A 57671-nucleotide genomic window follows, 5' to 3' on the forward strand; every position below is an offset into this window, starting at 1 on the left:
CGGCGGTCGCGGTGCCGCCGGTGGCGCCGACCGCGGCGGCGGCCATGCCGGCGAGCACCGAGCGCAGGGGCGCCTCGTTGGCGCGCGCGCCGATCGAGACCGTGTTGCTCGCCCCGATCCGCGCGGTCACCGTGCTGCGCGGGTCGGTGGCGGCATCGTCGCCCTGGTACCAGATCACCGTCTTGGCCTGCGGCGTGCGGGCGTAGCCGGTGGCGTTGCCGGCGCTGTCGAAGACGAGGCGGCGGGGCGCGAGGCCCGTGCTGCTCGAGCCCGCGAAGAAGTCCTCCGAGGCCCGCACCGTGGCGCTGGCGCTCAGCGTGGTGTCGGCGGCGCCGCCCAGCGCGGCGCGGAGCGCGTTGGACAGGTTCTGCGCGGTCTTGGCCGGATCCGGGTCGATCGCGAACTCGCTGGTCGTGCCCGCGGTGACGGAGGTTCGCGCAGTGAGCGTGATCGAGGTGGTGGTGCCGTCGTGCAGCGCGAGCTTGATGGTGACGCTGTCGCCGACGACCGGGTTGGTCGGGGGCGAGCCGAGCCCCACGGTGAGGGAGGCCGGGCTGCCGCCGGTGATGTTCAGGGTGAGCCCGGGCCCGGGCGGCGTGTCGGTGGTCGCCGCGCTCTGCACGCTCGCCAGGGTGCCGGGCGCGATCAGCGTGTTCAGCGCGGCCTGCGCCGCGGCCGGGTCGGCCACCACGGGGAAGGAATCGGTGTCGCCCGAGGCGGGGTTGGCCCGGGCGGTGAAGTCGATGGTCGTCTGGGTCCCGTCCGGCTGGTTGACGACGACCCGGAAGCGCTGTCCCTCGGTCGGCGCCGCCGCGAAGGTGGCGGTCGCCGTGGACGCGGTCGCCGCGGTGTAGCTCGCCTGCAGCGCGCTGCCGGTCGTGGCCGGCTTCTCCGGCAGGGTGAAGCCGAAATTGGCGCGGACCTCGGCGCTCGTATCCTCGGACAGGCTGAACGGGGTAACGTCCGCCGCCGACGGGGTGAGGCGGCCGAACCCGTCCGTGCCGAGATCGGCCGTCCGCTGCTCCGCGACCAGGGTCTTCAGGCCGGCGAGGCCCAGCCCGGCATCGCCGTCGAGCATCTGGTCGTAGCCGATCACCGGCGCGGTCTCGCCGTAGCGGCCGGCGAACACGTAGGTGCCTGCCGCCGACTGGTTGAGGGCGTCGATCGCCGCGGCGAGGCTGTTGCCGGCGAGCGTGCTGCTGCTGATCGTGCCGTTGGCGTTGCGCACCAGGCCGTTCTGCAGGTCGGCGTTCAGGCTGTTGCCGAGGGTGATGAACTGCGTGAGGCTGGTCGCCGCGAGGTTGGTCCGCGTCTGCGCCGCGGTGATCGCGGCGTCGTAGCCGTCGAGGGCGCTGACGGTCGCGCGCGCCGAGAGGCTGGTCGTGCGCCCGGCGCCGAGCCCGCCATAGGTCTCCGCGGCCCGGCCGGTGCCGAGCTGCGTGGTCAGCGTGTCGAGCTGGGACTTCAGATCGAGGATCTGCTGGGTGTTGCGCGTCGCGGTGTAGCTGCCCGCGGCGAAGGGTCGGATCGTGGTCATGGCCGGGGCCCTCTCGGGAGGGAGGAATCGAGGTCAGGCGGACGCTGCGCGGATCCGTGCATGGTCAGAGCCTCAGCAGGGTGTCGAGCATGTCCCGGGCGGCCGTCAGCACCCGGGCATTGGCGCTGTAGGCCTGCTGCAGCGAGATCAGGTTGGCCATCTCCTCGTCCACGCTCACGCCCGCGCTGGTGGCGAACCGGCCCTGCGCCGTGGAGAGGGCGACGCTCTGGCCGTCGTCGAGGGTCTTGGCCTGATCGGCCGCGGCCCCCTGTGCGGCGATGATGTCCTGTGCGAAGCCGGCCACGGTGGTGGTGTGGGGGGCCGAGATGCCGCCGATGCCGCTCGACGACGAGAAGGTGATCTGCGCACTCGTCAGCGCGTCGTAGAGGAAGTTCGCCCGCGTGCCGTCCGTGCCCGTGCCGGCGGCGTTGCTCGCGGTGAGCACCGCGGTCTTGGCGCTGACGGCCGGGTTGATGGTGAGGCGCTGGGCGAGGCCGGTCGCTTGCGCGCCCGCATCGAGCGAGCCGGTGATGAGCTTGTTGCCGGACCCGTCCACGAACAGCGCGATCTGCGGATAGGCGCCGGTCAGGTCGGTCGCGGAAGTCGGAAGCGTGATCGTGGCGCTCGCCCCGGTCACCTTCGTGCCGGACGAGCCGGTGACCGTGATGGCGGCGGAGCCGCCGCTCGCCGTGAGGGTCGGGATCCGCGAGGCCGGATAGCCCTGCGCCGTCGCCCGGGTCGCGACCGCGTTGAGGGCCTCCTGGATCTTGGCGGCATAGGTGGCGGCGCCGCCCGAGATGTCGAAGGTCTGGGCGAAGGCGGTGGCGTCGTCGGTGAGCTTCGGATCGACCGGGGCGCTCCCCTTGTTCGAGGCGACGAGCACGACGTTGCGCACCGATCCGTCCGGCAGGGTCACCGGCAGGGTCAGGCTGTTGCCGGCCTGGATGCCGGAGAGGTCGATCGTCGCCGCCGTCCCGCTGACCGTGCCCGTCACGGTCTTGTCGGTCATGGCGCTGGCAAGCCCGCCGGCGAGGTCGTCGAGCTGGCGCTGCACCTGGGGCAGCACGCTGTCGCGCAATTCGAGCTGCGCCGCCATGCTGCCGGAGCGCAGCACGCCCGGCGCACCGAGATCGATCGAGCCGCTGCCCGGCATGGTGGCGGTGATGGTGCCGACGCTGCGGGTGGCGGAATCGGTGCTGTAGGCCGAGTTGGGGCCGAGGCTGGAGCGGGCATCGAAGGTCAGCGCGGCGGCGTTGCCGCGGTCGACCAGGGTCACGCCGGTCCCGGTCATCAGCGTGACGGTGCCGTCGCGCTGGGAGACCGCCTGCACGTCCATGTAGGCGGAGAGCTGCGTGATCTGCTGGTCGCGCTGGTCCTCCAGGTCGGCGCGCGCCGCCGGGTCGCTGGTCCCCTGGATCTTCAGGTTGAGGCCGGCGATGCCGCTGAGGAGCGTGGAGGCCGAGCGGGTATCGGTGGCGAGCTGGCTCTCGATGCCGGTGCGCAGGTCCTGCACGCCGCTCGCCATGGCGTTGATCCCGGAGGCGAGCGCCGAGGCGGCATCGACCACGTTGCTGCGCGCGGCCGAGGCGGTGGGGTTCGCGGCCAGCGTCTGCAGGGAGAGCGTGAAGCCGTTCACGAGCCCGTCGAGGGCCGTGGCGCCGCCGGGGGTGCCGAACAGCCGGTCGATCTGCGCCGCGACCTCGGCCCGGGTGGCGGTGTAGCCGGAGCCCGCGGTCTCCAGGCGCAGCTGCTTCAGGGCGGCCGCGTCGAAGCTGCGCGCGACCGCGCCGGTCGCGACCGAGCTGTTGCCGAGCCCGGCGACCGTGGTCAGCGTCCGCTTGGTGTAGCCGGCGGTGCCCGCATTGGCGACGTTCTGGGAGACGATCCCGATCGCCGCCTGCGTCGCCTTGAGGCCCGCCGTGGCCGTGGACAATGCGCTCAGGGTCATCCTGCCGCCTCCAGCCCCTCACGGTGCGACCGCGCGTCCGGCGGAGCCCTCCGGTCCCGCGGCGGCATCAGCGAATGACGTTGAGCAGATCGGACATCATCTGCTGCGCGGTCGACATGACCCGCGTGTTCGCAGAGTACGCCTGCTGGGTTACGATCATCTTAGAGAACTCATCGGCAATGTCGGTGTTGGACTGCTCGATGTTGCTGCCCACGACGATCGAGCCGCCGAGTCCGGCAAGCGGCGTCCCGGATTCCGAGGTCTGCGCGAAGTTGCCGCCGGATTCGACCTTCAGCGCATCGGGATTGGCGAAGCGCGCGATGCCGATATTGGCGAGCGCCTTGACCGATCCGTTGGAGAAGGTGCCGAGGATCTGGCCGGTCTCCGACACGGCGATGTCGTTGAGCGTGCCGGCGGCGAAGCCGTCCTGACTCAGGGCATTGGTGGTCGCCGCCCCGGCGGTCGAGGCGTATTGCGTCAGCGTGGTCTTGTCGAAGGCCAGCTTCACCGTGCCGAGATTGGTGCCGTTCACGGTCAGGTCCGTAAGCGGCAGGCTGCCGCTCGAGGGCTGCAGCAGCTGGCCGGCCGCGTCGAAGGTCACGCCGGTGCCGGCGTTGATCCAGTCGGACTTGTTGTTCGCGACCGTGGTGTCCGAGGCGTAGAACAGGTTCCAGACCGCCGGCGTCGCGGCGGTGGCGTCCTGGATCTTGGCCCAGCGCGTGGTCAGCGTCACCGGCGCGCCGTTGTCGGTATAGAGCGTCAGCGTCGGGCCGGCGATGCTGTGGTCGATGAAGTCGCTGGCGGTGGTCGTGGTCGTGGTATCCGCAGCCACCTTCTGGCCCGTGGTGTTGGAGCCGTCCGTGCTGGTCACCAGCGTCGTCGTGCCGGCCGGCGCGTAGAGGGCCGAGGTAGAGCTCGCCGAGGCGTTGGTCTTGGGCGTCGAGGGCAGGTTAGCGCCATAGGTGATCGTCGTGCTGCGTTTGGCCGCCAGCGTCGTGTTGGTGATCTGGATCGCGCCGGACGCGCCGACCTGGCCCGTGGCCGGATCGATGTTCTGGCCCTGCAGGTAGCTGCCGGCGCCGTTGACGAGGTAGCCGCTCTTGTCGAGGGTGAAGTCGCCGCGCCGCGTGTAAAGGTTCTGCCCGGTGAAGGTCGCCTGGTTGTTGGCGTCGCCGGTTCGCTGCTGCACCACGAAGAAGCCGTCGCCGCGCAGCGCCATGTTGGTCGCCACGTTGGTGGCGGTGATGTTGCCCTGCAGCGTGTTGGTGAGCTGGGACTGGGCGAGCACCGTGCCGGCCACCTCGCGGGTCCGGGAATTCTCGGCGATCAGGTCCTCGAAGCTGGTGTCGATGCGCTTGAAGCCCGTCGTCTGCGAGTTCGCGATGTTTCCGGAGATGTTGCTGATCGCGTAGGATTGCGCCTTCAGGCCGGAGACCGACGTCTGCAGCGCCGAGAAGATGTCCATGAGGGTCCGTCCCCGTGAGCGTGACCGCGCATGGCAGTCGTTCACGGGGACGCCGCAACCGGCGTGCCAGCGTCAAGCCCTTGAAATCATTGAGACCCGCCCGGCCGCACCGGCAGGAATCGACCCGGCGGTCCCGGATCCCCCGGCAGAATGTGCCGGGTCGCGGGCGCGTTTACGCACCGTTATCGAGGGCCGGCCTAGGGTCCGCGCGGGTACCGTAGGATACTCGCCATGCGCGCCAAGAGGACGAGTCTCGTCCACCTGATCTACTTCTCGCGGCTGAACCTGTCCTCGGACCCGCAGCTGCGCGCCAGCCAGATCGCCGACATCACCCGTCAGGCGCAGAAGAAGAACGAGTTCTCGGTGATCACGAGCTTCCTGCTCGTCGATCAGAATTTCGCCGCCCAGATCATCGAGGGCGAGCGCACCTCCGTGCACGAGACCTTCAACCGCATCGCCGAGGACCAGCGCCACCGCGACGTGCAGATCTGCGAGTGGCGCGAGATCACGAAGCGCGAATTCGTGAACTCGTTCAAGTGCGTGGTGCGCGGTCCCGCGACCGAGGCGCAGTTCGCCAAATCCAACCTGCTGCCGATGTTCCAGCGCGGCACCCCGAAGGCGAGCGCGATCCACGCGCTCGCGATCGCCCAGCAATCCGAAGCGATGTCCAAACAGGGCATCGACCACCTGTTCATCTAGAGTCCCTGCATGGAAACCGGGCATCCACGTTTGCGCGCCATGCTGGCCTGGACTGCCCCTTCCGCCTGGTCCGATACGGCGATTGACCCATGAGCGACACTCCTCCGATCCTCGTCGTCGATGACCAGGAAAAGCTCCTGCGCCTCGTCGTCATGCTCATGAACCGGATCGGGTTTCCCGAGGTCGAGGGCGTGACGAGCGGGCCCGAGGCCCTGGAGCGCCTGCGCGAGCGCCGCTACGCCCTGGTGATCAGCGACCTTGAGATGGAGCCGATGGACGGCATCGCGCTGCTGCGCGAGATCCGCGCCGACGACGACCTGATGAACACCCCCTTCATCCTGACCGAGGCGTCGTTCGACTTCGAGGACATCAACGTGGCGCACCAGGCGGGTGCCGACGCCTTCATCCTGAAGCCGTTCGACATGGCGGTGCTGAAGACCAAGCTGAAGCAGGTGCTGAACTCGAAGCCGCGCAAGCGCGAGGCGCCGGTGGCGGCGGAGTCGAGCCTGAGCAACGACTTCCCGATGCTCGGCAAGTTCTGAGGGGCGGTCGCGCGGACGGGACCGGCCCCGGTGCGGAGATCCGGCGCCGCGAAGCCCGATCCGGACCCGCAGCGCGCGAGGCCCGTCAGGCCGCGCGCTTCTGGTAGTCCTTGATGTCGGTGAAGCGCACCGCCGGATAGCGCTCCTCCTCGTAGCGCAGCGAGAAGGCGGTGCTCGCCATGAAGACCGGGGCCCCGTCGAGGTCGCGCGCCATGCTGGAGCCGTGGCTGTCCACGAACTTGTCGAGCTCGACATCCGAATCCGACGAGACCCAGCGGCAGACCGAGAAGCGCGAGGTCTCGTAGTCGATCGGCAGGCCGTACTCGGCGGCGAGGCGCTCCTTCAGCACGTCGAGCTGCAGCGCGCCGACCACGCCGACGATGGCCTGGGAGCCGTCCTGCGGCACGAAGACCTGCACCACGCCCTCCTCGCCCATCTGCTGGAGCGCCTCCTTCAGCTTCTTGGCCTTCATCGCGTCGGTGAGCTTGATCCGGCGCAGGATCTCCGGGGCGAAGCTCGGCACGCCGCGGAAGCGCAGATCCTCGCCCTCGGTGAGCGTGTCGCCGATGCGCAGCGTGCCGTGGTTCGGGATGCCGACCACGTCGCCGGCATAGGCCTCGTCGGCGATGGCCCGGTCCTGGGCGAAGAAGAATTGCGGCGCCGAGAGCGACATCGGCTTGCCGGTGCGCACCAGCTTGGCCTTCATGCCGCGCCGCAACTGCCCCGAGCAGACGCGCATGAAGGCGATGCGGTCGCGGTGGTTCGGATCCATGTTCGCCTGGATCTTGAAGACGAAGCCGGTCATCTTCGGCTCGGTCGGCTCCACGGCGCGCTTGTCGGCCTCCTGGCCGCGCGGCGGCGGCGCGAAGCGGGCGAGCCCGTCGATGAGGTCGCGCACGCCGAAGTTGCGCAGGGCCGAGCCGAAGAAGACCGGCGTCAGGTGGCCCTCGCGGAAGGCCGTGAGGTCGAAGGTCTTGAGGCCGCCCTCGGCGAGCTCGACCTCCTCGCGCCACGCGTCGGCCGCCCCGTTCTCGGTGAGCAGGCTGTCGAAGAGCGGGTCGGCGGGGCCCGAGACGGCGATCGTGCCGGCATCGTCCGCGGCGTCGAGCCGGCGCACGCGGTTGCCGCCGAGCTCGTAGGTGCCGGCGAAGTTGCGCCCGAGCCCGATCGGCCAGGTGACGGGGGCGACGTCGAGGGCCAGCGTCTTCTCGATCTCGTCGAGGGTCTCGAACGGGTCGCGCGCCTCGCGGTCGAGCTTGTTCACGAAGGTGACGATCGGGATGTCGCGGAGGCGGCAGACCTCGAACAGCTTGCGCGTGCGCGCCTCGATACCCTTCGCGGCATCGATCACCATCACGGCCGAATCGACCGCGGTGAGCGTGCGGTAAGTGTCTTCCGAGAAATCCTCGTGCCCCGGCGTATCGAGGAGATTGAAGACGCAATCCCCATACTCAAACGTCATCACCGAAGTGACAACTGAGATGCCGCGTTCCTTCTCAATACCCATCCAATCCGAGCGTGTCGAGACGCGATTACGCTTCGCCTTGACCTCGCCGGCGAGCTGGATGGCCCCTCCGAACAGGAGAAGCTTCTCGGTGAGCGTGGTCTTGCCCGCATCCGGGTGCGAGATGATCGCGAAGGTCCGCCGCCGGGCGACGGGATCCGCCTTCGCAGCGTCGGACGGGGTCTGTGTCTGCATCAGCATGGCGGGCTCGGGGACCGTGCGGGCGCACGGCTCGGTCGGTTCGGTGGCTGCGGAAATGGCGGGCCGGGGCGCAGACCGGCGATCGGGCGCATGTAAGCCGATCGGCCCGGAATCGCAAAAGGACGGGCGCTTCAGCCGCGCCCAAGGAAGGGCATCCGCGTTGCCGCGATGGTCAGGAAGGGCACGTTGGCGGAGAGCGGGAGACCGGCCATGTAGACGACGGCCTCGGCCACGTGGCGCGCCTCCATCATCGGCTCCGGCCGGAACGAGCCGTCAGCCTGGAGCATGCCCTTGGCGAAATCCTGCGTCATCTCCGTCGCGGCATTGCCGATGTCGATCTGGCCGCAGGCGATGTCGTGCGCCCGCCCATCGAGCGCGGTGGCCTTGGTCAGACCCGTCAACGCGTGCTTGGTGGCGGCGTAGGGCGCCGAGTGCGGCCGCGGCACCTGGGCCGAGATCGAGCCGTTGTTGATGATGCGCCCGCCGCGAGGATCCTGGGCCTTCATCTGGCGGAAGGCGGCTCGGGTACAGAGGAAGACTCCGGTCAGATTCACCGCGAGGCTCGCGTCCCAATCCTCGAGCGTGAGGGCGTCGATCGGTGCGGACCGCGGGAAGATGCCGGCGTTGTTGAACAGCACGTCGAGGCGGCCGAACTGCGCCACCGCCGCCGCGAACAGGGCTTCGACCTCTGCCTCGTCGGTCACGTTCGTCGGCACGGGAAGCGCCGCCGCCCCGATCTCGGCGGCGACCGCCTCCAACGCATCGCGCCGCCGCCCGGCAAGCACGATCGCGAAGCCCGCCGCGGCGAGGCCGAGTGCCACGGCACGCCCGATCCCGGACCCTGCCCCCGTCACCATCGCGACACGCCGCGCCATCCGGACCTCTCTCCGACCTGCATTGCCGTGCTCATAGCTGTTGCCAGGGAGCGGATCCACGGCTAGACAGCCCGGGCTCCCGGTGGGGCGTCGCCAAGTGGTAAGGCAGCGGTTTTTGGTACCGCCATTCCCAGGTTCGAATCCTGGCGCCCCAGCCAAAGTCTCAAGATTCTCAGCCGACCGTTGATTCTCCGGCTGTTTTCGGACCCGCCCGGGCCGACCGCTCCGTCCAGGTCCACTCGGGAGGTCCACTTGTCTGGACGGCAGGGATTCCTGCCTTGCCCCGCACCCACCTCCGCCGTCGCCGACAAACGGTCTTTTTTCGCCGTATCATCCCCCATGACCTGCGTCAGAGGTTCGGTCAGCGCGAGATCCTGCGCTCGCTCGGCCAAGCCACGCCGGGCGAGGCCCGACGGATGGCGCAACGCTTGTGGGATGGGACAGAGACCTTGTTCACCCTCGTCCGTTTCAACCGATCGCTCACGCGCGCCGATATCGCCCGGCTCGCGGAGCAGTACTTAGACTCCGAATCTCTGAAGCACGAAGGCCTCATAACGGCTATCGGGCACTACCCCAAGATCGACGACCTTCCTGGTGTCGACAGCGCGATGCTTGAAGACGGAATAGCCGATGGCAGCGATTTCGTCGGAGACTGTCCGAGGGGGACCCTCAATGATCCGGCCGAATGGGAGTTCCTCTATCAGTGCCGACTGGACGGCCTAAAGCGCGACCGGTCACTCAACAAATTCACATCCGTTCGCAGCGCGGCACAGGAACTCGCCTTACGCAACGAGATCGACCTCGACACCCCCACTCAGGAATACGCGCTCTGCCGCGCGCTACTCGACGCCGAAATCACGATCGCTGAGCAGAAACTGGCCTATCTGCGCGACGTCGTCAGGCCTCATCACCCCCTGCACGCGGTCGCCCATCGTCCGATTGTTCCTAACCCGCCCACTCGGTCCGATGCGCCAACGAAAAAGATGGCGCATCAATCTGAGAGATTGTTCAGCGAGATTTGGACCGCCTATAGCGACGATCGCGTCAGACACAACGAATGGAAAGAGGCTATTGCTCGCCAAGCCCAGTCGACAGGGCGTCTTTTCGTCGAGATATGTGGCGACAAGCCGCTCGAGGCCTATGGACCCGCCGATGCCGCAGAGTTCAGGCGTGCTCTGCTCAGCCTTCCTGGGAAATACGACAAGTGCGTTGAGTGGCGTGACATTCAGCGCCGAAGCGGCATCCGCGGCCTGATCGAGCATTGCAACGGTAAGGCGGACATCGATCGCCTGAAGCCTCAGACCTTCAACCGGCACCTTGCGGCCTTGTCGGGCATCTGGCCATGGGCTCAGGTCAACGAAGTCGTTCCCAAGGGTACGCCGTCGATCTTCGACGGTCTGCACATCAACATGAGCCGCGTCCGAGGTCGGCATCACAGCGCTCGGGACGAGCGGCCGGCGTGGAACAGTGACGAACTCGCGGCCGTGCTGAATGCAGATTTGTTTTTCGGAATTCGCAGTCGCCGAAGCTGGAAGAAGCCGGGTCCGCACGTCCTACGTGACGAACGCTACTGGGGCATCCTCATCGGCTGCCACAGCGGCATGCGACGCGGTGAAATATTCCAACTCCGGGTACGACACGTCGTACGACACAAGGAGACAGGAATCTGGCATTTCAATCTCAAGGATCCGACTCTTGACCTGAAAGCCGGAGGAAGCGCCCGATGGGTCCCTCTCCATCAGAATCTGCTGAGTCTCGGGTTGATTGAGGCATTGGTGGAGGGACGAGAAGAGAATGAATTGCTCCTCCCTGAGGGTGAGGCTGGCGCCGAGAAGACGGATACTCTCAATGATGGAGAGAACTCGCCATACGGCAGCGCCTTCGGGAAGTGGTTTCAGCGCTTTAAATCGTACCACGGTGTACGTGCTGACGTCACGTTCCACTCATTTCGACATTCGGCGACCACGCTCATCATAAACGCAGGTGCTCAGCCGAACTTTGTGGAGGAGGTGATTGGCCACGAGAGCAAGACCAGACGGTCTGAAATGGAGCGTTATTACAAAGGTCAGGCCTTGATCAAACTTAAAGACGTTATTGATCGTCTCATCTTACCAATTAACATCGAGAAAATGACCGAGGCCGCGCGCACCGGCGAACCACATCGGGTATCTGATACTCGACGGCAACTGACTGCCTGAAAATGAAATCGGCACGCTGTTTTGGCTATGCAGCGACCTTCCACACGGCTTCTACAGAAACTAGGCCGGCTCGTTTATGTGAAAATTTTGCGAATTCCTTGGTGGGCTATTGTCATGTCAGATACGCGGCTTCGCAGCGGACCTTCCAAACGATAATCGGACGGCTAAATCGGGTGGATTGCAGCTGTTCCGGTTTAGGGAGCAGGTCCGACAAAAGCAGACGCTCGGCAATTGACTGGAAATGGCCGTGACCGGCTGGTCCGCTTCCGAGCCGCTTCGTCGGATAAGCGGACGGCCCCCACCCAAATGCGAACGGGAGCAGGGCGGTCAGGCGCCTCGCCATCCTTATCCAGGGCGGTGCGCCGGCCAGCGCTGGTGCAGGTCGTCGATGACGAAGGCGTGGGCGTGCCGCCGTGCCGCGGCGCCGTCCAGGTGCGGATGGTCTGGCCCGAGGTCGGCGTGTGCATGCTCGACGACGTCCGGGTCCGAGGCGGGCCACAGCACGGCCGCCGCCGCGATGGCCGCTAGGGTGAGCACGCCCAGCACCGCGAGCGTGACCGGCATGCCGGCCTCGGCTCCAAGCCAGCCCGCCAGCGGATAGGTGACGAGCCAGGCGACGTGCGACAGGGCGAACTGAGCCGCGAACACCGCGGGCCGGTCCTCGGTCGTGGCCGAGCGCCGGAGGAGCCGCCCGGTCGGGGTCTGAGCGGCCGAGTAACCGATCCCGAGAACCAGCCATGTGGCGAGCAGCATCGGCCAGCCGATCACGCCGCCCCAGGTCGTTGCGGCGAAGGCGAGCAGCACGACGCCGAGGAGGGCCGCCGCCGGCAGCATCACGGTCCGGTCCGGCAGCCGGTCGAGCACCCGCGGCAGCAGAAGAGCCGCGACCATCGAGCCACCGCCGAACAGGCCGAGCGCGACCGCGACGTCGTTCTGGGGCCGGTGCAGGATGGCCTGCACGATCACGACCGTGTTGACGATGACCATAGAGCCGGCCGCCGACACCGCGAGGTTCAGGGCGAGGAGGCCCCGCAGGCGCGGCGTCGCGAGGTAGATGCGGAGGCCGCGGGTGGTCCGTTCGTAGATCCCGCGGCGCTCGGTCGGCTTCGGGCTCGGTAGGCCGACAGACACGACGAGCGCCGCCGAGCATAGGAAACCGACGACCGTGCCGCCGAACAGCCAGTGGAAGTTGATCACCGTCAGAAGGATGGCGGCGAGCGCCGGGCTGAGCAGGTTCTCCAGGTCGTAGGCCAGCCGCGAGAGGGAGAGCGCCCGGGTGTAGTCGCGCTCCTCCGGCAGGATGTCGGGAATGGTTGCCTGGAAGGTCGGGGTGAAGGCGGCCGAGCAGGACTGGAGCACGAAGACGAGGACGTAGACCTGCCAGATCTGGTCGACGAAGGGCAGGATCAGGGCGACGGCGGCCCTCACAAGGTCGGTCGTCACCAGGAAGGCGCGGCGCGGCAACTGCCCGGTGAAGGCGTTCGCCACCGGCGCGACCAGCACGTAGGCGACCATCTTGATGGCCAGCGCCGTGCCGAGCACCGCACCGGCCTCGGCCTTGGCGAGGCGATAGGCCAGGAGCCCGAGGGCGACCGTCAGCAGGCCGGTGCCGATCAGGGCGACGACCTGCGCGGCGAACAGGTGGCGGTAGGTCCGGTTTGCGAGGACGCTCAGCATCGGGCACCCCTCACAGGTACTTCGCCAGCGCCTTGAACTCGGCGAGCGCGGCCCTGGCCGTTTTGCCGCCGTCGGCGACGCCGTCGCCGATGCAGTGCTCCATGTGGTCCTCGATCAGGGTGCGCTTCGCGTTGGCGATGGCGCTCTCGACCGCTTGGAGTTGCTGGGCGAGGTCGAGGCAGGGCCGGCCCTCGTCGATCATCGCGATGACACCGGCGAGGTGGCCGTGTGCGCGCTTGAGGCGCTTGACGATGTCCGGGTGGGAGGCGTGCACGTGTTCCATGTTGACATGCTATCCTCCTGGATAGGATAAGGGAAGGGTATTTGACGCGTCGGTCGGACCACGGCTCGACGGGGAGATTGGATCGGGTGTCATTCGGGCGGCGTCTCATGACGATGGCCGTGGCGTTGCTGCTGTCGGCGGTGACGGTGCTGCCGCTGCTCGCCCATGGCCGGCACGAGGCGACGGGTCCCGTCGCGCACGCCATGCCGTCGACGGCGGTGCAGGATCATGCGACCGACCACCAGGATGCCGACGAGTTGATCCACCACACGCAATCGCACGCGCAGGGTGTCATGCCGACCGCGGCCGAGGCTCCCGCGGCCGGCCGGGCCTCGGTGGCGCGACCATTCACCTGCGCGGACGATGCCTGCCGCTTCGGCGGCGCTGCCGAGGGGCCGTTCGAGCCACCGAGGGCCTGAGGCCGCTCACCTCGCCCTTTCCTCGAACCACGGCTCCGCGCAGGTGCGCGGCACGCCGCCATGGCATCGACATGCTCAAACGCCTCATACCCGTGCTGCTGGCCGTCGCCGGCGGCTTCCTGATCGCGACCTGGTGGCCCGGGGCTCCCGAGGCCGTCCGCGCGATGCTGTCCCCCACCAAGGGCGGGAACGCTCCCGCCAAGCCAGAGCCTCTTCCGGCGGCCAAGGGCGAGCCGGAGAGGCCCGGCCTCGTCGCGCTGACGGACGACCAGATCGCCAAGGCGGGGATTCGGACGGGCACGGTCGGCGGAGGCAGCCTCTCGCGCCACCTGCACGTGCCGGGCACCGTCATCCCGAGCGCCAACCTGACCGCCCGCATCGCGGTCAAGACCACCGGGACGGTCGTCGAACTGCGCAAGGGGCTCGGCGACACGGTCGCGAAGGGCGAGGTCGTGGCGCTGCTCGACAGCCGCGAGATCGCCGAGACCAAGGGCGAGTACCTGGCGGCGCGGGTCTCGGCCGCCCTGCAGAAGACGCTCTACGAGCGCGACAAGGAGCTTTGGGACAAGCGCATCTCGTCCGAGCAGCAGTACCTGCGCTCGCAGGCCAGCTACCAGGACCTCAAGGTCAAGGAGGACGCCGCCCGGCGCAAGCTGACCTTCCTGGGCCTCAGCCAAGCCGAGATCGACGCCCTGCCGAAGCAGCCGGAGGCTCAGTTCGAGCGTCAGGAGATCCGCTCGCCCATCGCGGGCAAGATCGTCGAGCGCCGCGTCGACCCCGGGGCCGCGGTCGGACGGGACAACCTGGAGACCGAGCTCTACTCGGTCGTCGACCTGTCGAAGGTCTGGATCGACCTCGCGGTCAGTCCCGGCGACATGCCGCTCGTGCGCGAGGGCCAGGCCGTGACCGTCCGGGCCGAGGCGACCGGGGAGGCCGCGAAGGGCCGGATCGTCTTCATCGTGCCCGTCCTCGACCAAGCCACCCGCGCGGCCAGGGTCGTCGCGGAACTGGCCAACCCTGACGAGACGTGGCGGCCGGGCTCGTTCGTCGCCGCGGAGATCGTCATCTCCGAGAAGCCGGTGCGCGTCCTCGTCCCGGCCTCGGCGATCCAGACCCTGGAGGGCAAGCCCAACGTCTTCGTGCGCGTGGCCGAAGGCTTCGAGGCGCGCCCGGTCAAGCTCGGGCGGTCGGACGACGACGACGTGGAGGTGACGGAGGGGCTCGATCCCGGCCAGGCGGTGGTCGTAGCGAACTCGTTCACGCTCAAGTCCGAGCTCGGCAAGGCCGCGGCGGAGGACTGAACCATGATCCGTTCCATCCTCGGCTTCTCCGTCGCCAACCGCTACGCCGTCATCCTGGTGACCCTCATCGCCACCGCCTTCGGGGCGTGGTCGCTCGCGCGCTTGCCCATCGACGCTGTGCCCGACGTCACCAACAACCAGGTGCAGATCAACGCCATCGCCCCGGCGCTGACGCCGGTCGAGATCGAGAAGCAGGTCACGGTGCTGCTGGAACGCGCGCTGGCCGGCACGCCGGGGCTGGAAAGCATGCGCTCCTTCTCGCGCAACGGCTTCGCCCAGTTGACGGCCGTGTTCAGCGACAAGGTCGACGTGTACTTCGCGAGGACCCAGGTCAACGAGCGCCTGACCGAGGTGCGCGGCACCCTTCCGCCCGGGGTCGAGGTGAAGCTCGGGCCGATCTCGACCGGCCTCGGCGAGATCTACTGGTGGTCGGTGGAGTATCTGCCCCCAGGCGAGGGCGTGCCCGTGAGGGACGGCCGTTCTGGCTGGCAGACGGACGGGAGCTACCTGACGCCCGAGGGCGAGCGGCTGAGGTCCGACTTCGAGCGCACGGTCTACCTGCGGACCGTGCAGGATTGGATCATCCGGCCGCAGATGAAGAGTGTGCCGGGCGTGGCCGGGGCCGACGCCATCGGCGGCTTCGTGAAGGAGTACCAGGTCCGGCCGGACCCGATGAAGCTCGTGGGCTACGGCCTGTCCTTCGCTGACGTCACCCGCGCCATCGAGGCGAACAACGCCACGCGCGGGGCTAACTACGTCGAACGCAACGGCGAGGGCTACGTCGTCCGGGCCGGCGGCCTCATCGAGAACGTCGACCAGATCCGGGACATCGTGGTGGCGACCCGGGCCGGGGTGCCCATCCTAGTGAAGGACGTCGCGGAGGTCGGAATCGGACAGGAGCTCCGGACCGGTTCGGCCAGCGAGAACGGGCACGAGGTGGTGCTGGGCACGGCCCTGATGCTGATCGGCGAGAACAGCCGCACGGTCTCGGCCGCCGCAGACGCCAAGATCCGGGAGATCAACAAGCTCCTGCCGCCCGGCATCCAGGCCCGGACGCTCCTCAGCCGCACCGACCTCGTCGACGCGACCATCCGGACGGTGGGCAGGAACCTCGCCGAGGGCGCGCTGCTGGTCATCGCGGTGCTGTTCCTCACGCTGGGGAACATACGGGCAGCCGTCATCACCGCCCTGGTCATCCCCGTGACGATGATGCTCACGGCCACCGGCATGCTGGCGGGGAGGATCAGCGCCAACCTGATGAGCCTGGGCGCCCTCGACTTCGGCCTCATCGTCGACGGTGCGGTCATTATCGCGGAGAACAGCCTGCGGCACCTCGCCGAGCGACAACACGAGCTTGGACGCCGGCTCGGCCTGGACGAGAGGCTGGAGACGGTGCGGGTCTCGGCCGAGGAGATGATCAAGCCGAGCGTCTACGGGCAGGCCATCATCATCCTGGTCTACGTGCCCCTGCTGACCTTCACCGGCGTGGAGGGCAAGACCTTCACGCCAATGGCGCTGACGGTCCTGATCGCGCTCGTGGCGGCGTTTGTGCTGTCGCTCACCTTCGTCCCGGCGATGATCGCGACCTTCGTCACCGGGCGGGTCAGCGAGGGCGACAACGCCTTGGTCCGCGTCCTGAAGGCGGCCTACCGGCCGGTACTGTGCGGTGCCATCCGGTCACCGATAACCTTCATCGTCGGTGCGCTGGTCGTTCTCGGGATCGCCGGAGCGCTGGCGACGCGGCTAGGGCAGGAGTTCACGCCGACGCTCGACGAGAAGAACATCGTCATGGAGGCGCGCCGCATCCCATCGACGTCGATCACGCAGTCGCAGGCGATGCAGCTCGGCGTCGAGGAGACGATGAGCAAGTTCCCGGAGGTGGCCTTCGTCTACTCGCGCTGCGGCACGCCCGACATCGCCGCCGACCCGATGCCGCCGAACGCCTGCGACGCCTACCTCATCCTCAAGCCGCAGAGCGCCTGGCCCGACCCGCACGAGAGCAAAGAGGCGCTTATCGGACGGATGGAGGCGGAGGCGAAGCTGATCCCCGGCACGCTGCTCGGCTTTTCCCAGCCCATCCAGATGCGCTTCAACGAGCTCATCGCCGGCGTGCGCGACGACCTCGCCGTGAAGGTGTTCGGCGAGGAGTTCGGTCCGATGGTCGAGGGGGCCCGTAAGATCGCCGGCATCCTGCGCAGCCTGGAGGGCGCCGCCGACGTGAAGGTCGAGGAGGCGGTCGGGCTGCCGTTCCTTGAGATCAAGATCGACCGGCGCGAGATCGCCCGGCGCGGCCTGAGCATGGCCGACGTGCAGGACGTCATCGGCACGGCCGTCGGCGGCAAGGATGCCGGGCTGGTGTTCGAGGGCGACCGGCGCTTCGCCATCGTGGTTCGCCTCGCCGACGACGTCCGAGGAGACGTCGAGGCCCTGAAGAACCTCCCCGTCCCGCTGCCGCCCGCGCAGGCGGCTCCGGCCCGGTCGGGTACCGGCGTGCCGACCGCGCCGGGAGCGATGGGCATGAGCGTGCCGCTCCGCCAACTAGCGACCTTCACCTTCACGGAGGGGCCGAACCAGGTCAGCCGCGAGAACGGGCGGCGGCGCGTGGTGGTGACCGCGAACGTGCGCGGTCGCGACATCGGCTCGCTCGTGGCGGAGGCGCAGGAGCGAATTGCCGCGGAGGTGAGGCTGCCAGCCGGCTACGAGGTGCGCTGGGGCGGTCAGTTCGAGAACCTGACCGCCGCCCGGCAACGCCTGATGGTGGTCGTGCCGGCGGCCTTCGCGCTGATCTTCATCCTTCTGCTCGGGGCGCTCGGCTCCGCGCGCGACGCGTCCATCGTGTTCAGCGCCGTGCCGATGGCCCTGACCGGCGGCGTGGCCGCCCTGTGGGTCCGCGACATGCCGTTCTCGGTATCGGCGGCGGTGGGGTTCATCGCGCTGTCGGGCGTGGCGGTGCTGAACGGCCTGGTGCTGCTCAACCATATCCGGACGCTGGTTGCGGGGGGCATGGCCATCCCCGAGGCGGTCCGGGACGGGGCGCTGACCAGGCTGCGTCCCGTGGTGATGACGGCGCTGGTCGCCGCCCTCGGCTTCGTGCCGATGGCCCTGGCGACGGGGACGGGCGCCGAGGTGCAACGGCCGCTGGCGACGGTGGTCATCGGCGGCCTCGTCAGCGCGACCCTGCTCACCCTGCTGGTCTTGCCGGCGCTCTACGTCCGCTTCGGCCGGGCGGCGACGGGAGTGCGTGTCACGGAGGTGCGGCAACCTGCGCTGTGCGAGGCAGTGCGTTGAGGAAAGCCCGTGCGAGCGTGATGGCCGTTAGGTCCGCCTCCTGGTCGATCCCAGGTCGCGTGCCATCGCCGACGACTGAACCTGTTTCGGCTCATGGCCGGTCGGTCAGCCTTGAATGTCGACAGTCCATGCGGCCGCGTGGTCCTGGTGTGCGTGGCTGATGCCTTGCCAGCCTAGCCAGCCGGTGTAGAGGCCGACCAGGACGATCAGGGCGGCCGAGGCGTAAGGGGCCTGCCGGGCGAAGGCGTCGAACCCGGACCAGCGGGAGGCGACATGCTTGACGCTCAGCGCCGCGACGACGCCGGCCGAGACCATGGTCAGCGCCAGGCCGATGCTGAAGCAGACGACGAGCGCGAAGCCCAGGCTGAACTGCTTGAGCTGGATGCACAGGAGCAGGACCGTGATGGCTGCCGGGCACGGGATCAGCCCTCCGGTCAAGCCGAACAGCACGATCTGGCCGGTCGTCACATGCCGGCCCGCGAAGCGGCGGCGGATGTCCTCGGCATGGGCCCGGGCGTGGGCGTCGTCCTCGTCGCCCAGGTTCATGTGCCCGTGGTCATGGTCGTGCTCCTCGAACGCGACCTCGTGGATCTCGGCTCCGGCCGGCCCGTTGAGGCGCAGACGTGCCGTGAAGGCGTGCGGCTCCGGGATCTCCTCCAGGCTCTCCAGGAATTCGCCGCGGTGCGCGAAGGCGAACGCCTGCCGACCGCCGTCCGGGCGAAGCGTCTCGACGGTCATGCTCCCGGGAGCCGGTAGCTCACCCCGCTCCGCACGCACCCGCCAGCGCGGCGGCACCCCGTCCTCGAACACTTCCAGCGTCAGGAGACCGGCCCTGGTCGTGACGTGCTTCGTCTCGTCGTGATGGTGATGATGGTCGTGGTGCTGCTCGCGCCACGTGCGCCACGCCATCCAAAGCGCGATGCCGACGATGAGCACCGCGGAGGCGAGCTGGAAGTACGGCTCGCTCGCTTGGCCGCCCCATTCCTGGCCGAGATACTGCCCGCCGAGGGCAATGACCCAAACTACGGCGGTGTGCGAGAGCGTCGCCGCCAGCCCAAGCAGCACCGCCTGCGTGACCGTGCCTCGGACCGCGATGATGAAGGCGGCCATCATCGTCTTGGAGTGGCCGGGCTCAAGCCCGTGCAGGGCGCCGAGCAGGATCGCGCTCGGCACGAACAGCCAGGCATGCGCGGTGCCCTGCTGGAGCAGGTCAGGCAAGGAGGTCATGAGGTCTCGTCACTTGAGGTAGGTCCGCACCACCTCGATCAGCTCGGCGGCCCCCCGGGCGCGCTCTGTGTCCGGCTCGGCGTCCGGGTTCACGACGTGGTGGCGGATGTGGTCTTCCATCAATTCGGCGGTCAGCCCGTTGATGGCACCCCGCATCGAGGCGACCAGCATCAGGACGTCGGCGCAGCCGAGCTCGGCCTCCAGGGCCCGCTCGACGGCTTCCGCCTGTCCCTTGATCCGGCGCACACGCGCCAGGAGCTTGGTCCTTTCCTTGATCGTGTGGGCCATCACAGGCTTCCTCGTTATGGCGACACATAGGGGGGTACCCTATGTGTGTCCAGCGGCGTCGATGCCGTGGTGTGTGCGGAGCCGTACCATGAAGAAGGACGATCCCTGCATCGGGGTTTGCCAGTGGGACGGGCGCACCGGCTGGTGCCTCGGCTGCGGCCGCACAATCCCCGAGATCCGCGCGTGGAAGAAAATGACACCCTACCGGCGGACCGCCCTCGCGCGCGAGCTGCCCCGGCGGGTCGAGCAAGTCTCGGCCACACGGGAGCCGGCCCACTCCGACCTCGGGGACGCTTGACAGGGTGGGCGCTGGCGGGATGTATTGACTCATCGGGGAGCGATCCCCCGACGAGGCTTCGGCTGAAGAATCGCGTCCCATCTGCACTTGCTGCAAGGACGCGTCATGCCTGTGCCCAACACCATTACCGTCGACAAACTCGCGCGCCTGATCGGAACTCCCGGCTGCCCGGCCGTCGTCGACGTGCGCACCTACAAGGAATTCCTCGCCGACCAGCGGTACGTGCCCGGTTCCCTCGTCCGGGAGGCTAGCCGGGTCGCCGAGTGGGCGCCGGCGCTGCGCGGCAGGTCGGTCGTCGTGGTCTGCGAGGACGGGCGCCGGCACAGCCACGGCGTCGCTGCCTGGCTGCGCAGCGCCGGCGTGAACGCCGAGGCTCTGCAGGGTGGTATCGCAGACTGGGCGGCCGCCGAACTGCCGATGGTCCCGGCCGACAAGGTCCGCAACCGCGACGAGCAGGGCCGAACCGTCTGGGTCACGCGCGCCCGACCCAAAGTCGACCGTATCGCCTGTCCCTGGCTGATCCGCCGCTTCGTCGACCCCGACGCGGTCTTCCTGTTCGTGCCGCCGGGTGAGGTCGTCGGCGTTGCGGAACGGTTCGAGGCCGCACCCTTCGACATCGACGACCCGGGCACCTTCTGGAGCCACCGGGGCGAGCTCTGCACCTTCGACGTCATGGTCGAGGAGCTCGGCCTCGCCACGCCGCCGCTCCTGCACCTCGCGACGCTCGTGCGCGGGGCCGACACGGGCCGGCCAGACCTGGCGCCGGAGGCGGCCGGGCTGCTCGCGGCATCGCTCGGCCTGTCGCGCATCTATGCCAATGACATGGAGCAGCTCGACGCCGGCATGCTCCTCTACGACGCCTTCTATCGCTGGTGCCGGGACGCAACGGAGGAGCGTCACGACTGGGTGGGCGACCGCACTAAGGGGAAGGCCTGACCATGGCCGCGACCGCAGGCATCCAGACTGCGCCGGAGCATAGCGCAGCTGCCCCGGGAGCGCCGCTGCCCGTGACCCTGGCCGAGGCCGTGCCGATCTGGGCGCGCATCGCCGCGCTCTCGTTCGGCGGGCCGGCCGGGCAGATCGCGGTCATGCATCGCATCCTCGTCGAGGAGCGGCGCTGGATCTCCGAGAACCGCTTCCTGCACGCCCTGAACTTTTGCACGCTGCTGCCTGGCCCCGAGGCGCAGCAACTCGCCACCTACGTCGGCTGGCTCATGCACGGCACCCGCGGCGGGCTCGTCGCCGGCGGGCTATTCGTCCTACCGGGCGTGCTCGCGATCATGGCGCTGAGCTGGGTCTACGCGCTCTACGGCAACGTCGGTTTCGTCGCCGGCCTATTCTTCGGCCTGAAGGCGGCGGTGCTGGCCATCGTGCTCCAGGCCGTGATCCGGATCGGCAAGCGGGCACTCAAGGGACCGGTCATGGTCGGCCTCGCGGCTGCGGCGTTCGTGGCCATCTTCTTCTTCGACGTGCCCTTCCCGCTGATCGTGCTCTGCGCGGGCGTCATCGGCTACCTCGGCGGCCGAGCCGGCCTGCCGCAGTTCAAGGCCGGAGGGCACGGGGGTGGTGGCAAGGTCGTCGAGGGCCCCTTCCTACTCGACGATCACGAGCTTCCGCAGGAGCGGGCCGCCGCCGGGCAAACGCTGCGGATACTGCTGACCTGGGGCGCTATCTGGCTAGTACCGGTCGCTGCCATCCTGCTCGCCGCCGGCCCGGACGACGTCTTCAGCCAAGTGGCGGTGTTCTTCTCGAAGATGGCGATGGTGACGTTCGGCGGGGCCTACGCGGTGCTCGCCTACGTGGCCCAGCAGGCGGTGGAGCATTACGGCTGGCTGAAGCCCGGCGAGATGCTCGACGGCCTCGGCATGGCCGAGACCACGCCCGGCCCGCTGATCATGGTCACCCAGTTCGTGGGCTTCCTCGCCGCCTACCGGGCGCCGGGAAGTCTGCCGCCGCTCCTGGCGGGGACGCTCGGCGGGCTGCTGACCACCTGGGTGACCTTCGCGCCGTGCTTCCTCTGGATCTTCGTGGGCGCCCCTTACGTTGAGCGGCTGCGCGGCAACCGGGCCTTGGCCGGCGCGCTCTCGGCTATCACCGCCGCGGTCGTCGGCGTGATCCTGAACCTCGCGGTCTGGTTCGCCCTGCACACCGTCTTCGCCGAGACGCGACCGTTCGCGGCCGGCCCTGTCCGGTTCGACGTGCCGGTCCCGTCAAGCCTCAACCCCTGGGCCCTCGCGTTGGCGGCCGCGGCGGTGCTGGCGGTGTTCCGGTGCAAGGTCGGCATGGTCCAGACGCTCGCGGCCTGCGCCGCTGCCGGCGTCGCCCTGCACTTGGGAGGTTTGGTGTGATGGGCACCGGGCGCCGCACCGCGGCGGTCATCCTTCTCGTCCTGGCGGCGGGTCCGGCACCCGCGGGCGAGGCGTTCCGGCGCCTGACCGCGTCCGAGATCCGGGCGCGCCTTGTCGGCAAGGAGGTCACCGACGAGGTGCACTGGGCCTACCGCTTCGAGCCGGGCGGCCGCTTGCACGTCGTGTCCCTCGGGCGGGCTCACACCGCGCGGTGGCGGATCGACAAGGACGAGCTCTGCCTGGAGGCCGTTCCCTGCGTCCAGGTCTGGATGGCCGGCAACCGCGTCGAGCTCCGGCGTGGCGACGGCACCCTGCCGGACGAGGGTGTGCTGCAGGCACCGGCACGCCGGTCCTGAGGACTTCGAACCGCAACCACAATCGAGGAGACGACCATGCGTCGCTTGCTTGCATCCATCGCCGTCCTGGGCACCCTCGCGACCGGCGCGTCGGCCGCGGAGCCCTGGCAGGACGCCATCGCCACCGGGCTGGGCAAGCCCGGGACCGCCATGCCGGGCGGGGTCTACCGCGTCGGCCTGCCCCGGACCGACCTGAAGGTCACCCTCGACGGCGTGCAGCTGAAGCCATCCCTCGCCCTTGGCTCCTGGCTCGCCTTCGTGCGGCACGGGGGCGGGAACGAGGTCATGGTGATGGGCGACCTCGTCCTAACCGAGGACGAAGTGAACCCGGTGATGAAGCGCCTCGTCGAGAACGGCGTCGAGATCACCGCCATCCACAACCACCTGCTGCGGGCCTCACCGAGCACCCTCTACATGCACGTCTCCGGGCAGGGCGAGCCCGGGAAGCTCGCCACGATCCTGGCGGGGGCGCTGGGCGCGAGCCGCACGCCCTTCGGCGGCGAGACCGCCGGCGGCTCCCCGCCGTCCGGGAAGACCGAACCGGCCTCGGCCGGCGAGGGACCGGTGCCGGCGAAGGCGACCGCGCCGGATCAGTCGCTCGACCTCGACACGGCGGCCATCGACGCCGCCATCGGGCGCAAAGGCAAGGTCAACGGCGGCGTCTACGCCGTGAGCGTGCCGCGCTCGGAGACCCCGAAGGACCACGGCATGGTCGTGCCCGAGGCCATGGGCTCGGCGATCGCCATCAACTTCCAGCCGACCGGCGGCGGCAAGGCGGCCATCACGGGCGACTTCGTGCTCACCGCCGACGAGGTGAACCCGGTGATCAAGGCGTTGCGGGCGAGCGGCATTGAGGTCACGGCGCTTCACAACCACATGCTCGACGACGAGCCGCGGCTGTTCTTCATGCACTTCTGGGCGAACGACGACGCGGGCAAGCTCGCCAAGGGCCTGCGCGACGCGCTCGACCAGGTGAAGGTCGCGAAGGGCTGATGCCAGGAGCATCGCCATGATGACGATGTCGGTGAACCTCAGGGGGCGGTGCCTCGCGGTCCTGGCGGCGGCTTCGGTCACCGTCTCACTTCCGGCGACGGTTCCGCCGGCGAACGCCGCCGGCTGCGAGGGCACGTCCTGCGCCCTGAATGCGGGCGGCCAGGGCGTCGGTGCCCCGGCGGTGCCGCCGGCCGCTTCGGTCGACATCCGCGAGAGGCGGTCGGGGGACCTGTACCGCGTCTGCCTCGCCGAGCGGGGCAAGGCGTCGGGCTGGTGCAGCGCCTACCTCATGGGTGTCGCCGATACGCTGGCGGCCTTCGGCGATGGCGGCGACAAGGCCGGGATCTGCGCCGTCGACTACACCATCGAGGCCCTGACCGAGGCGTATATGGCCTGGGCGCACGCCAACGAGGCCCTGCTCCAGACCGACATGCTGGCGGGGGCCAGCCTCGCCTTCCGGCAGTGCTGGCCCTGTGGGCGGTGAACCGGAGCGCGCCCGCCTCCCTCACGATCCGCGCCAGCAATGCTCCCGGTGCCAAAGATGACGGGTCCAGGCCAGCATCCCTTCAAGGTCGCCGTCGTCTGGCGGGGCGACGCCCGGGCGCGAGCCGAAGCGCGTCCGGAAACCAGCCGGTTCGCGGCGGTGTTCGCCGTCCTTGAGCGGCACGGGCTCGCCGGCGAGCCCGCCGTATGGGTGGAGGAGCTCGCCGATGACGTCCGGGCCCAGCTTATGGCGGTGGACGCCGTGTTGGTCTGGGTGAACCCAGTGACTGAGGACACCGGCGAGGACCGCAGAGCTCTCGACGCGGTGCTGCGGGAGGTGGCGGCCGCCGGGATCCTCGTCAGCTGTCATCCCGACGTAATCGACCGGATAGGCACGAAGGAGGTGCTGGTCCGGACGCGGGAGTTGGGTTGGGGCACGGATACGCACCTCTACGCCAGCCATGCCGCGCTCGCGGCGGAGTTCCCCGCGCGCGTCGCCGAGGGGCCGCGGGTGCTGAAGTGCAGCCGCGGCAACGGCGGCATCGGCGTCTGGAAGGTAGAGCGCGCCGCGGGTCCCGACGTGCTGGTGCAGGAGGCGCGCGACCGGAGCCGGCGCACGATGCCACTCGACGCGTTCCTGGCCGAGCGCGCCGCCGACTTCGCGGCGGGCGGCCCCCTCGTCGACCAGCCGTTCCAGGCGCGGCACCTGGAGGGGATGGTCCGCTGCTACGTGAGCGGTACGCGGGTGGCCGGGTTCGGTGCCCAGTACGTGACCGCGCTCGCCTCGCCCGAGCATGGACGGGCCCCACCGCGCCTCTATTCTGGGCCGGACGACGCGCGCTTCCAGCACCTGCGCGGCCTGATGGAAGCGGAATGGATACCTGAGATGACGCTTCTGCTCGGCTTGGTCCCGGACGACCTGCCGGTCGTCTGGGACGCCGACTTCCTGCTCGGGCCGAAGGGCGCCGCCGGCGAGGACACTTACGTGCTCTGCGAGATCAACGCGAGCTCGGTTTACCCCATTCCAGACGAGGCGCACGACACCCTGGCCGCGACGCTGCGACATCGATTGGACGATGCCCACCGACCGGTGGAGCGGGACGCGGCCTTCGGAGGCTGACCGGAACCGGTTGTTAGCCTGGAAACAGCCTTGGAATACCGGATCGCTCCTCGTTTCATAGCGTACCCTTATGCGAATGGGCGGCCGCTGCCGTCACGGTGAACGTCCGCTATGGAGTGGCGTCCGCGGCTTCGTGAATGACCGGGATGGGCGCAAAGCAGCCAGAGGAGCCGTCCAGCACACGTCCGCTATCGGGATCCGAAGGGCTACGTGTGAACGATGGCGTTTGGTCGCAATCAGTCCGTCCGCATTTGCGTCAGCAAATCCCATTACGGCCGGCGGCTCTCAAAGATTGTCATCCGCTCCAACAAGAGCATGTCCGGAATGGCGTTTTTTTAGGCAACACGTCCGACCGTAGCTGACGCTTTGTCCGAGGCAGAGGTAATCGGCCCTTCCGGGGTTTGGATAGGTACCCATGCCTCTCCCGAGGCGGCATCCGCGACGGGCGTCGCGGATGTGTTTCCTCAGGCGCCACCGCCGATGGTATGACATCGGCGGTGACCCGGATCCTCGGGCTATGCCGACCGGCGGCGCAGGTCAGCGATCCGGGCGTTCAGCACGGCGCGCAACTCTTGCACCTCGACATAGGCGGCCTCGGCCTTCTCGAAGGCGGACAATCCGTCCTTTTGGATTTCCTGGGTCAGCGCCTCGATGCGCCGGACCGCGGTCAGGAAGCTCGGCGTCTCGGGTGAGCGGGTCTTGGACATGGTCAATCTCCTGGTCGCAGATCAGTTGTATGTGACGAAGGTCGGCACGACCCGGACGAAGATCGTCCCGTCGCGGAAGTGCAGGAACAGCGGCATGTGGGACTTGAGCTCGCGATAGCGCTCGATGACGAGGCCGGTGTCGGCCGCCGTCACCAGCGCCCAACCCGGCTCCCAGGCCGGGTCGTCGTCATCCCCATCGCCGAAGCCGAGCACCTCGATGGGAGCGGCATATGGCTTGATCTCGGCTGTCGCGCCGGTCCCAACGCCAGCTGCCGCGGCAAGGCCGGTCAGCAGGCTGCGCTCAACGCCTCGATTGAGCTGTCGCAGCCGCCGATCGGCGAGTTCCGCGAGATCGCCGAGGCTCGCGGCGAAGCCCTGCAAGGCCCCCGCCAGGGCGATGCGCCCAGCCGCCTCCAGATTCTCCGCGAGGGCGGCGTCGAACGCCGCGAGCGCGCGCTCGGCTCGTACGCCGGTGGCCTCGACAAGCCGGCGCACCAGTATCGCCGCGGCCGTCGGGGTCGGCTCAGATCGCGCCGCGACCGCATCCAGGGCGGTGAGCGGCGTCCCGGCATGGCCGAGCCCTGCGATGACGTTCGGAGCCCCGGTGGCCGCGCGCACGGTCGCGTAGGCGTTGAGGGCCTGGAAGCCCTCGACCGGACCGCCCCCTCGGCAGACCAGGGTCGCCGATAGGCCGTGCTCGCGGTGCAGCTCGCCCGCTCGGCCGAACGCCTCGCTCAACGAGTGCTCCGCCGACGGTCCCTCGAACATCGCGTAGATCCGGTGGAGCCGGATCAGGCCGTTCTCCTCCAGTGGGCGCAGGACGTGCTCGACGTCGCGACGGGCATCGCCGAACTCGGCGGCGATCAGCGCGATGTGGCGCGGATCCTCGGGCACCTCCCAGGTCCCCGGGCCTAAGCGGCGCCCCTCGCGCCTCAGGCGCTGCAGCGTCCTCTCCCGCTGGATCTCGCCCTCGACCGGCACCGCGCCGACCGAGATCACAGCGATGACCCTGGCTTGTACCCCGGCACCGCGCCCGTAGCGCTGACGCAGGCTGGTTTGCAGCCGGAGCACGACGGTCCTGTTGACCAAGGCCGCCGGATCGAGGGCGTCGCCGATCGCATCCCGGCAGGCGGCGAGGTCGGCAGCGGCGAGCCGAACCTTGAGCCGGGGCGGCTCGAGGCTACTGCTTGGATCGGCCTCGCCGAGCAGGAGCAGGTGTCCGTCGGACCCGAGGGGTGCGACGGTCAGGACGCTGGCCCGCACCGTGTGCTCGCCTCGCAGGCGTTGGCGCAGCCAGCCGAGCAGATCGCGGAGCTCGCGGATCTCGTCGGCGACCCGGGTCGCCCCTGCGTCGTCCAGCGGGATAGGAGGAGGACGGGCATCGCCCGGTTCAGCCGGGGGTACAGGCCCCCCGTGGGTCTTAGGAAAGAATCTGTGGTGTCGCATCGTGTCGTTCGCTGAGGTCGGGATGGGGCAGTGGTCCGGCGGCCAGCATGCCGGCGGCCGGATCGTCGAGGGTGGCGTCAGTCGAACAGCGGCCCGGGCTTGCCGTGCGGCGTCTTCGCCTTGCGCGTGGGCTTGGGGATCGCCTCGATCAGTTCGGCGATCGCATCGAGCCGCGCCCGGTCGGCCAGCCGCAGCTCCTGCCGGAGGATGCCGGCGAGGAAGGCCAGGATCTCGTCCGGGTGATCGAAACAGCGGTGGGCCAAGCCGTCGAGCAGCGTCGGCGACGACGCGCGGCGCGTGATCACCGGCACCGGCAAAACGGCGACCTGACGCATCAGCCCGTCGTCCGACAGCTCGCGGAACGCGAACCCACAGCCCGGGTCCACGACCACCACGTCCAGGGAACCCCACTCGTACTGATCGATCGCACAATCGAACGCATGCCGAAGCGCGGCGACCGAGCCCGGCTGCTCGAACGCGATCGGATGTCGGATCAACTCGATGGCGCCCTGATCCCACCAATGGGCGAGGGCATTGACCAGCGGGTGCTGAGCGCCGTCATCCGGCTCGATTAGGAACACCCGCCGGAGCCGGCGCGGGACCGGCAGGTCGTGCTGCCGGACCCACAAATAGTCGGCTTCCAGGCCATCCCGAACCACAGCGTCCTGCTCGGCCCATCCCGTCAGGAAGGCGTCGCGCACGAAGCCGGCGACCCCCGCGGTGAGGTTGCCCAGCGGCTCGGCCACGAAGGTCAGCTTGAGTTCGTGTTCGCCGATGATCGCACCGGGATCGAGCAGGATGCCGGTCGCGTCCTGGATCTCGCGGATGAGGTCGCCGGAGAGGAAGGCGTGAAGCCTTCCGGTACGGTCAGGATCGACAGGTTGGAGTTCGAGGGTAAGGCCGTCCTTGTGCCGGCGCGGGCGCTCGACCCGTGCGCGCACCCGCAAGCCCGGCGACTCGTGCGGGCGGCCGGGCTCGTTCGCGCCGGTGGGCGCGTCATGATCTGTATCTGTCATTTGTGATGTCCATCGTCAGGGGAAGGGGCGAAGGCGCCTCACCGACCGTCCAGCGAGCGCTGTCCGAGCGCCGCGTTCTGCCGTCCCCGTCCTCCTTGGGCTTTTGGGGCGAAGGGCCTTCGCCTGATCTGCTGTGATTGGACTGCTTTCCCCTCCGCTCCCGCAGCCGCAGAGGCTCGGGAGCGCGTCGCCTTTCGCTTGATTATGTTCTTCTAAGTTTGCTGTGTTTCGACTTGCTTCAGGCTCCCCGATCGGGCCGCAACGCCGACGATCCGAGCGCTCAAGGCTCGCAAGGGGTCGAGCGTCAGCGATAGGAAGAGCGTGAACTCGTCGGGCGATAACCGCACCTCCGCGGCGCGCTCCAGGCGTCCACGAAAGGTCGCAAATGCGGGCGGACAGCTTTCCGTCCTGGCTCGGATGAAATCGCTGCAGTTCGTGGGGGAAACTGCCTCGGTATGGGCCCGTATGATCGGCGCGAGCGCGCACCCAGAGCCTCGCCAGCTCGAGATCGCAGCCAGCCTCGTTCTCGCCGGCGGGCATGTCGTAGGTTGTGATCTCTTCGTGTTCGTGAGGAAGAGAGCACAGATGCCTCGCCGCCCTCCGTCGTCGCATTACTCCCGGTGTTCGCGAACTGTCTTTGCTTCACCCCGCCTCGGTTCTCGTCTCATCGATCTCGGCACGATCAGCCCCCGGGCTCTCGGGCGGCAACGCTCTGTCAGTGAACGTCTTTCAGGCTCAAAGCGATAACCGACGTAGGGTTGGGAGTGATAACCGACGTCTATCCAATTTTGGTGATATCCCACGTGACGGCGACCACCTCGATCCTAAGTCCGAGCGGAGGGGCGCCGGCTGAGCCCAACTACTCGAACTTCTGCCGTTGTTCGAAAGCAGGATATCTTACGGCGTCGTACCCCAGGCCCCGCTGTCGGATCAGGACGATCCGACAGCTCCTTGCCTCGTCTTCGCAGCGCTCGCAGCAACAGGTGCCTGGCCCGGCCTTGCCTTCCGGCTTCGGTATCCCGCAATCTAAGCCTCAGGCACGAGAGGCAGCGACCAGCGGCCAATCATATCTGCTGATCAGCCAAACACTCCAATCGACGATCCATTCACTCATCCAGTCGTCGTTCTCGGCGAAAGCCTCCGCGAAGGCGTCCTCCTGAGCGTCGTCATGGAATGCAAGCGCCGCGCGCACGTCGTCCAGGCATAGGTACCCGCACGCCACCATCTCAAGGCCCGCGTGGATCAGGTCGGCACGATCCTGCATCAGCACGGCCATCACATCGCGGCGCAAACGCTCGCAGAGTACCGCGTCGGTTAAGACTAGCAGGGCGTCCTCGTCGAGTCCGGCCAGAACCTTGAGCGGGCTCTTCTTCGTACGCCCCTCCCTGTACGCGACGACCGGATTTCTCCTATCCGCCTCTTGGCCGTCAGAGAGCTTGTGCTGGCGAAGCCAGAGGTCGGCAGTAAGCGCGTCCCAGGCATCCATCGGTTCCTTCAGGTCGCCGGGATCAGGCGGCCAGCTGGACATGAATTCGGAGGCATCGTGTATGGTCCAGCAATCGAGGGTCTGGGCTCCAGGTAAGAATGGGAGATCCCAGCACGGGTGATCGGCCAGAATCTTCGCGGGCGGGCGTCCGCGGAAGCCGAGGTCGAACGGCTTTTCGCCATAAACCTTTAGCTCCGGTGGCAGTAAGGTAAGGTCGCGACACGCTCGGCGGGCTTCCCGGAAGGCACCGGACGCGAACACCGCGGGCAGCGCTTGCACGAGATCGGGATCTGTCAACGGCATCGGACCATCGATCCGCGCCTTCCAGATCGCCAAGTCGAGGCCAGCAATCTGAGCGACTGCGCGCAGGATGGGGCGCATTTGGTCGTTGAGATGCTCTCGAACTGCGAGACGGCGCGCCTCGTCCGAGAATTCGGGCGTCATGCGATGCTGTGCCGACCGGTCGACGTCAGCGACCGCGACGTCGGGCCGATCTGACGTCACGTTGACGACCTCAGGGACCTGCGCTCCCATCAGGGACAGGCGGAAGCGCTGGCGGACGAGGTCGTGGCGGATGTGGCCGAGGAGCGTGGCGATGGTCGCTGGGTCGTGACGGCTATCCCGATCGGAGGAGGGATGGAGGGTGTATCGTGCGTCGTCCATGATCGTCGGTTCCCGATAGTCATGCTGAGAGGTTGCCAGCCGAGGGGCGTGGCGGCGGGGGGATGGCGGCCGGGGCGGTCTTCGCCCGGCTTCGGAGGATGAAGGGCTCACGACGCTCCGCTACTGGTGCGCTGTGATGCTGAGATGCCTCGACGCCAAAGCGTCATGGACTTGGAGCATCGTGACGCCGTGGCATCACGATGCTCTTGCTGGAGAGGCGAGCACGCTCAGCTCGTGTCTTGAGAGGTCGGCGATGGCAGGTGGCCACTTTCGCGCAGGACGGCCTCCGCGCCCTCGACGAGGAGATCGTTCACCTTGCAATCGCGTGCGAGGGCGACCTCTTTCAGGCGCCGTAACGTTGCGGCCGGCAGGTAGACCGACGTGCGCCGCGTAGGTGCCGGAGCACGGCCTGAGGACGGGACGCCACGATGCCCCCCGGTGAGCATCCGATCTTTCGAGTCAGCTTCGATGCCGGTTGATGCTTCGACAAGATCGTCTAAGTCGCTGAGCAGGGAGAGGCGCTTCGAAGGGCGTTGGGTCGGCTTGCTCATCGATGGGTTTGCTCCAAGCGTCGCTCGGTCCAAGCCCACAGGGCGCGGATCTCAGCGGCGGCCTTGCCAGCCGACGCGAACTCGGTGACGCCCTGCCCGCCCAGCAGCGCGTCCTGACAGTCCACGCGCTGCGTCAGTGGAGGCTCTGCGAGATGCCCCCAGCGCCGCAGGCGCGCGGCATAAGCGGCGGTGCGCGCTTGCCCTTGAGTGGGGCACTGCGTGAGCAGGAGCGCCACGCGTCCGGCGAGGCCGATCTGACCGAGCGCGCGAAGCGTGGGCTCGGTCGCCATCAAGTCGAGTAGACTTGGCCGCGCTGGGACGAGAACAAGGCCGGCGGAGCGCATGGCGAGATTGGCCGCGGGGCTTAGGGATCCCGCGGTGTCAAGGATGATGAGGTCGAAACCGCGCCGCTCGAGTGCGGCGAGGATCTTCGGCAACTGCTCGACGCGTTCGAGCCCGAGATGATCGACGGCCGGATCGTCAACCTCGCGCCGGGCGGCCCATGCGGCGAGCGAGCCCTGCGGGTCGAGGTCCAGGGCGGCCACGCGTCGTCCGGCCTGTTGGGCGGCGACAGCCAGATTGACTGCGGTGGTAGTTTTGCCGGTACCGCCCTTCTGTCCGGCGATGGCGACCGTGTCCATCAGCGTCGCCCTCCGCAAGAGGGGGCTATGGCATCAAGGCGCCATGGCGTTTCGGCGTCGCGGTGCCATGGCCTTATGGCATCGCGACGCCATCCCATCGAAGCGCCCCAGCGCCTCGGCATCGCAGCGCCAGAACGCCGTGACGCTACGGCGTTACGATGCTTCGCTCGACGATTCCCGTTTTCTGCGAAAATTCGGCAGCGCGGCTCCTGCCTGCCAAGGATATGATGCGATCTCTTCATCTCAGTCTCCGATCCCGCGACCACCTCGTCCGCCTCGCCCGTTCCGCGAGGACGTGAGGCTTGGCCGGACGCCTTCGTCCTTGCTCATCGCCGCCCCCTTCACGCCCTTGACTGCCCAGGCAGGCACGCTCGGCGGCGGTGTCTCGGTCGAGGAGGCGGGAGGAGGTGCCACGCGCACCGCAGTTCGGCTTGCATCGACGGCGCGCTCGGATGCCGCGAGAAGAGAAGGTTCTGACCGGGGCTGATCCTTCATGGCAGGCAGATCATCATGCTGATCCGAAGCGATTGGCGGCCCGGCCGCGACGTGCTCCCGGATGAGGCTTGGGATCTCGGATTGCGGCTCGGCCCCGCAATCCTGGACCGGATCCAATTCTGATGGATGCAAAGTGGGATTGAGTGAACGTGGCCCTGGTGAACCAGCTCGGACGGAAGCTATTGCCTCGACCTCGGCCGGGGCGGTTGCGCCTGCCGGTGGAAGCAGCTCGCGAGACTCTGATCCAGCGTTGGCTTGGACTGTTTGGGGATCCGCCGCGTGTACCGCCGCTTGAGCCACGCTACGCTCGTCCGGAGGCGACGCGACTGGAGCGGGTTTCGGTGCAGCTGTAGGGGGCGGCGGCGGTGACCGAGAACTGGAGACCTCTGCCTTTGTCCCGATAAGTTCGGGAGCGGCCGGTGTTGCGCCTACCGGCGTCGCTGGCCGATCCGATTTCGGACCGGGGCTGTGTGCCGCCGAGGTTGGTTGCCCGACCGCAGTGTTAGTCGAACCCGTCGCCGGGAGCTGTGACGCAACACTCGCGGCGACTGGCGGCCGCTCGGCCGGACTCGAGGTGGTTGCGGGAGTGGGCGGATGGATCAGAGGCGCACCATTCGACGTGCGCCTATATGCGAGGCCGGAAGCGAGCTCGTGGTAAGGCCGAAGCTGCGACGTTCCCAGACCGCCCAAGACCGCGGGAAAGCCCCCCACGCTCGGAGAGGTCGCTCGAAAGCTGCGACGCGCGGCATCGTCTAACTCACGGCCACGCTGTTTAGCCGCCTGGCTTACGGCATTCGCCCAGGATGACGTAGGTGAGGCTTCCGCCCCTCCAGGGGATTGGGCTGGCGTGTCAAGCGTCGCCGGGACCACAATCGGCGACCGTCCGAGCGAGATCGCAGGGCGTGAGAGCTTCGCGACGGCAGCGTCGTTCCTCCCCGGCTCGACGGCTGTAACTCGATCCCAAAGCGCTACAGCGCTTCGATCGAGGCTTGCTCGAACTTGGTCGCGGAACGTTGAAGCCGGCACTGCTTCGATCGGCAGAACGTACCCAGTCGGACGCTCGACAACTGCATCTGCGTCGCCACCGCCGACCCGAGCCGGACTGCGGGATGCGACGTCAGTGGCCTGAACTCGATCGGCCGCTCCCACATAATGGAGAAGCTCGGCACGCTTCAGCCCAAGTTGCCGACGCAGTTCTACGATCTGCGCGTCGTAGGCTGCGGCCAGACGCTCGTGCCCTTGTTCGAGCCGGTCAAAGAACTCGACCAGTTCGCTCCGGCGGGAGAATCCGAAGCTATGACCTTCCCGGACGGCTGGATCGGTCACCCCCGAGTGTAATGGAGCGGCCTTCGCGGTCTCTCGTTTGCCTTGCGCCTCGTTTGTCGCCAACAAGAGGCGCGGCCGTGAGATCGTCCGCCCGAAGACCAACCGGGCGAGATCGCGCGCGAGTTCCAGCTGACCGATTTCCATGATGAGTTCGAGGCCACGCCTCGTCAGTGCCCGCACATGGTCGGCCGGGCCTTCGATCGTGCCGTAGGCTACAGGTGTCTGTCGCCCGACCTGCATGATCTCGGCCTGGCGACCATTCGCCAGCATCAGGCTGATCGTGATCCCGGTCGCAGCCGCCCGCTCCGTAAGGATGAGGTCAGCCTCGGTGTCCCACTGCTGGCGGGCGAGGTCAGCGCCCGCCGCCGTCAGCCCGCCTTTGCGTTCCTTATTATATTGGCGCGCGGGGATGTGCTTGCCCGGCGTCCGGTCGATGCCGAGCTCTTTGTAGCTCCTCAGATCGACCCGCTTCCCCAGTCCAACCTCGGCTAGAACCGCGTTACAGCACGTACCCCAGTCCGTTCGCAGATCCTTGATCCAAGCGCGCTCGTGACAATCACGATCTTTGCGTTGTCGATGGGGACGCTCGAGAACCGTGGTGCGGTTTGCGCGCCGCTTGGTTCGCGTGATCGCGAAGTCCCAGGTGGGCGCGCCCGTATCCGGGTGCGGAATACGCCGAGCCGGACGGTCGTAGTAAACGATGTGGCAGTGGAAGTTTCGCTGATCGTTGTTGGCATCGGGCGCATGCACGACGGCCCAAAAGGGAAAGCCGCGCTGCTTGAGCTTTTCCGTGAATGCGCAAACGATGGCGTGGCGCGCGTGGCCATCCAGTTCAAACGGAAGCTCTGCGATGATCCGAGTCTGTGTGCGACCGCCACGACCTGGCGCAATGTCGATAGGCGCATGTTCTCCGACCGTCTCCGCCCATCGCCAGAATGCGAAGGCATCCTGCGTCGACAGCTTCAGCTTCAGGGGGGCTGTACGCCTCGCACCCGCCTCTCGTAGTACGGCCTGAACAACCGGTGGCGCCTCATCGATCGCCGCGAGAGCCTGGGTCCACCAACTAGGGTTCTCGCCTGGCTTGACCGTGACACGGTCGCCGGCCGGAGAGCGCTCAGTCGACTCAACGACCTCCCAAAAATGCGCGCGCTGCTCGGCCGTATCCCCGAGAGTACCGAACGAAGAGAGCGTAGTGCCGCCGTGCCGGTCTGCCTCGACCGCGCCCGCCCGCTCAACATAAGCCTGCTGCTCAGCTCCGCCTCGTCCGCCGACGCTACCGCCGATTGCTCGCGGGAGGCGTTCGGCGGCGCCCGGTCGATCAATATACTCCTGATGCGCGCAAGCGTACGATTTGCTCATGCGCCGCCCCGTCTTGGCAGCCCGGATCATCTTCAAGATCGGCGAGGTCTTGGAGATCGCGGTCTGGGACAAGTGGCAGGTCACCGCACCACTCGGCGAGATCGGGCGCTCACGGCTCTCGCGTGTGGCGAAGCGGATTCCCGGCTGCGCGTAGAGCCGATATGCGAGTTCGCGGTCGCGCTCGGTCTGAAGAGTACCAAGACCGTTCGCGGTGCCGCATAGGCGCGTGATTGCCTCGCGCACGAAGCAGTGCGTGCCGGTGATATTGGGCATTGGTGGTGGCCGCCTGAGAAGCAACGCCAAATGTTCAAGGCCAAGCTTAGGCAGGTGCGCTCGATTCGAGCAAGTGGAGTTGGTTTCGGCGCGAATCGAGGCCAGAAATTTAATCAGGCTCTAGGCGACGGCTGCGATTCATTAAGCATCGAACCCTCCAAAGACCGCTCCGGGACGCTTAAAAGGGGGGTGCGTTGTTCTGCCGCATCCTGAGCGTTTGCCTGACCTCAGATCGAATTTGGCAGCTCGTTAACTTCTGTTCGGCCGCCGCCAAACGGCCTCTGCAGAGACGCTCGTTCGATCTCGTAATGCGGGGATGGCCGACGTTCGGCTCTTCGCAAGACGCCTTACTCAGTCTGTTCCATTTGGGAAATCGAAGCCGGCTCGCAGGAGTCGCCTAATTTGGAGCTGCCGCCGGGCTGCTCCGGATTAGGGGAGCTGAGCCCTGTTCCGGTGCGCCTCGGACACGCGAGGCGCACCGGAACGTCTTTTTGGGATCGTCCTTCCCGGGAACGCTGTCCTTCCGGGGTCCTGGTCGGGCTTTGGTTCGCGCGCCCGAGCGAACGGCAAAGCCCGGCCGCCGCCCGTCGGGGCGGCCGTCTCCCGGGGTTCCCTTCCGGGGTTTTAACGGCTGTTCAGGCTACCCGCCGTGGCTGCCCAGCGGGCCGATCCGGAGCACGTGCGGTCCGGCATGAGGCTTGACCGTTCGCTCGTCATCTTGTCGCCTTCACGCATGAGGCGATCGATGAGGTTGGAGACCCGTGGAACCCCTGTCGTACACCCAGATGATCGGGACGGCGTTCGCGGCCGTTCGAATCGAGCTCGGCTTGAGATCACGCACGCGTCAGCCCGACGACCCTTACCCATGGGGCCAGCAGAAGGTCGGCGCTCGCCTGGCCGCACTGAAAAAGGGTATCGCGGGTACGAACGCGAAGGGCGAGGCCCTTATTCGGGAGTTCCTCGAGCGTTCTCAGGTCCTGATGCACAAGCAGATCTCCTACGCGGTCGATCGCGCCGAGGTCGAGACCTTTACGGCAATCATGAACGGGGAGCGTGCTCGCCGCGCGGGTCGCAGGATGCGATCGGCGCAATCCGTAGGTTCGGCGGAGCATCTTTCGCTATCCGGATGCCATTCCGAATGGGGAGCCTGGGACGATCCGGACCCTGAGGAGGACCCTTGGGAACAGGACGACTATGACAGCCCCGACGACGTTCCCAGTCTTGCTGCCATCATGGATGGCACCGACGAGCTGGACGAGGAGGAACCTCGGTTGGATCTGCGGGGGCTGTACGCGCTGGTCGCCGCATCAACGCCCGGTTGGCTGGATGTCGACGCGCCGCCGCCCTGCGTCAGTGCGCGGTTCCCGCTGTGCGGGATGCGCATTGGTGACCAATGGGAGCTAAGCCCTCTCAATATCGGTGAGCTCATGCCGGTGCTCCCGGAGATCGGCGACATCCCTTCGTCTGCGCTGCCAGCCGCTGAGGATGAAGTGCTGACTTGGCTCTTGTCCGATGGGGGAGCTGGCTACCGAGAGCCGATCCAGCAGGCGATCTGGCGCGAGCAGGCGCGACGCCACGTCTGGCCCGATCTCCTCGAATTGTATGGATTGGTTCTGGCAATAGCGCCGGGCGGCCCGGGCGGAACGACGACGCTTGAGGAGGCTGAGGTGAAATTTGCTTACTACAAAGACTGGTGTCGCTTTCCCATTGACCCCGTTTTGCATCCGGTCTGGGAAGAACTCGTCATGCTCCTTCCAGGGCGTCCTTGGCTCGCGTCGGGCGCCGGGCTGCAAGCGGTACCCAAAGGCGACGGCAGCGACGCCTCCGCCTACGAGGACGACGTTCACTACGGCGCGCGGTCGACCTGAGGCAGATGGGCTCGCCGAGCCTCTGTGGCGGCTCCGGTGCAGTGATAGCATCGGAGCCGAGCCGACCATCGGTCCACTGGATACATACCTCGGGCCGATCCGACGAGCTATGCAGGATTTTAGGTGACGGAGGCGGTCAGGCGGCGCGGTGATCTGGGCTCGCGGTGACCTCGGTCCCGTCGCGGAAGATGACGCCGGCCACGACCTTCGGCAACTGGTTTTCGCCCTTCAACCGTCGCCAGGTTTTCGAGGCTGCCATCACCAGCTTGAACACCATCAGCTTGGCGGTCGTGGCCGAGAGTGCACCTTTGGTCCGCACGGTCCGATGCCGCACCGTGGCGAACACGCTCTCGATCGGGTTCGAGCTGCGCAGGTGGTCCCAGTGCTCGGCCGGGAAGTCGTAGAACGCCAGCAGCGCCTCCCGGTCCTTGGTCAGGCAGGTGGCGGCGCGCGGGTACTTGGCCCCGTACTTCTCGACGAAGACAGCCAGCGCCGCCTCGGCCGCCGCCCGGGTCGGCGCACCGTGGATCTCACGCAGATCCACCTTCATCGCGCCCTGAACGGACTTCGGCACCTTGTCGAGGACGTTGGCCGCTTTGTGAACCCAACACCGTTGGTGAGCGGTGCCCGGAAAGACCTCGTCCAGGGCCTGCCAGAAGCCGAGTGCGCCGTCGCCGACCGCGATCTCGGGCGCGATCGACAGCCCACGCCGCTTCACGTCGACGAGCAGCTCGCGCCAGCTCTGGGCGCTCTCGCGCACGCCCACCTGGAAGCCGACGAGTTCTTTCCGGCCCTCGGGCGTCGCCCCGATCAGCACGAGCATGCACTCGGCCTGGTCCTCCATCCGGGCCTGCAGGTAGACGCCGTCGGCCCAGACATAGACGTAGCGGCGTGCGGAGAGATCGCGGCCCTGCCAGCGGGCATACTCGTCCGCCCAGGCCGCGGTCAGCCGGGCAATGACGGCCGGCGAGAGGTTCGGAGCATCCCGACCCAGAAGGGCGGCCAGCGCCTCCTGGAAGTCGCCGGTCGAGACACCGCGTAGGTACAGGACCGGCAGTAACGCATCCAGGCTGCGGGTGCGCCGCGCCCACTTCGGCAGGAGCGTCGAGGTGAACCGAACCCGGTCCTCAGATCCGCTCGCGCCGCGATCTCGGACACGAACCCGCGCCACCGGCACCGGGCCGATGCCGGTCTGGATCGCCCGCTCCGGGCCATGGCCGTGCCGCACCAGCCGCGCGCGTCCGTCCGGAAGCCGCAGATCCTGCATCGCGCTCAGGAACGCGTCCGCCTCCATCTCAACAGCTTGGGCGAGCAGGCGGCGGGCCCCGGCGCGCAGCACCTCGGTCAGGGGATCGTCGAGGTCTTCGGGCTGACGAAGCCGGACGATGTTGGTAGGTGTCTCCATGGCGTATCGCTCTCGCTGAGAGGTTCTGGCAGGCTTCGACACCCGCCTCGATACGCCGCCTTCAACACACCGTCGTCACCCAATCTCCCGCATAGCTCATCCGACCCCGACGACAGGTGATAATTCGACGTCCGGCCATCCAGCCGTACAAGTGGAGATCCCTGAGGCCGACCTCTACGACATGCCCAGAAACGCTAGCGATGGCTACACTGTCTAAAAGGATGACGACGAAGTCGAGGGTTGAGGCGAGCTAAATTCATTATGACATCGCACGCTGCGCTGCCGCGGCGCGCGAGGATGTTGATGACTGCCATCGGACGAAAATCAAACTCCCTACAATTTTGAGTGAGCCTCCCTGGTCCCGGCATTATGAGCTTCGAAAAGGAAAATCCCTTGCAGCACATAACCGCTGATTCAGAATGGCAGACGAAGCTTCTTCGCGCGGTGCGCTCGCCTGAGGAATATCGGATCTATAAGGCAGCCCTTGAATGGGACCTGACCGATCCGATCGTGATTGAGTCACGCAAGGACGTGAAGTCGGAAGCGCAGTGGCGTGACCGGGTCGAGCCGTTCCATCATCAAGTCAGCAACCTGATTACTTTCTGTCGCCGCCTGCCTGTAACGCTGCTCGCGGACGATGTTGGGCTCGGCAAGACGATTAGTGCGGGCTTAGTGATGAGTGAGCTCATCGCGCGTTCACGGCTGTCGCGGTCCCTGATCGTCTGCCCCAAACTCCTTGGACCACAGTGGAAGGAGGAACTGGAAACGAAGTTCGATATTCCGGCCGAGGTCGCAACGGGCCGTGACCTGCTGAGCGCGAACCCGGACGGCGTCGGCGCGATCATCACAACGTACAATTCAGCGCGACTTTACTTGGAGAAACTTCCTGCCGATCGCTTCGAGCTGCTGATCCTCGACGAGGCACACAAGCTACGAAATCTCTACGGTACACCGGAGCCGCCCAAAGTGGCGCAGGTCATTCGGAGTTCCTTAGCGGCGCGGCGGTTCCGGTTCGTGCTGATGCTGACAGCCACGCCGATCCAGAATCGGCTTTGGGACCTCTATTCGCTAGTCGATCTGCTCACCGTGGCGAGAGGACACGAGAACCCGTTCGGCAACGAAGGCCAGTTTGCCCGGCGCTTCATCGCAGGTGACCGAGAGCAGGCACGCCAGCTGAAGCCGGAGGCGGCCGAGGCGTTCCGGTCGATCGTCTATGGTTACATGTCTCGGGTGCGTCGCGGCGACGCCAAGCTCCATTTCCCCGACCGCAAAGTGCAGCTGCACCGGGTGCAGCCGACACCAGCCGAGCTCGAACTGATCGCAATCGTCGCCAAGGGTATCGAGAAGCTCAATCGTCTGGCGCAGATCGGCATCCTCCAGGCGCTGACAAGTAGCCCGCACGCGCTCAGCGCCCAGCTCGATAACATGGAGCGCAACGGCACGATTGGGCCCGATTTCGCGGGCGCGGTGCGGTCAGTCGTGCGGGGCATGACGACGAGCGCGAAGCTAGATGGCCTCGGACGACTGATCACCCAATTGAAACACGAGAATCCGGACAGCTGGCGGCTCGTCGTCTTCACGGGACGGCGGGAGACTCAGACCACCATCCAGGAGTTTCTGGAGGGACACGGCCTGACGGTGGGGATTATCAACGGCACGTCTGGTGCGCGCAACCAGGAGACAATCGGACGCTTCCGCGCCAATCCGCCCGGCTACCGCGTCATCGTTTCGACCGAGGCTGGGTCAGAGGGCGTGAACCTGCAGGTCGCCAATGTGCTGGTGAACTACGACCTACCCTGGAACCCGATGATCGTGGAACAACGCATCGGCCGGGTACAACGGCTTGCATCCCAGCACGCCCATGTCAGCATTCTGAATGTCACGCTGCAGGGGACTTTCGAGGAGTACATTGTCGGGCGGCTCATGGAGAAGCTGCAAATGTCGACGAGCGCCATAGGCGACATCGAATCTCTGCTGGAAGGCTCCGTGGGGGGCGAGGATGGCGCCGCGGGCTTCGAAGAACGGATCCGCGAACTTGTGGTGGCAGCGCTCAAGGGCGCGGACGTCAAAGCAAGCGTGGCAATGGCCGAGCAGAGCATCGCGGCGGCTAAGCAGGCGCTCCTAGAGGAAGAAAAACGCATCGATGCGATGCTCGGGGACACGGATGGCCAGGGCTATGTCGGGCCGCAGGCACCAAGCCTGCCGCCGCAGACGCGCTCGATGGAGTACCAGCCCTTTGCTCTTGGCGCTCTGGGCCAGCTCGGCGCGCGGGTCACGCCGTTGGCCAACCGTCTGTTCGCGGTTGAGGATGAGGGCGGCCAGGAAGTGATCCGCTTCGAGCGCGACGCGATGAGCGGGACGCGGTCCTCGCTTTACCAGCCGGGGTCGCCTGCCTTCAGCCGGATGGTACAGCGGATGGTGGTCAGCGGCCGCTATGCGGTCCGTGACCTCGACGAGGATCCGCGGCGTGGGGCAGATGCAGCGGCGAGACAATGGGTCGAAAGCTTCGGGGGGACTCTGGTCGGCACGGAAAGCGCGGCCGCGCGCCGCTGGTTCGAAGGGGTTATCCTGGTTCGTGTACGGGCGACCGTTGCGCACGACGCCTACGAGCGGCTGATCGAGGTGCGTTGTGCACCGCGCAATCGGGCAAAGTTCTCATTTACCCGTGATGCTTTAGCTCCGCTCCCTCTGGTTCTCGATGCAGCCTCCGATGCGTTGGGGCTTAGCATCGACCAAGTCATGGAGGCGGCCCGTCAGGACCCGGGCATCGCGGAGTTCACGCGCTTCTACCTGGAACGGCGCGGACAGGAGATGGCCTCGGCGGGCCAGGATGCCCGAAAGCGTGCCAAGATGGAGGAGGATTTTACACCGCGCCTGTCGTTCGTGCTGGCAGGCGCGGAAGGCGCTGTTCTCCGGGACGTGCAGCTGCGGGTCAGCTACCGGGTCGGCGACGGCGGCTATGCAGATGAGCTGACGATCGTCCCCTCCTCTAGCCACATTTTAGCGGCGCCGGCACTGGTATCATGCGGCCCTAATCAGCAGGCCTTACCGGAGACCTGCCTCGATGCATGCGCGATCAGCGGGAAGCGGGAACTGCGGCATCGCTTGGTGGTGTCGGAACTTAATGGACGTCGGGCGCTGCCTGAGTTCGTGGTCCGGTGTGCGCTGACAAATCGCTGCCTCCTGACCGATGAGGTCGAGCGGTCGGCCATGACTGGCAAACTCGTAGGACGTGACCATCTCAAAACATCAGCAGTCAGCGGCAAGCATGCAGAGGCCAACTATTTCGGGCGCTGCGTCTTCTCGGGCGACGAAGCGTTGCGAAGCGAGCTCCGGACGAGTGATCTGTCAGGCAAGCTGTTCCGAGAGGATCGGGCCGCGTCGTCGGCCGTATCCGGGCGCATTGGCCATCAGGACGAATTCGTGGCCTGCCACCAGTCGCAAGCCCTCCTCGCCCCGAGCGAGGGCGAACGGTGCGGGGTGACGGGACATCTGGTTCGTCCCGGTATCCTGGAGTCCTGCGCAGCCACGGGAACTCGCGCCCTTCCATCGGAGCTTGACCGTTGCGTCGTTACGGGACACCGGGCGTTAAAGCGTCTCCTCGTGCCGAGTAGCGTTTCTGGAGCGCTGATGCTGGAGGAGAAAGCCGTGCGGGCCGCGCATGGAGTATATTGTCTACCTGCTGAAGCCCAAACGTGTGGCTGGAGTGGACAATCTGTGCACCCAGAGGATGTTAGGATCTGTGCGCTTACCGGAATCGGGATCCTCTACACGTTCGCAACGAATGCTGCTCCACCGCGTCTTGCGCCACTGGTTGCCCTGCTCGACGGCGTCAACCGTGCCACTGATCGGCAAGATGTGTGGGTCATGGCGGCAGCTCAGGAGGCGGCGGCTCTTCGCAAGGGTAAATGCCGGATCGAAGCCGGTGTCGCGTCACCGAACGGGCTACGTGTCGCCATGGCGTCTGAGGTCCGCACGCTATTAGGCCTGAAATCGCGCCAAGCGGGATTCATCTACGAGCCCTCCACCAACCAGATCCAGGGTCGGGTAGCGCTGGGAAAGCGGGGTACTACCGGCTGGTCCGCAGATGATGTGAATCAGTAGCTGGAAGCGCGCGTGAGTAAGCCAGCCGCGATGGTCCAATTCTAGTTAGGCATTGCAGGCCGGCTTCCGACTCGAAGCCGAACAAGCAACATGCGAATTGCTAACCCCTTGCGGACATTTGACCCGTTTCACCTGAAGATTCGGACAAGGTGGAGAGTGAAATTCTGGGTCGTGGTCGAGAGAAGACGTTCAAGTCGGTAGAAATCGGTCTGATTTGAGTGCACCCCAATCGGACCGTGCCATCCAGTAGGCTGCATCTCGTTCTATCGCTCAGATCGCAGATACAGATTGGCCGGTTTAACGAAGTGTTTTCTGCAGTAACACATTCCGACGCCGCGAGTTAGGCAACGTTTATTGCCGCAAATCCAAAAATTTAGCCGTGCGGTCATGAGGCTTGCTACCTCGTAGCCATACTCGCCTCCAGACACTATTCCACAACTTTCTCGCAAGATGCTACTCGTAAAGTTAGCAGCTCGTCCGATAATCCATCATAGTGTTAGATCGTGCCGTCGCGCGCTCGGCGTGGCCTCGCTGGGATGCGCCATGAGCGTTGCGGATGCATTTCGAAGCTTTCTTGGCAATATCAAGATTACGAACGGCCTGACGATCTCGGCACGTTACGGCGAGATCACGGCTGCGCTGAATAAGAAATTCCGGGACACTGAGTCAAAAATTGCAAACAGTCTGCAGGTCGGCTCCTATGGTCGTCATACGGCCATCAAAGGCGTTTCCGATCTCGACATGCTCTATATCATGCCGGCTAAAACATGGAATGACTATAAGGACGGCGGTCAGTATCGGCTTCTCTCTGACTGCGCAGCAGCCATAAAGGCCCGCTATCCTTCCACGACAGTCAAAGTCGATCGCCTCGTGGTACGTGTGCTCTATTCGAACTTCCATATCGAGGTTCAGCCTGTTTTCGAGCAGAGTGATAACTCTTACAAATATCCAGATAGCTACAAGGATGGAAGTTGGAAAATTACTAAGCCGCGAGATGAGCTCAAGGCTATGATGGAATTCAACGCCCAGAAGAATGACAACCTTCGTCGGCTGGCTCGGATGGCACGCGCTTGGAAAAATAAGCATGGCGTTGCGATGGGCGGGTTGCTGATAGACACTCTCGCCTACAACTTTCTAAAGCAGATGGGGTGGATGGCTCCCGCTCCGACTGACGGCATCTCGATGCCAAGATGTGGTTGCTGTCAAAGCAGCAGCCACGCTCATGCAGGAGCCATCCCCATGGAGATCACCACCGTCGGCATCGATCTGGCCAAAAGCATCTTTCAGGTTCACGCCGTCGATGCAGTTGGGCACGTCGTCGTGCGCAAGGCCTTGAGGCGGGCGCAGGTCGTGCCGTTCTTCGCCAAGCTGCCGCGCTGCCTGGTCGGCATGGAGGCGTGCGGCACGGCGCACCACTGGGCCCGGGAGCTCATGAGCCTCGGCCACGACGTGCGGCTGATGCCGCCGGCTTACGTGAAGCCGTACGTCAAGCGCGGCAAAACCGATGCGAACGATGCCGCAGCCATCTGTGAGGCGGTGACGCGCCCGAGCATGCGGTTCGTGCCGGTGAAGTCGACCGACCAGCAGGCGGCGCTGGCGCTGCACCGGACGCGCGATCTGCTGGTCAAGCAACGCACGCAGTTGGTGAACATGATCCGCGGCCTGCTCGCCGAGTTCGGGATCGAGATGGCGCGGGGCTTGCGGCACGCGCTCGAACTGGCGGCCCGGGTCTCGGCCGGAGACGCGGCCGAGGTGCCGCCGCTCGCCCAGCGCGTGGTGACCGGGCTGGCCGACCAGATCGGTGCCGTGCAGATCCAGCTCACCCGGCTGGAGAAGGAGTTGCTGGCCTGGCATCGGGACAGCGACCTGTCGCAGCGGCTTGCGACGATCCCGGGTGTCGGCATCGTCTCGGCGACCGCGCTGGCCGCCTCGGTGAGCGAGCCCGAGCGCTTCCGCTCCGGTCGGCAGTTCGCCGCCTCGTTAGGGCTGACGCCGCTTCAGAACTGCAGCGGCGGCAAGGAGCGCCTGGGCCGGATCTCACGCATGGGCGACCGCTACCTGCGTCGCCTGCTCGTGGTCGGCATGACCTCTCTGATCCGGCGCGCGAAGGCGACGCCGACCTCGGTCGACCCGCGGCTGCCGGCACTGCTGCAGCGCAAGCCGGTGCGCGTGGTGACCGTTGCGGCGGCCAATCGCACGGCGCGGGTCGCCTGGGCGATCATGACCCGCGGCGGCACCTACCGCGCACCCCTGGCCGCGGCCGCCTGACAGCACGGCAAGGAGACTTTTCCAGGTTGCGAGGACGATGAGAGTTGATGGCGAACCGGTCAGCCCGGGAGCCGGGACACCCCGCCGCTAGTCCAGGGCGTGATAGCCCGCAAAGCAGAGTGGGACCCAGCTCGCGGATACCATCAGGGCCAGCGGTCACATGAACGACTGCATCAACAGGCCGGACACAAGACTGCACCCGACCAACGCGTCAGAAGCTCAATTCGCCGCTTGCAATGCGGGAGCCATCCACACAAGACTGACGCTTACGACGGAAAGAGCTACCTATATTACGACTGGATGAGCCGAGATTTCTTTGCATTTCTCAAGGATCAGCCGAAGCAAGATTATTACGCCGCACTGGGGAGCGGCCAGCGTGTCAAGGTAAAGAAGGATTTTCGCAGAAAGGCAGGGAAGGCGTACGATCTTTGCTTGAAAGCGATCGAGGCGGAAACACAGGATTACCGCAACGACCGCTGGCGCAAAGTTTTCGGATCGAACTTCCCGCCCAGACCCGTTGCAACCACGGCTGCGGACTCGGCTTTCGAGTCCGCTCTCAAGTCTGGGGGCTACGAGGCTCGAAACACCGAACGCTTTATCGAGGACATGTACCCAATCGATATCCGCTTCGATATCGAACTGGAGTGCGAGGTGAAGCAGGATGGCTTTCGCCCATCCCTCCTACGCAGCTTGCTTGCCGCGAGCCGCGTTCTCCAGGCGAAGAAGGACTTGAAATTCTTCGTCACTGATACCGACGTACCTCCGCCTTTCACGTTGCTGTGGAAGGTGCTCAATAGAGGTCCCACGGCCGTGAGACGTGATTGTATCCGAGGCGAGATCGTACCGGATGACGGCCGTCTGGAGAAGATAGAAAGGACCAACTTTCGGGGCGACCATATTGTAGAATGCTACGCCGTGAAAGACGGCGTCGTCGTCGCCAAAGATCGCATTCACGTTCCCATAACCGAGTAGGATATCCGGTGGACAGAGCTGGTCTTCTTAAGGCGATAGCCAACACCGGCTACAACGTAGGGTTCGGCGCGAAGAAGCATTTTGCAACCTTCGATCTTGTCGAGAAAGTGCCGGGTTGGATCGGCTTCATATCAAGCGCGGTCGGAATATTTGCGCTGGTTTGGGAGCCCCTCTCCGCAAAGGTACCCTCAGCGTGCTTGGCCGTGCTTGGACTGTGCAACGTCTATATCGCAGCCTATCGAAGTAAAGAATATGATGAGGTTGGCCGGAAGCTGACCCAAATTTACAACCAGCTTCGAGATTTATATTATGAAGTCCAAGGTGGTTCTGACGTGGAGCAAAGCCACGCTCGCCTCGCAGAACTCGAGAGCAGTTTCTATGCTGCATCAATCAGCAAGCAGATACTCTTTTCCGATTGGTTCACACACTACAAGTTTTTCGCACAGCAAGAGAGAGCATGGATTAACGAGCAGCGAAAATTTACTTGGAAGGATATGGTGCCTCTTTCGCTGAGAATCGCTCTTGTAATTTTTTCTTTGGCTCTGCCTGCCGGGTTGTACCTCTTGGCGCACAAATAGTCACGTCGCTTTCTTCACTTAATTCGGGCAGTTCGGTTGGAATCTTATTGTCCACCGTGATCTACAATCTATTCTATATACTGTCAGAGGCCATTCGAAACGGACTTTCTCAAGTAAGCTATTCATAGAGAGCCGGCGCTGTGGAATGCCCCGAGGTGGACGTCGTGAGGGTCCGTATCAGGTCCAGAGCGGCGGTTCGGCGCCTGCCGACGGAAGGTCGGCTTACGGCGCTTTGCGGATCCGCCGCCGATTTCTACAGGCTGTGGAGCGCTTAAAACCGAGCGTTGACCAGGGTCCAATCCGATGGTCCATTTCCTAGGTCCGATGCCGCTCAAGACGGGTGATCGGGGGCTTAACCCCTTGATGTCGTACCCCTTCGGTTTTGGCTGAGAATCCTGGCGCCCCAGCCAAGCCTCCTAAGTCTCTGATCTCGCTCGTATCTCCCCTCACGACGCTTGGATAGCGCTGAACCCGATCCTTGCCCACCCGCCATCCGGCCGCCTGCAGCAGCGCGGTGACGCGGCGGTCGCCGTAGCGCCCGGACTCGGACGCCAGACTGATGATGGCGCGGGTCAGCACATCCTTATCGGCCGGCACGGTGGGCACGTAGCGCTGTGGGCCCCGATGCTGGCCGACGATCCGACAGGCGTGACGTTCCGAGAGGCCGTACTTCTTCCGGATGTCGTCGACCGCCTGCCGGCGTCGCTCGGGGGCTACAAGTTTCCGGAGGCGATGTCCGCCAGCACCTGCTTCTCCAGAGACAGGTCTGCCACGAGCCGCCGCAGCCGGACGTTCTCGCGCTCCAGGTCTTTCATCTTCCGAGCCTGATCGACTTGGAGGCCGCCGTACGCCTTGCACGCCAGCGCCAAGCTCTTGCCCCGCGCTGTCTGCACTTCGATCTGGCGCAGCTTCAGCTCCACCTGCTCCGCGCTCGTCTTCTGACCTCGCCGCATCTCCGACTCCTTCCGTCCTGGCTGATCCTCTCAATCAGCTCGGTCCAAAGCCAGCCGGTCAGGTCGCTCGACCCTCTCAGACTCTTCGCGCCGACACCATTGGCACGGAATATTCGGCTTGGCGGCCGCAACTTTCAAATATCCTACGACATCAAAGCAGGGCGCCCCTCGCTATGAAGTAGTATTGCCTGACATTTGCGTGTCCTTGCGGTCTTGGTCCCGCACTAGCCAGTGCACGGCCCCGAGGGCAATGACGGCGGCTGCCAATCCGATGATGGTCAGGGGCTCGGTCTTGCTTGCATCCAGGATGATGAACTTGCGAGCGAGCGCCAGCAGGGCGATCAGGATGACGGTGCGCAGTTGGATGATGCTCTCCTGACGGTGCAGCACGCTCAGGATCGAGTGGTTGAACTCCAGGGCAATCAGCACCGTGAAGATCATTCCGAACACGGCCTGGAACACGCTGTGCTCGGCCGGGTCGAGTAAGCCGAAGATGACGAGGAGCACCACGCGGAAGCAGAGATTGATTACGGCCGCGACGATGATCAGCCCGATGAGGCCGGTCAGCACCACGACGACGACTTCCTCGAAGCGCTCGTAGAGGCTCAGGCCTGGCCAAGCCTTGCGCGTGTCCCGCAGCGTGTCTGCCGCAGCCGAGACGTGCCGGGAGAAGAATGCTGGGCCCTTATTCCGCTGCGCTTCGGTCGCTTCGATCCTGGGTTCATCCACTTTTCCGGCTCCCACCTGCTCCTGCAACGCTCAGGGCCTTCCGTTCGCGCTACGCCGGGCTTCGCCCACACGCCTCTTGCCGCCAGATGGAGGCTTCTGGGGCCTGTGCGTGCCAGCCCTGTGGATCCGATGTCGTCTCGGGGCCGGTCGCCGTCTCATTGCCCCTCCGAGAAAGCTTCGGCTTGCCGTCGGCGTCCAGCAAGCGAAGAAGGTGCACCGGCCCATAGTATGCCCCCTCGCGAAGCCGCGGGTAGCGGAGGTCGAGCAGTCCCTGGAAGGCCAGGGGTGCCGACATGACGATCAGCCCCCCCGCGGCGATGCTCGCGAGCACGAAGCTGGTCAGCATGGCTGCGCTGCCCGGCACGAATGATCATGAGGCGATATCCGGCGAGCCTTGCCTCTCCTGAGTCCCGCTGCCGCGAGTACGACAGCTGCTGCCCCAACGACTACGTGCGCACAGCTCGTTGCTGACCGGCCGCCCCAAGCGAAAAGCCAGGGCGCCGCCAGAAGCCAGGCACCCACGACGGCTTGGCCCCGTGCCTTCCAGGCGCGAAAGGCTATGGCGGCCGAGAAGCCCAGCCGTATCACCAAGGCGCCTCCGAACACCCTGTTCCAGACCACCAGCGCATCGACAGCCTCATTAAGTACCCACGGCGTCGTGGTCAGCATAAGCCCCAGACACCCGCTAAACATGCTGGACGCGGCGCGTCGTTCCTGCCGATTTTCTTCCACTCTGACCCTCCTTCTGTGAAGGGAAGGTCGACGAAGACTGGTCTAACCATCCGCGCAGGTCCAGGCGGCACCTGCGACTTCCCTCAGCGGATCTTCCTGAGCACCCAGGCTCAGGCAGCTAGTTCCGCCACCTCGTACAGGCGCGGAGCGCACGCGGCCGGCGCGAATGGCTTAGGCCGCCACTGCTCTTCAAGGCACAGCAGGGCAGCCTTGACCTCGTCGAGACGAGAAGGCTCGCCCTCCGGCATGCCCTCGGCAGAGGCCAATTCCTTGAGGTACTCGTCCCATGCCCATCGACGTAGGATCTCGCGCTTGCACCCGTTCATCAGCCGCGGGTGATTCAGGACATCTCGCGGCGTCGCGAAGACAGCGGCCGGGTTCACCAGGGCGCGCTCCAGATCCGGCAGGCCTCCTCTCTCATGCGATCCCTCGACCTGGGCATCCACAGCCTGCCGCCGAGGCGCAGCCTTGATCGCCCGCCCACTGGGAGGAGCAGGACGCCTGTTCCACTGCCACGGCGGCACAAGGGTCACCGAAGCCGGCCGTGCGGGTTCCGGCTCGATGCCGTAGTCCAGCCCCTGGCGCTCCGCGTAGGCGATGGCCTCCGCCCGGGTGGCGAAGGTGAGCCGAACCTCGGTTGCCAGCGTATCGCTGCCGCCTGTCCAGCCCATCAAGTCATCGATCTCAGGCGGTGTGCTGCGTTCGAAGACGAGGATCCACTCGTCCGCGTGAGCGCGGCCCGCTGTTCCGACGGGCCGCCCACGACGCCGGATGACGGCTCGCCTACCGGCGAGCCATGGCGGCGCCACGACCGATGCCGGCGGATTGTTATGTCCGATGCCAATCACATGATCCTGCATGGTTGCCTCCAAATCCGATGGGTCGATCAAGTCAGGTGCCGAAGAGCCCGAGGCGCGCGGCGGTCTGCACGCAGAAGCTCGTCGCAAATGAGAGCAGCGCGCCGTCCCAGGCGGTCGAATGCCTAGGTCCGAAGGGTGGGCCAGCGGTCATGAGCGCCACGCCGAGCCAGACGAAGCCTGCGAGGTTGAGCAGCGCGGCCAGGGCCCAGGGAGCGACTGCGGCTGGCAGGAATGCTGCAACGCCAACGCACAGGGCGGTGGACATGAGACAGTCCGTGAGCACCATCTGGTTTGCGCTTGGCCGCGGCTCGATCTGCGGCGGGAACCGCAGCCTGGGTAAGCGCCAGGACCCGCGCTTCAGGTGGAAAGTCGCCATCCGGCCCTCCCGATGTCAGTTCGGACGGGGCTGGGAGGCTGGCCCTGCGTGGGGCGAGCGGCGCGCAAAGGCGAGGGGGCGCCGGCGGGGCGTCTCGTCCGTCGATCGCGTCAATTCATCCCCGTCGAGTGCCTGCAGCGCAGCCAGCACCTCGTCGAGCGGCACCGGTTCCGCGCGGCAGCCCGGCAGGCAGCGCAGCGTCGGGCAAGACTCGACCGCCCGGGCGTCAGACGCCCATGAGGCTAGGATCGTCCGCTTCTCGGCCGTCGATAGGCTCGGATAGGCCAGAACCTCGCGTGGGTGCCGGAACACGTCGCCCGGCGCGATGAATGCCTCGAACGGATCCACGGCCGACGCTCTGAGCGTGGCAGTGGCCATGGGGCCGAGGCGTTCGATGGTTGTCTCGATCTGCTGCATGTGACCCTCCTCGGTTGAGCAAAGGTTCAGCAGCCGGCGCGACCCGCAGGTCCGCGCCGGCCGCCATGTCATGCGTTCAGTTGTTCCTCTCACTCTCTGTTCGAGGGAGGCTTCCGATCAGTGCGCCGTCGTTTGCGGCGTGCCGCCATTGATCGCGATGCGGCGGCCGCGCTCCGGCGCCTGGGCCGCGCGGGGCAGCGTCACGGTGAGCACCCCGTTCTTGAAGGAAGCCTCAGCCTTGTCCTCCTCGACCGCGAACGGCAGGGCCAGAACGCGCTCGAAGCGGCCGTAGGAGCGTTCTGTGTAGCCGCGCTCCTTGTCCGTCGTCTCGGCCCGCTTCTCGCCCCGCAGCGTCAGGACGCCATCGTCAATCGTGAGTTCGACGTCCTTCTCGTCGAGACCCGGCAGCTCGGCCGAGACACGCAACCCCTGGTCGGTCTCCACCATCTCGACGCTTGGCCAGCCAAGGCCGCGCATCGCCGGCGAGAGCGCTCCGCTGCCGAGGCCGCTGAACACGTCGTCGAACAGGCGGTTCATCTCGCGGTGAAGCGTCAGAAACGGGCTCACGGGCTCGTCCCGCATCCGGTTCGGCACGGGAGTGTTCGCGCTGCGGCTCCAGGGGATCAAATCTCTCACACTCATGGCTCTCGTCTCCATCAGCATGGTTGAATGCATGAGGCCTCCCGCGCGGGTCGGTGGGCCCGCGCGAGATACATGTCGTTCCTTGCCAGGGTTCAGGCGGCCTTATTCACCTCGCCCTCGATCTGGGTCGGGGCGTTGTCTTGCCCGACGGCGGCCTGTGTGCCGCCGATGGCGATGCGGCGGGGTTTCAGGGCCTCCGGCACCTCGCGCTTGAGATCCACGGTGAGCAGACCGTTCTCCAGGGCGGCCCCCGTGACCTTCACGTGCTCAGCCAGGTTGAAGGTCTGGCGGAAGGTGCGGGCGGCGATGCCGCGATGCAGGTACTGCCGCTCACCCTCCTGGCCCTTCTTGTGACCGGAGATGAGAAGCGCGGTGTCGTGCTGGGTGAGTTCGATCTCGTCCGGCGTGAAGCCGGCGACCGCCATGGTGATGCGGTACTCGTCCTCAGCCACCTTCTCGATGTTGTAGGGTGGCCAGGCGGCTGACGCTTCGGGCCGTTCGGCCTGCGTGAGAAGATCGAAGACGCGGTCAAACCCGACCGAGGAACGGAATAGGGGCGCAACGTCGTAGGTCCTCATAACCACATCCTCCGATGAGCAACGTGACTACAAGGGACGCCGGACACCGGGTGGCCGGCGCCCATGGGGCGAGCCCATCTCGGGCCTCGCACGCGCGTAACGTGGCACTCCGCGCCAGGTTCCAAGAGCTGTGATGAAATTTTTTAGCTCGCCTCGAACGATTGGTCGGATGGCGCGGGCGCTGGCATGTTGAGGGCCGAGCACCGCTGCCATGCCAGCGGCGCGAGAGGCTCCGCGACGTTCGGGAATCACCGCCTCGGCCCGCTGAGGCCTACCTTGATTCCGACCTCGCAGGCCGCCAGCAGCATCTCCAGCAGCGCCCCGGCCAGGGTGGATGCGATAGCCCCGCGACCACCGCGGACTCATCCAAACGCTACAATCCGAGGTTTACAGGGCAGCCGCTCCGTTTCGAGACGATCGGCGGGATGGGCTCGTCGATGGTGATCGCGGCCGAGGAGGTGGCAGGGCATGGCGACGTGCCGCTGATGGCTTCCGCCCGCCGCGTCCTAGGCGTGCTGTATGAGGATGGATGAGAACTCCATCGGCATTGGAGCCGGATTGCGATGCTCGCTGCGCTGCGCCTGTCGCTATGGGCTATCGCTGTGAGGCGCGGAGGTGGCATACGGAAGAGCCGCGTCGCAGGCACGACACGAGCGGCATCAAAGACTTCGTGAGGCTTTCGGCGCTGGCCGAGTATTCTGGCGCCCCAGCCAATCTTCAGATCTATAGTTATTTTCAGGGACTTAGCTTACTCAAGAGCGCTTCCCTGACCTGCGGGCCGTGACATCTCGAACGATCCCAGGTTCGCGCACATCGTTCCGCTCGTCTACCCGTGCGCCTAGCTCACTGGTGCATGTCAGCCTGCTGCTGCTCATGGTCGAACCGGAACACGCAAGCGCGGCGATCCCCCCGATCTGTTCGAGCAGGCTGATTGGCAAGATTGCTTTCCGGATCGTGTGGCCTGCTTGGGTATGCGGGAGTTGCGCAGCCAGATTCAGACTAAAGCCACGCCAAATTCGGCAAAAATCTCTGCTTATCTCGAGAATTCAGCAGTATGACCACCGAGATAGAGTCGACGATGCTCGAAATCAGTCCGTATTTCGACATCACTCAGCAGTCTACAAGCGCCAGTTGCCCTTCGCTCACGCAAAGATTTTTTTTCGCACTGGATGCACGTCCAGCAAGACTCCTGACCACGGTCCGGGCTTCCGCCCCGGTTCCGGGCGGGCAGTGAAGGCCTCAAAAGGTCGACGCAGGGCGTGATCGGCTATGATGGCGAGGCCGCCCTCGGCGATATGAGGCTGAGAGCGCGACGTCGTCATACCACCCAGCTGTGACGCTCGAGTCTCGTCGGCGGCAACCGGACGCGCGCTGTCGGTTGGCGCCTCGCTTCAAGGTGCCGAAGCGCGCCCAACAAGCCAATGCGGTTGACGTGCCTGATTTACATCAGACAGCAATCGAGATCCATTTACCGATCATATAGATCTGAGATAACCAAAAAAGCCCTCGCGTGAGTCCCTTCAGTACTGGCCACATGATTGGCCATACACGCCATCGATCAAATTCAGGCTGAGCAGGAACTCCGAGGTGAAGTGCGTGCGCACCACCGGTTCGAGAGTCGGTGCGCTGAACGGAAGCGCGGCCTCCGCGCGTCGCGCCGCGACCGCCTCCTCCAGGGAGACGGCCGTGAAACGGAAGCGCGATCCGGGCCGCATCTGCGCCAGACGGCCGAGATCGGGGCCGATCACCGTCGCGATCTTCGGATAGCCCCCGGTCGGCTGGCGGTCGGCCATCAGCACGATCGGGCGCCCGTCACCGGGCACCTGGATCGCACCCATGGCGATCCCGTCGGACACGATGTCATGGCCCTTGGCATGCCGCACGGCCGGCCCGTCGAGGAAGCAGGCCATGCGGTCGTTGCGGGTCGAGACCGTCCAGGAGGTCGCGAGAAAGGCGGCCAGCGCCTCGGCGTCGAAGTAATCCGCCTGCGGGCCGAGGAGGATCCGGACCCTGTCGAGGTCGCGGTCGAGCCAGGGCGCCGCGATCCGGCTCGGCGGCAGGGCCGTGATCGGGCGGGGCCGGACCGGCAGGCCGTCGCCCGCCTGCAGCGCCCGGCCGTCGAGGCCACCGATCCCGGAGCGGCTATGCGTGGCCGTGGAGCCGAGGACGGGCGGGACGGCGAGGTCGCCCGCCACGGCGAGGTAGCACCACGCGCCGGCGGCGCCCGCCCGCACCTTCAGCACTGCGCCGGGTTCCAGGGTCAGCGCCACGTTCGGGACGAGGGCCTGGCCGCCGAGGCTTACCGCGAAGGCGCCGCCCGCGACCGCGACGGTCAGGGGCGCCCCCTCGGCCGTGACCTCGATCCCGCCGAGCGAGACCTCGATGGCTGTGACCTCCGGACCCGATCCGACCGCACCGTTGGCCGTCGCATGCGCGAGGCGGTCCATCGGACCCGCGGCGGTGATGCCGTAGCGCAGGTATCCCTGCCGGCCCCCATCCTGAAGCGTCGTGCCCGGACCGACCGAGAGGATCCGCAGAACCGCCGTCCCGGACATCACGCGGCCTCCCGGCGGGCGACCACCTCGCCGCCCTCCGTGCGCCGTTCGAGCGCCCGGAAGGCGGCTGCGTCGACGGGCTCGAAGCGCAGGCTGTCCCCGGCCTGGATCAGGAAGGGCTCGGCACGCTCCGGCGCGTAGAGACGCTCGGGGGTGCGCCCGACGACGTACCAGCCGGTCGGCATCGGAAAGGTGCCGACCGCGCAGAGCCCGCCGCCGATCAGAATCGCGCCGGCCGGATGGGGCGGGCGCGGGGCAGGACGCCGCGGCACCGCAAGTGCCTCGGGCAGGCCGCCGAGATAGGCGAAGCCCGGCGCGAAGCCGTACATGTAGACCCGGTAGACGGCCCCCGCATGCTGGCGCAGCAGCGCGTCCGGCGCCAGGGCGAGCCGGTCGGCCGCCTCGTCGAGATCCTCGCCGAAGCCGGGCTCGTAGCAGCAGGGCAGCGTCCACAGGGTGCCCGCGCGGGCCTCCGCCCGCCCGGCCTCCAGCGCCGTCTCGACCGCCTCCACCAGGGCGGCGCGGCTGACCCGGAGGGGATCGTAGTGGATCATCAGCGAGCGGTAGGTCGGCACGCACTCGCGCAGGCCCTCGGGCGGGGCGGCGCGCAACGCCGCGTCCAGCGCAAGGACCCGGTCGTTCAGGGCCGGATCGACGCTCTGCCCGAATTCGACCACGAGGGCGGCCTCGCCGGCATCCAGGAAGCGCGGACCGGAGCGTTCCGCGACGGTGGGACCCAGGTCACTCGTGCCGCGAAGGCCTTGATCCAGATCCTGGCCCGCTTCAGGCACCGCCCGCGCGGTCCCGGCGGCGCCGAGCGCGTCCGGCATCGCCGCGTCGCCGCCGCGGCGGTCGGTTCCGAAGCCTTCGCCGAGATCGGCGTTCAGATCGACGGTCGTCATGGTGCCTCGCGGGATCGCCGAGGGATCTGCGTCAGGGAGGGGCGCGGGACCTTCGTGAGGGCCCGCGCCGCGATCGAGGCCGAAGGGGAGCCCGCCGTCAGGCGAGATCGTCCTGAGCGGTCTCCGGCAGGCAGCTCAAGGTCGCGAGCGCGATCGCCGCCGCACCGGCCAGGAGGAAGCCCGGCACCAGCAGGTTGCCCGTGGTGGCGAGCAGCCAGGTGGAGAGGTAGGGCGTCAGCCCGCCGCCGATCATGGCGCCGAGATTGATGGCGATCGCCATGCCGGTATAGCGCAGCGGCGTCGGGAACTGCTCCGAATAGGTCGGGTAGCCCACCGACTGGACGATCGGCATCGGCAGGACCGAGATCAGGAGCGCCAGGGCCGCGAGCCAGATGTTGTTCTGGGCCATCAGCAGCATCATCGGCACGACGAGGATGATGTAGGCGGTGAAGCCGATCCCCAGCACCTTGCGACGCCCCCAGCGGTCCGAGAGGCCGCCCCAGAAGGGCATCATCGTGGCGACGATCACGCCGATGGCGGCCATGATCCAGTAGACCTGCGTCTTGGGGTATCCGAGATGCGCAGTCAGGTAGAGGTTCATGAAGACGAGGCCGACCCAGTAGCCGACGTTCTGGCCGCCCGCGATCAGCACGACCTTGAGCACCGAGCCGAGTTGGGTGGCGAGCACGTCACGCACCGGCGCCTTGGGCGGCTGGCCCTTGGCGAGGAAGCGCCGGAAGGCGGGCGTCTCCTCCAAGTTGTGCCGCATCAGGCCCGAAAACACCACGAGCGGCAGCGCGAGCAGGAAGGGCACGCGCCAGCCCCATTCCGCCATCTGCGCCGGGGTGAGGCAGTAGGTGGTGATCCCGCACACGGTCGCCGCCAGGGCGCCGCCGAGCGCCACGCCCACCGGCGTGAAGGCGCCGAAGAAGCCGCGACGGCCGCGAGGCGCCGATTCGGCCACGAAGGCCGCCGAGCCCACGACCTCGCCGCAGGCAAAGAAGCCCTGCGCCAGCCGCGCCAGGACGAGGAGAGCCGGAGCGAGCAGTCCGACCTGTGCCGTGGTCGGCAGGAGGCCGATCGCGACGGTCGCCACGCCCATGCCGATGATGGTGGTGAGCAGGACGACCCTGCGCCCGAAGCGGTCGCCGAGCCGGCCGAGCAGGATCCCGCCCACGGGCCGGACCAGGAAGGCGCTACCGAAGACCGCCAGCGTCGAGAGCAGGGCCGCCGTCGGATCGCTGCTCGGGAAGAAGAGCGGGCCGAGGAAGGCCGCCATGAAACCGTAGACGCCGAACTCGTAATACTCGATCGCGGTTCCGGTGGCCGCCGCGACGGCAGCTCGCTTGCCGACGCGTTCGGGCGTCTCCGTCACGATGTCCGGTATAGCCAGATCGGCGATGTGCACGTTTTGCATGTCGGCCCCCTGAGTCGCAGTCATTCGAGAGGTGTTCCGGGCGGATCTCCTGATGAGCCCGAGCAATATCCTGATCCCGCCGCACCAGATCCGGCCGCCCTCGCAGCGAAGACGCTGCGATTGCACTCCGTCACCAGATTACCACTCCGAAACCATGTCCCTGCAAGACTGATCTTGCCAAGGATCATCAGAGTTCGTCGGCTTGCGCCGGGTGGATCTGCGCAACGATAAGCGATGCGCGGTGGGCGCATAGCGGCTCGTCCTTGCGCCTGAGCGATCAGAATTTTCGTGAATGGACGGGGCCCCTGCCGATCCCATGGGCAGGGCTGCCCGCTCCCGGTGCGACCTGCCTCCGACGGCCTCGGAGGAGCACCTCACGGATCCCCGTCGATCCACCAGGCAGAGACCCGGCTGGGCGCCCCGGCACCGCGTAGCCCAGAGAAAACGCAGCCGAATCAGGCCGATGCCGAGACAGGCGCGAGAGTGCCCACCTCTCCGAGCGGTTCGGACGCCGGGCGCGCGACCATGCGGAATCCTTCGTTCTCGGACGCGTTTTTTTGCGTTTTCGCCGCGCCGGGGGCGCCGCTACCGTCCGGGACGTCACCGCGGCCGATCGCGGTACGCAACGGAACGCGGGACGGGAGAGAGCAGTGAGCGGCGTGCAGGACGGCATCGGTCTGGCGGAGCGTCTGCGGGCAGTGAAGCCCTCGCCGACCATCGCCATCACCCAACTCGCGAACGAGCTGCGGCGGGCGGGCCGCGACATCGTCGGGCTCTCGCAGGGCGAGCCGGACTTCGACACGCCCGACCATATCCGCGCCGCCGCCAAGGCCGCCATCGACGCGGGTGCCACCCGCTACACCGATGTCGACGGAACGCCGGAGCTGAAACAGGCGATCGTGCGCAAGTTCCAGCGCGAGAACGGCCTCACCTACGAGCCCGGCGAGATCAGCGTCGGCACGGGCGGCAAGCAGGTCATCGCCAACGCCTTCTCGGCGACTCTCGATGCGGGCGACGAGGTCATCATCCCGGCCCCCTACTGGGTGTCCTATCCCGACATGGTGCGTCTCGCGGGCGGCACGCCCGTCACAGTGGCCTGCGGCGAGGCCGAGGGCTTCAAGATCGGGCCCGCCGCGCTCGAGGCGGCGATCACGCCCCGCACCCGCTGGCTCGTCCTGAATTCGCCCGGCAACCCGACCGGAAGCTGCTATTCCGCCGCCGAATTGAAGGCCCTCGCGGCGGTGCTGCTCCGCCACCCCCAGGTCGCGGTCCTCTCCGACGACATCTACGAGCACGTGCTCT

Annotated in this window: 47 protein-coding genes, 1 tRNA gene and 2 pseudogenes (1 of these 50 running past the window's edge); 21 read left to right on the plus strand and 29 right to left on the minus strand. The window is 66.7% G+C overall.

Features of this window, described 5'->3' with window-relative positions:
- The 3 genes from MET9862_RS08975 to MET9862_RS08985 form a co-directional block, all read right to left on the minus strand.
- A partial coding sequence (locus MET9862_RS08975; protein WP_142582691.1) for a flagellin occupies positions 1-1537 on the minus strand: 1537 nt, incomplete at its 3' end.
- Between the two features lie 64 nt (positions 1538-1601).
- Positions 1602-3485 carry a flagellar hook-associated protein FlgK gene (flgK, locus tag MET9862_RS08980; RefSeq protein WP_142582692.1) on the minus strand — a complete coding sequence of 628 codons (1884 nt, stop codon included), beginning with the start codon at positions 3483-3485 and terminating at the stop codon, positions 1602-1604.
- 67 nt (positions 3486-3552) lie between these two features.
- Positions 3553-4950, minus strand: a complete 1398-nt coding sequence (locus MET9862_RS08985) for a flagellar hook protein FlgE (RefSeq protein WP_142582693.1) — start codon at positions 4948-4950, stop codon at positions 3553-3555.
- A gap of 231 nt (positions 4951-5181) precedes the next feature.
- Between MET9862_RS08985 and MET9862_RS08990 the strand changes: the two genes are divergently transcribed.
- Positions 5182-5649, plus strand: coding sequence for a BLUF domain-containing protein (locus MET9862_RS08990; RefSeq protein ID WP_142582694.1), 468 nt, complete (start codon positions 5182-5184; stop codon positions 5647-5649).
- Positions 5650-5738: 89 nt separating this feature from the next.
- A complete protein-coding gene (locus tag MET9862_RS08995; protein WP_142582695.1) occupies positions 5739-6191 on the plus strand; it encodes a response regulator in 453 nt (150 codons plus the stop codon).
- Between the two features lie 85 nt (positions 6192-6276).
- Here MET9862_RS08995 and MET9862_RS09000 read toward each other — a convergent pair whose 3' ends face one another.
- On the minus strand, positions 6277-7896 hold the full coding sequence (locus MET9862_RS09000) for a peptide chain release factor 3 (protein WP_142582696.1): 1620 nt from the start codon (positions 7894-7896) through the stop codon (positions 6277-6279).
- A gap of 131 nt (positions 7897-8027) precedes the next feature.
- Positions 8028-8771: an SDR family oxidoreductase gene (locus MET9862_RS09005; protein ID WP_142582697.1), complete on the minus strand. Its 744-nt coding sequence runs from the start codon at positions 8769-8771 to the stop codon at positions 8028-8030.
- Positions 8772-8854: 83 nt separating this feature from the next.
- On the opposite strand from MET9862_RS09005, the gene MET9862_RS09010 reads away from it, so the two are divergent.
- Positions 8855-8929: transfer RNA gene (locus MET9862_RS09010), tRNA-Gln, on the plus strand.
- Between the two features lie 120 nt (positions 8930-9049).
- Positions 9050-10969: a DUF6538 domain-containing protein gene (locus MET9862_RS09015; RefSeq protein WP_123834326.1), complete on the plus strand. Its 1920-nt coding sequence runs from the start codon at positions 9050-9052 to the stop codon at positions 10967-10969.
- Positions 10970-11314: 345 nt separating this feature from the next.
- Here the strand turns inward: MET9862_RS09015 and MET9862_RS09020 are convergent, their stop codons facing one another.
- Together MET9862_RS09020 and MET9862_RS09025 are read right to left on the minus strand one after the other, a co-directional pair.
- The gene (locus tag MET9862_RS09020) at positions 11315-12646 is read right to left on the minus strand and encodes an MFS transporter (protein WP_024830174.1); all 1332 of its coding nucleotides are present in this window, start codon (positions 12644-12646) and stop codon (positions 11315-11317) included.
- A gap of 10 nt (positions 12647-12656) precedes the next feature.
- Positions 12657-12929 (minus strand): metal-sensing transcriptional repressor, encoded by a 273-nt coding sequence (locus MET9862_RS09025; protein WP_024830175.1) that lies wholly within the window; start codon positions 12927-12929, stop codon positions 12657-12659.
- A gap of 107 nt (positions 12930-13036) precedes the next feature.
- On the opposite strand from MET9862_RS09025, the gene MET9862_RS09030 reads away from it, so the two are divergent.
- From MET9862_RS09030 to MET9862_RS09040, 3 genes are all read left to right on the plus strand, one after another.
- Positions 13037-13348, plus strand: a complete 312-nt coding sequence (locus tag MET9862_RS09030) for a hypothetical protein (protein ID WP_024830176.1) — start codon at positions 13037-13039, stop codon at positions 13346-13348.
- Positions 13349-13419: 71 nt separating this feature from the next.
- A complete protein-coding gene (locus tag MET9862_RS09035; RefSeq protein WP_024830177.1) occupies positions 13420-14649 on the plus strand; it encodes an efflux RND transporter periplasmic adaptor subunit in 1230 nt (409 codons plus the stop codon).
- 3 nt (positions 14650-14652) lie between these two features.
- Positions 14653-17937 carry an efflux RND transporter permease subunit gene (locus MET9862_RS09040; RefSeq protein ID WP_024830178.1) on the plus strand — a complete coding sequence of 1095 codons (3285 nt, stop codon included), beginning with the start codon at positions 14653-14655 and terminating at the stop codon, positions 17935-17937.
- Between the two features lie 105 nt (positions 17938-18042).
- Here the strand turns inward: MET9862_RS09040 and MET9862_RS09045 are convergent, their stop codons facing one another.
- A complete protein-coding gene (locus MET9862_RS09045) occupies positions 18043-19164 on the minus strand; it encodes a nickel/cobalt efflux transporter (RefSeq protein ID WP_024830179.1) in 1122 nt (373 codons plus the stop codon).
- Positions 19165-19173: 9 nt separating this feature from the next.
- Positions 19174-19452, minus strand: a complete 279-nt coding sequence (locus MET9862_RS09050) for a metal/formaldehyde-sensitive transcriptional repressor (RefSeq protein ID WP_024830180.1) — start codon at positions 19450-19452, stop codon at positions 19174-19176.
- A gap of 88 nt (positions 19453-19540) precedes the next feature.
- On the opposite strand from MET9862_RS09050, the gene MET9862_RS09055 reads away from it, so the two are divergent.
- The 7 genes from MET9862_RS09055 to MET9862_RS09085 all read left to right on the plus strand — a co-directional run bounded on the left by MET9862_RS09055 (position 19541) and on the right by MET9862_RS09085 (position 25050).
- The gene (locus MET9862_RS09055) at positions 19541-19750 is read left to right on the plus strand and encodes a DUF1289 domain-containing protein (RefSeq protein ID WP_024830181.1); all 210 of its coding nucleotides are present in this window, start codon (positions 19541-19543) and stop codon (positions 19748-19750) included.
- 105 nt (positions 19751-19855) lie between these two features.
- Entirely contained in the window at positions 19856-20686 is an 831-nt protein-coding gene (locus tag MET9862_RS09060; protein ID WP_024830182.1) for a chromate resistance protein ChrB domain-containing protein, read from the plus strand.
- Positions 20687-20688: 2 nt separating this feature from the next.
- Positions 20689-22098, plus strand: a complete 1410-nt coding sequence (gene chrA, locus MET9862_RS09065) for a chromate efflux transporter (protein WP_024830183.1) — start codon at positions 20689-20691, stop codon at positions 22096-22098.
- A complete protein-coding gene (locus MET9862_RS09070; RefSeq protein WP_024830184.1) occupies positions 22098-22454 on the plus strand; it encodes a hypothetical protein in 357 nt (118 codons plus the stop codon). The genes chrA and MET9862_RS09070 overlap by 1 nt, the downstream gene beginning before the upstream one ends.
- 36 nt (positions 22455-22490) lie before the next feature.
- A complete protein-coding gene (locus tag MET9862_RS09075) occupies positions 22491-23447 on the plus strand; it encodes a DUF1259 domain-containing protein (RefSeq protein ID WP_024830185.1) in 957 nt (318 codons plus the stop codon).
- Between the two features lie 16 nt (positions 23448-23463).
- Positions 23464-23931: a Rap1a/Tai family immunity protein gene (locus MET9862_RS09080; RefSeq protein ID WP_024830186.1), complete on the plus strand. Its 468-nt coding sequence runs from the start codon at positions 23464-23466 to the stop codon at positions 23929-23931.
- 57 nt (positions 23932-23988) lie between these two features.
- Complete coding sequence (locus MET9862_RS09085; RefSeq protein ID WP_024830187.1) at positions 23989-25050, plus strand: Cj0069 family protein; 1062 nt, start codon at positions 23989-23991, stop codon at positions 25048-25050.
- A gap of 515 nt (positions 25051-25565) precedes the next feature.
- Here MET9862_RS09085 and MET9862_RS09090 read toward each other — a convergent pair.
- The 7 genes from MET9862_RS09090 to MET9862_RS09120 all read right to left on the minus strand — a co-directional run bounded on the left by MET9862_RS09090 (position 25566) and on the right by MET9862_RS09120 (position 35013).
- Positions 25566-25757 carry a hypothetical protein gene (locus tag MET9862_RS09090; RefSeq protein ID WP_024830188.1) on the minus strand — a complete coding sequence of 64 codons (192 nt, stop codon included), beginning with the start codon at positions 25755-25757 and terminating at the stop codon, positions 25566-25568.
- Positions 25758-25778: 21 nt separating this feature from the next.
- Entirely contained in the window at positions 25779-27203 is a 1425-nt protein-coding gene (locus MET9862_RS09095; RefSeq protein WP_024830189.1) for an exodeoxyribonuclease VII large subunit, read from the minus strand.
- A 77-nt stretch (positions 27204-27280) separates the two neighbouring features.
- Complete coding sequence (locus MET9862_RS09100) at positions 27281-28150, minus strand: hypothetical protein (protein WP_142582698.1); 870 nt, start codon at positions 28148-28150, stop codon at positions 27281-27283.
- A gap of 1102 nt (positions 28151-29252) precedes the next feature.
- Positions 29253-30368, minus strand: a complete 1116-nt coding sequence (locus tag MET9862_RS09105; protein ID WP_024830191.1) for a hypothetical protein — start codon at positions 30366-30368, stop codon at positions 29253-29255.
- 227 nt (positions 30369-30595) lie between these two features.
- Positions 30596-30919 (minus strand): hypothetical protein, encoded by a 324-nt coding sequence (locus MET9862_RS09110; protein ID WP_123834324.1) that lies wholly within the window; start codon positions 30917-30919, stop codon positions 30596-30598.
- The gene (locus tag MET9862_RS09115; protein ID WP_024830192.1) at positions 30916-31560 is read right to left on the minus strand and encodes an AAA family ATPase; all 645 of its coding nucleotides are present in this window, start codon (positions 31558-31560) and stop codon (positions 30916-30918) included. The genes MET9862_RS09110 and MET9862_RS09115 overlap by 4 nt, the downstream gene beginning before the upstream one ends.
- Positions 31561-31803: 243 nt before the next feature.
- A complete protein-coding gene (locus tag MET9862_RS09120; protein WP_099956650.1) occupies positions 31804-35013 on the minus strand; it encodes a MobA/MobL family protein in 3210 nt (1069 codons plus the stop codon).
- A gap of 761 nt (positions 35014-35774) precedes the next feature.
- Here MET9862_RS09120 and MET9862_RS09125 point away from each other — a divergent pair.
- The gene (locus MET9862_RS09125) at positions 35775-36881 is read left to right on the plus strand and encodes a thioredoxin domain-containing protein (RefSeq protein WP_024830196.1); all 1107 of its coding nucleotides are present in this window, start codon (positions 35775-35777) and stop codon (positions 36879-36881) included.
- A gap of 136 nt (positions 36882-37017) precedes the next feature.
- Here MET9862_RS09125 and MET9862_RS09130 read toward each other — a convergent pair whose 3' ends face one another.
- Complete coding sequence (locus MET9862_RS09130) at positions 37018-38286, minus strand: IS256-like element ISMex3 family transposase (protein WP_009867550.1); 1269 nt, start codon at positions 38284-38286, stop codon at positions 37018-37020.
- Between the two features lie 369 nt (positions 38287-38655).
- Here MET9862_RS09130 and MET9862_RS09135 point away from each other — a divergent pair, with 369 nt between their 5' ends.
- The 5 genes and pseudogenes from MET9862_RS09135 (at position 38656) to MET9862_RS09150 (ending at position 46208) form a co-directional block, all read left to right on the plus strand.
- Positions 38656-42390, plus strand: coding sequence for a DEAD/DEAH box helicase (locus MET9862_RS09135; protein WP_051475892.1), 3735 nt, complete (start codon positions 38656-38658; stop codon positions 42388-42390).
- Positions 42391-42933: 543 nt separating this feature from the next.
- A pseudogene (locus MET9862_RS29995) lies at positions 42934-43401 on the plus strand (SMODS domain-containing nucleotidyltransferase); the annotation flags it as partial.
- Between the two features lie 228 nt (positions 43402-43629).
- Positions 43630-44658 (plus strand): IS110 family RNA-guided transposase, encoded by a 1029-nt coding sequence (locus MET9862_RS30000; RefSeq protein ID WP_142582719.1) that lies wholly within the window; start codon positions 43630-43632, stop codon positions 44656-44658.
- Between the two features lie 300 nt (positions 44659-44958).
- Positions 44959-45630, plus strand: a complete 672-nt coding sequence (locus MET9862_RS09145; RefSeq protein WP_123834322.1) for a nucleotide-binding domain-containing protein — start codon at positions 44959-44961, stop codon at positions 45628-45630.
- 8 nt (positions 45631-45638) lie between these two features.
- Positions 45639-46208, plus strand: a complete 570-nt coding sequence (locus MET9862_RS09150; RefSeq protein ID WP_099954284.1) for an SLATT domain-containing protein — start codon at positions 45639-45641, stop codon at positions 46206-46208.
- Between the two features lie 462 nt (positions 46209-46670).
- Here the strand turns inward: MET9862_RS09150 and MET9862_RS09155 are convergent.
- From MET9862_RS09155 to MET9862_RS09210, 12 genes and pseudogenes are all read right to left on the minus strand, one after another.
- Positions 46671-47161 (minus strand): annotated as a pseudogene (locus MET9862_RS09155) (IS3 family transposase); the annotation flags it as partial.
- Positions 47162-47332: 171 nt separating this feature from the next.
- A complete protein-coding gene (locus MET9862_RS09160) occupies positions 47333-47800 on the minus strand; it encodes a phosphate-starvation-inducible PsiE family protein (RefSeq protein WP_185156810.1) in 468 nt (155 codons plus the stop codon).
- A 139-nt stretch (positions 47801-47939) separates the two neighbouring features.
- A complete protein-coding gene (locus tag MET9862_RS09165; RefSeq protein ID WP_142582699.1) occupies positions 47940-48236 on the minus strand; it encodes a hypothetical protein in 297 nt (98 codons plus the stop codon).
- On the minus strand, positions 48230-48583 hold the full coding sequence (locus MET9862_RS30610; RefSeq protein WP_368773568.1) for an SPW repeat domain-containing protein: 354 nt from the start codon (positions 48581-48583) through the stop codon (positions 48230-48232). Before MET9862_RS30610 ends, MET9862_RS09165 begins: the two co-directional genes overlap by 7 nt.
- Positions 48584-48732: 149 nt before the next feature.
- A complete protein-coding gene (locus tag MET9862_RS09175) occupies positions 48733-49482 on the minus strand; it encodes an NADH dehydrogenase ubiquinone Fe-S protein 4 (RefSeq protein WP_142582701.1) in 750 nt (249 codons plus the stop codon).
- 31 nt (positions 49483-49513) lie between these two features.
- A complete protein-coding gene (locus tag MET9862_RS09180; RefSeq protein ID WP_142582702.1) occupies positions 49514-49858 on the minus strand; it encodes a hypothetical protein in 345 nt (114 codons plus the stop codon).
- A 15-nt stretch (positions 49859-49873) separates the two neighbouring features.
- Complete coding sequence (locus MET9862_RS09185; RefSeq protein WP_142582703.1) at positions 49874-50275, minus strand: hypothetical protein; 402 nt, start codon at positions 50273-50275, stop codon at positions 49874-49876.
- A gap of 117 nt (positions 50276-50392) precedes the next feature.
- A complete protein-coding gene (locus tag MET9862_RS09190) occupies positions 50393-50917 on the minus strand; it encodes an Hsp20/alpha crystallin family protein (protein ID WP_142582704.1) in 525 nt (174 codons plus the stop codon).
- A gap of 92 nt (positions 50918-51009) precedes the next feature.
- Complete coding sequence (locus tag MET9862_RS09195; RefSeq protein WP_142582705.1) at positions 51010-51495, minus strand: Hsp20 family protein; 486 nt, start codon at positions 51493-51495, stop codon at positions 51010-51012.
- A 1520-nt stretch (positions 51496-53015) separates the two neighbouring features.
- Entirely contained in the window at positions 53016-54050 is a 1035-nt protein-coding gene (locus MET9862_RS09200) for a 5-oxoprolinase subunit C family protein (protein WP_142582706.1), read from the minus strand.
- Positions 54050-54952, minus strand: a complete 903-nt coding sequence (locus MET9862_RS09205) for a 5-oxoprolinase subunit B family protein (RefSeq protein WP_306438898.1) — start codon at positions 54950-54952, stop codon at positions 54050-54052. Before MET9862_RS09205 ends, MET9862_RS09200 begins: the two co-directional genes overlap by 1 nt.
- Before the next feature lie 97 nt (positions 54953-55049).
- Entirely contained in the window at positions 55050-56369 is a 1320-nt protein-coding gene (locus MET9862_RS09210) for an MFS transporter (RefSeq protein ID WP_142582707.1), read from the minus strand.
- A gap of 650 nt (positions 56370-57019) precedes the next feature.
- Between MET9862_RS09210 and MET9862_RS09215 the strand changes: the two genes are divergently transcribed.
- A protein-coding gene (locus tag MET9862_RS09215) for a pyridoxal phosphate-dependent aminotransferase (RefSeq protein ID WP_438616606.1) crosses the window boundary here: on the plus strand, positions 57020-57671 show its 5' portion. 566 nt of this gene lie beyond the right edge of the window; the window shows 652 of its 1218 coding nt (coding positions 1-652); its start codon is at positions 57020-57022; its stop codon lies beyond the right edge, outside the window.

It is taken from the genome of Methylobacterium symbioticum (assembly GCF_902141845.1).
Lineage (GTDB): Bacteria > Pseudomonadota > Alphaproteobacteria > Rhizobiales > Beijerinckiaceae > Methylobacterium > Methylobacterium symbioticum.

Coding starts and splice junctions, on each gene's coding strand:
- MET9862_RS09175 (WP_142582701.1), bottom strand. CDS start 49,482: ATGCAGGATCATGTGATTGGCATCGGACATAACAATCCGCCGGCATCG.
- MET9862_RS09165 (WP_142582699.1), bottom strand. CDS start 48,236: ATGCTGACCAGCTTCGTGCTCGCGAGCATCGCCGCGGGGGGGCTGATC.
- MET9862_RS09075 (WP_024830185.1), top strand. CDS start 22,491: ATGCGTCGCTTGCTTGCATCCATCGCCGTCCTGGGCACCCTCGCGACC.
- MET9862_RS30610 (WP_368773568.1), bottom strand. CDS start 48,583: ATGTTTAGCGGGTGTCTGGGGCTTATGCTGACCACGACGCCGTGGGTA.
- MET9862_RS09180 (WP_142582702.1), bottom strand. CDS start 49,858: ATGGCGACTTTCCACCTGAAGCGCGGGTCCTGGCGCTTACCCAGGCTG.
- chrA (WP_024830183.1), top strand. CDS start 20,689: ATGGCCGCGACCGCAGGCATCCAGACTGCGCCGGAGCATAGCGCAGCT.
- flgK (WP_142582692.1), bottom strand. CDS start 3,485: ATGACCCTGAGCGCATTGTCCACGGCCACGGCGGGCCTCAAGGCGACG.
- MET9862_RS09095 (WP_024830189.1), bottom strand. CDS start 27,203: ATGCGACACCACAGATTCTTTCCTAAGACCCACGGGGGGCCTGTACCC.
- MET9862_RS09050 (WP_024830180.1), bottom strand. CDS start 19,452: ATGGCCCACACGATCAAGGAAAGGACCAAGCTCCTGGCGCGTGTGCGC.
- MET9862_RS09115 (WP_024830192.1), bottom strand. CDS start 31,560: ATGGACACGGTCGCCATCGCCGGACAGAAGGGCGGTACCGGCAAAACT.
- MET9862_RS09085 (WP_024830187.1), top strand. CDS start 23,989: ATGACGGGTCCAGGCCAGCATCCCTTCAAGGTCGCCGTCGTCTGGCGG.
- MET9862_RS09200 (WP_142582706.1), bottom strand. CDS start 54,050: ATGTCCGGGACGGCGGTTCTGCGGATCCTCTCGGTCGGTCCGGGCACG.
- MET9862_RS09145 (WP_123834322.1), top strand. CDS start 44,959: ATGAGCCGAGATTTCTTTGCATTTCTCAAGGATCAGCCGAAGCAAGAT.
- MET9862_RS09120 (WP_099956650.1), bottom strand. CDS start 35,013: ATGCCCAATATCACCGGCACGCACTGCTTCGTGCGCGAGGCAATCACG.
- MET9862_RS09080 (WP_024830186.1), top strand. CDS start 23,464: ATGATGACGATGTCGGTGAACCTCAGGGGGCGGTGCCTCGCGGTCCTG.
- MET9862_RS30000 (WP_142582719.1), top strand. CDS start 43,630: ATGGAGATCACCACCGTCGGCATCGATCTGGCCAAAAGCATCTTTCAG.
- MET9862_RS09005 (WP_142582697.1), bottom strand. CDS start 8,771: ATGGCGCGGCGTGTCGCGATGGTGACGGGGGCAGGGTCCGGGATCGGG.
- MET9862_RS09185 (WP_142582703.1), bottom strand. CDS start 50,275: ATGCAGCAGATCGAGACAACCATCGAACGCCTCGGCCCCATGGCCACT.
- MET9862_RS09135 (WP_051475892.1), top strand. CDS start 38,656: ATGAGCTTCGAAAAGGAAAATCCCTTGCAGCACATAACCGCTGATTCA.
- MET9862_RS09035 (WP_024830177.1), top strand. CDS start 13,420: ATGCTCAAACGCCTCATACCCGTGCTGCTGGCCGTCGCCGGCGGCTTC.
- MET9862_RS09110 (WP_123834324.1), bottom strand. CDS start 30,919: ATGAGCAAGCCGACCCAACGCCCTTCGAAGCGCCTCTCCCTGCTCAGC.
- MET9862_RS09055 (WP_024830181.1), top strand. CDS start 19,541: ATGAAGAAGGACGATCCCTGCATCGGGGTTTGCCAGTGGGACGGGCGC.
- MET9862_RS09040 (WP_024830178.1), top strand. CDS start 14,653: ATGATCCGTTCCATCCTCGGCTTCTCCGTCGCCAACCGCTACGCCGTC.
- MET9862_RS09020 (WP_024830174.1), bottom strand. CDS start 12,646: ATGCTGAGCGTCCTCGCAAACCGGACCTACCGCCACCTGTTCGCCGCG.
- MET9862_RS09205 (WP_306438898.1), bottom strand. CDS start 54,952: ATGACGACCGTCGATCTGAACGCCGATCTCGGCGAAGGCTTCGGAACC.
- MET9862_RS08995 (WP_142582695.1), top strand. CDS start 5,739: ATGAGCGACACTCCTCCGATCCTCGTCGTCGATGACCAGGAAAAGCTC.
- MET9862_RS09045 (WP_024830179.1), bottom strand. CDS start 19,164: ATGACCTCCTTGCCTGACCTGCTCCAGCAGGGCACCGCGCATGCCTGG.
- MET9862_RS09000 (WP_142582696.1), bottom strand. CDS start 7,896: ATGCTGATGCAGACACAGACCCCGTCCGACGCTGCGAAGGCGGATCCC.
- MET9862_RS09025 (WP_024830175.1), bottom strand. CDS start 12,929: ATGGAACACGTGCACGCCTCCCACCCGGACATCGTCAAGCGCCTCAAG.
- MET9862_RS09210 (WP_142582707.1), bottom strand. CDS start 56,369: ATGCAAAACGTGCACATCGCCGATCTGGCTATACCGGACATCGTGACG.
- MET9862_RS08990 (WP_142582694.1), top strand. CDS start 5,182: ATGCGCGCCAAGAGGACGAGTCTCGTCCACCTGATCTACTTCTCGCGG.
- MET9862_RS09105 (WP_024830191.1), bottom strand. CDS start 30,368: ATGGACGACGCACGATACACCCTCCATCCCTCCTCCGATCGGGATAGC.
- MET9862_RS08985 (WP_142582693.1), bottom strand. CDS start 4,950: ATGGACATCTTCTCGGCGCTGCAGACGTCGGTCTCCGGCCTGAAGGCG.
- MET9862_RS09070 (WP_024830184.1), top strand. CDS start 22,098: ATGGGCACCGGGCGCCGCACCGCGGCGGTCATCCTTCTCGTCCTGGCG.
- MET9862_RS09030 (WP_024830176.1), top strand. CDS start 13,037: ATGACGATGGCCGTGGCGTTGCTGCTGTCGGCGGTGACGGTGCTGCCG.
- MET9862_RS09060 (WP_024830182.1), top strand. CDS start 19,856: ATGCCTGTGCCCAACACCATTACCGTCGACAAACTCGCGCGCCTGATC.
- MET9862_RS09090 (WP_024830188.1), bottom strand. CDS start 25,757: ATGTCCAAGACCCGCTCACCCGAGACGCCGAGCTTCCTGACCGCGGTC.
- MET9862_RS09130 (WP_009867550.1), bottom strand. CDS start 38,286: ATGGAGACACCTACCAACATCGTCCGGCTTCGTCAGCCCGAAGACCTC.
- MET9862_RS09190 (WP_142582704.1), bottom strand. CDS start 50,917: ATGAGTGTGAGAGATTTGATCCCCTGGAGCCGCAGCGCGAACACTCCC.
- MET9862_RS09195 (WP_142582705.1), bottom strand. CDS start 51,495: ATGAGGACCTACGACGTTGCGCCCCTATTCCGTTCCTCGGTCGGGTTT.